The sequence below is a fragment of the Chelatococcus composti genome, from assembly GCF_014201415.1.
Taxonomy (GTDB): Bacteria; Pseudomonadota; Alphaproteobacteria; order Rhizobiales; family Beijerinckiaceae; genus Chelatococcus_A; species Chelatococcus_A composti.
The window spans coordinates 445143-500360 of the sequence record NZ_JACHEH010000004.1 but is presented as its reverse complement, the minus strand read 5'-3'; the positions used below and the strand labels follow the sequence as shown (position 1 = coordinate 500360).

The window sequence follows — 55218 nt, the reverse complement described above, 5'->3', positions numbered from 1 at the left end:
TGCGCGCATCGTCACCGTCGAGGAGGCGCTGGCCGGCCGGCAGGGCGGGGCGGCGGCATGAGCGAGGCGGGGCAGCCGCGGATCATCCCCGTCTTCGTGGTCGTGCCGCCGTGGACGCTGCTGCTCGACATCGCCGGGCCGATGGAGGTGTTGCGGCGGGCGAACCTCGACCAGGAGGCGGTGCGCTTCACTGTCCGCTATGTTGGCCCGGCGCCCTCCGTGACGAGCTCGATCGGGCTCGATCTGGCACCCATTGCGCCGTTGCCGGACAGGCTGCCCGACGGCGCCCTCGTCGTCATATCCGGTTCGGTAGACGAGCCGCTCGGCACGGCCCGCGGCCGGGGCGCCGACGACGCCGCGCGCGAGGCGGAGATCGTCGACTGGCTGAAGCGATCCATCCGGCCCGGCATCCGCCTTGTCTCGATCTGTTCCGGCGCGCTGCTCGCGGCCCGTGCGGGATTGCTCGACGGCCACGAATGCACCACCCATCATGCGACGATCGGCGAGCTGATGCGCCTTGCGCCGGGCGCGCGTGTCCGGGAAAACCGGCTCTATGTGGAGGATGGCGAGCGGCTGACGAGCGCCGGCGTCACGGCCGGCATCGACCTCATGCTCCATCTGGTCGCCCGGGAGGCCGGCCATGCCGCGGCGCTCGCTGTGGCGCGGGACCTTGTCGTCTACCTGCGCCGCGCCGGCGGGGATCCGCAGCTCTCGCCCTGGCTGGAGGGGCGCAATCACATCCATCCCGCCGTCCACCGCGTGCAGGATGCGGTGGGTGCCGATCCCGCCCGCAACTGGTCCGTCGCGGCGTTGGCGAGGGTGGCCGGGACGAGCCCGCGCAACCTCTCGCGGCTGTTCAATCAGCACGCCGGCATGAGCGTGACCGAATATGTGAACCGTATGCGCATCGCCATGGCGCGGGAGCTGGTGATCGGCTCGCGGCTCGACATGGAAACCGTTGCCGAGCGCACGGGATTCTCGTCGGCGCGCCAGCTCCGGAGGGTCTGGAACCGGCTGCACGAGACGCCGCCTACGCGCCTGCGCGCCTCCTTCGGCCCTGGCCTGCGCCGTGAGGACGACGAGCCGCCGGGCACTCGCGCGCGCTTGCGTGCGATGCGGGGTGGTTGAAATGCGGGTCCCGAGCGACGATTTCCGTTATCATGAGTGGCAATCGTCATAGGGCGTTCCGATGACCCCTGCCCAGTGTCGTGCCGCGCGCGCCATGGTGGACCTCTCGCAGGAGGATCTCGCGAAGGCTGCGGCGGTCAGCCTGTCCACGGTGCGCAACTTCGAGGCCGGACGCACCTTGCCCATTGCGAACAATCTTGCCGCCATGCGGCGGGTGCTGGAGGACGCCGGCATCATCTTCCTCGACGAGGGGGCGGCGACAGTCGGCGGGCCCGGCGTACGCCTCAAGGCGCGCCGCAACGACTTCGTGCCACCCGGCGAGTTGACCTCGGAGACTGACAGCTGACCACCTATGGCAGGGCCGTCTGTGCCCCGCGCCGCACACGGAAGTGCGATGACCGGCCGAGCGCCCGGAGCATCGCGAAGGCGCAGGAGAGCGCGATTGCACTGGCGAAGGCCTGGCTCGAGGCGGACGGGAAGAAGTAACAAAGGGCAGGCCGACACAAAAAGCGGAGCGACCGGGCCGGTCGCCCCGCTTCGCGTCGCGCAAGTCTCCCGGCGCGACGTGATGGACAGGCGAGGCCTTCTTGCGGGCCTTGCAGCTCTTGCTGTCGTCGCCTTCTCACAGCCGCCGCGGCAGAGGCATTCCCCGTCGCGGCCGGCCGCTATCTCGCCTGCGGCTCGCCCGTGTGGCGGAAGGGCCGTTCAGAAGAAGGCCTTGAGGCCCACCGTGAGGGTGAGGGCGGACAGCTCCCCGCTCTGCGTGGCCGGGACCGCTCCGCAGCAGATGCCCTGGATCGCCGACTTGGACCTGTCCGGCTCGTAGTACTGGTACTGCGCCTTGCCCGTCAGGAAGATCTGGTCGGCCAGACGGATCTCTCCGCCAAGCGTGGCGCCGGCCATCCAGGTCTGATAATCCGCCTTCGACAGGAAGCTCGTGTGGTAGATGAAGGACGCGTCGGCGGTGACGTTGTTCATCCGCGCCCTGTCGCCGCCGATAGCAAACGGGCTGGCGATGATCTCCGCCATCAGCCGGTAGCTGCCGCCATCGTAAGCGGCGCCGAGGCCGACATAGGGCGTGTGCCACCACAGGTCGTAGGCGGATGACATCGGCAGGGCGGAGAGGTCGCCGAGCACCCCGCTGGGCTCCACGAGGCCGCCGATTTCGTTCAGTCCGACACGCAGGTAGCGGTAGCCGGCCAGGCCCGTAAGGATGAACCCGGCGTTCTCGTAGAAGTTGTATCCGACGGAGGCGTCGATCTGATACATCCTCGGCAACTTGGCCTTGTCGTTGCGCCAGTTGAGCCGCGTACGGCAGCCGCGATCGCACACGATGGCGTCGGTGTAGGATTCGGATGAGACGCCGGACCACGCCAGGGTCCAGCCGGAAAGGCGCAGATCGAAGCTGTTCCAGCGATAGCTGACGGTCGCTCCGACGATGCCGGCATCGCTGATCTTCCACCGCGTATGGGCGAATTTCTCGCCGCAGCAGTTGAAGGCATTCTGCTCAACGCTGCCGACAAGGTAGCCGGTAAACAGTTCGAAAGTAAAGTTCGAGCTGAGCGGCACCTGTATAGGTGGCGGTGAAGTGAAGAACGGCAGGTCTGCCGCCAGTGTCGTGCCTGGAAACAAGGCGATCGATGCTACACCGGCAAGTAAATGTCTTCTGGAACGTGATGTAAGCACGGAACCCTCCCGCTGCGCCGTTTTATCTGCAGGCTAGAAGGGCCGCTTGAGTCTGCACAATCAGAAGTTGTCTGTTGATATCTTGTTAATATTAAAGGTCGCAGGTGGCTAGAGTTCCGTCAGCAGGATGTTCGTCTCTGTGTGGGTGACGCCGCGGATGGAACGGATTTCCGTCAGCACGCGGTCGAGCGTGGCGAGGTCGCTGGCGTGGATCTCCACCACGACATCCCAGCGTCCGTTGGTGGAGTAGATGCGCGCCACCTCGGGAATGCCGCGGATGGCGGCGATGACCGGGCGGTTGTCAGTGGCGCGGGCCTCGATCATCGTCAGCGCCCGCACGGGCACGGTCTCGACATCGCTGCGCAGCCGCGCCGTGAAGCCGACGAGGACGCCCCGGCTGATGAGGCGGTCGATGCGGTTCTGCACCGTGGCGCGTGAGACGCCGAGGATGCGCGCCAAAGTGGCCGCCGGCATGCGCCCGTCCTTGCGCAGGAGGTCGATGAGGCGGCGGTCGATCTCGTCAAGGTCGGCCATGTGGCGAAACGCTACCTTTCCCTGTCGTTATGTCAGAAGAATGGCATATCGTAACACATTGCTGCCTTTTCGTTAGAGAAACCGGCTCCCACCTTCCGGCCAGAGTCGATTCTGGCAAAGGGGGACGACGAGGGTGAAGGAGATTGCAGGGCCGCGGGATATTGGCCTTCTCGGCATTCCTCTCGAGGCCGGCGGCGCCGTTGCCGGCACGCTGATGGGCCCGGCCGCCCTGCGCACGGCCGGCCTTGCGGCGCGGCTGACGGCGCTCGGCCACCGGGTGTACGACCACGGCGACGTGACGCCGCTGGTGGTTGCGGATCGCGACCTGCCGGAAGCACTCGTCGCGCGCTGCCGCAACGCGGGCACCGTCGCCGGCTATGTCCGGGCGGCGCACGAGCGGGCGCTCGCCATCCTCGAGGCTGGCCAGGTGCCGGTCTTCATGGGCGGCGACCACAGCATTTCCATGGGCACCGTGAGCGCCGTCGCGCGACATTGTGCGGCGACGGGGCGTGAGCTCGTGCTGCTGTGGCTCGACGCCCATGCCGACTTCAACACGCCTGTCACCACGCCCTCCGGCAACATCCACGGCATGCCGGTTTCCCTGCTGTGCGGAGAGGAGAGCCTGCAGCCGGTCCTCGGCGGGCATCGCTTCCCGCCGCTCGACGCAAGGAACGTGCATCTCTTCGGCCTGCGCTCCATCGACCAGGAGGAGCGGCAGGCTATCGCCCGGCACGGCCTCGACGGTGTCGACATGCGCCTGATCGACGAGTTTGGCGTCTCGGTTCTGCTGCGCCGCATCCTCGCCGGGCTCGATCCGGAGCGCACGCACCTGCACGTCAGCCTCGACGTCGATTTCCTTGACCCTGAGGTTGCGCCCGGCGCGGGCACGCCCGTGCCCGGCGGCGCGACCTACCGCGAGGCCCATCTCGTGATGGAAATGCTGCACGACAGCGGCCTCGTCGGCTCGCTCGACATCGTCGAGCTCAATCCCTTCCTCGACGAGCGCGGACGCAGCGCGGTCGTGCTCGCCGAGCTGGCGGCGAGCCTCTTCGGACGCTCCGTGCTCGACCGGCCCACCGGCCAGCGCAGCGTCGCCCGCGCCGCCGCAACCTTTGCGGAGACCACATCATGACCATGCGCGCGGCCGATTTCATCGCTCTCGAACAGGCGCTCGGCGCCCACAACTACAAGCCCCTCGACGTCGTGCTGGCGCGCGGCGAGGGCGTGTGGGTGTGGGACGTGGAAGGGCGACGCTATCTCGACTGCCTGTCGGCCTATTCGGCCGTCAACCAGGGCCACTGCCACCCCAGGATCCTCGCCGCCATGATCGAGCAGGCGAAGAAGCTGACGCTGACCTCGCGGGCGTTCCGCAACGAGCAGCTCGCGCTGTTCTACGAGGAGGTCGCCGCGCTCACCGGCTCGCACAAGGTGCTGCCCATGAACAGCGGCGCCGAGGCGGTGGAGAGCGCCATCAAGGCGGTGCGCAAGTGGGGCTACGAGGTCAAGGGCGTGCCGGAGGGGCAGGCGGAGATCATCGTCTGCGCCAACAACTTCCACGGCCGCACCATCGCCATCGTGGGCTTCTCGACGGATCCGGACGCGCGCGGCGGCTTCGGCCCGTTCGCGCCGGGCTTCCGCGTCGTGCCCTTCGGCGATGCGGCCGCCTTCGAGGCGGCGATCACGCCCAACACCGTCGGATTCCTCGTCGAGCCTATCCAGGGCGAGGCGGGTGTCATCATTCCGCCGCCGGGCTATTTCAAGCGTGTGCGGGAGCTGTGCACCCGGCACAACATCACGCTCATCCTCGACGAGATCCAGACGGGCCTCGGCCGCACGGGCAAGCTCCTGGCCGAGGAGCATGAGGGCATCGAGGCGGATGTCACCCTCATCGGCAAGGCCCTGTCGGGCGGCTTCTATCCGGTCTCGGCCGTCCTCTCCAACTCGGAGGTGCTTGGCGTGCTCAAGCCGGGCCAGCACGGATCCACCTTCGGCGGCAATCCTCTCGCCTGCGCCGTTGCGCGCACTGCGCTCAACGTGCTTACGGAGGAGGGGATGATTGAGAACTCGGCCGTCCAGGGCGCCTATTTCCTCAAGGCGCTCGCCGGCCTGCGCAGCAACGTCGTGCGCGAGGTGCGCGGGCGCGGTCTCATGATCGCCATCGAGCTTCACCCGGAGGCTGGCGGCGCCCGCCGCTACTGCGAGGCGCTGCAGGCCCGCGGCGTTCTCGCCAAGGATACGCACGAGCACACCATCCGCCTCGCTCCGCCGCTCGTCATCCGCCGCGAGGAGATCGACTGGGCGATGGAGCAGATCGAGCCCGTGCTCACCGGCTCCGTCTGAGGCGGGGCGCCCGTTCCATGCGGACGGGGCAGGGGCCCGCGCGCGGCGGCCCATTGCGCAGGGCCGCCGTTTCCGCAAGAACGGCCCTCCGGGGTTCAAACGGGGATTCGCTCAGATCATGAAGACGTTCGATGCTGCCGCCGTCCGTGCCGCCCTGCCGTGGCCGGGCCTCATCGCCGCCCTCGAGGAGATGTTCGCGACGGGGGCCGAGGTGCCGCAGCGCCAGAGCTTCACAGTCGCCAACCCGAAGGGCGAGGATGGCACGCTGCTCCTGATGCCGGCCTGGATCGGCGGCGACAGCATCGGCGTTAAGGTGGTCACGTTCTTCCCCGGCAACACGAGGCTTGGCCTTTCCACAATCAACGCCGCCTACCTCCTCTTCGACGGGGCCGACGGCCGCCTGAAGGGCGTTTACGAGGGTGACGAGCTCACCGTGCGCCGCACCGCGGCGGCCTCGGCGGTCGCCGCCAAGCGGCTGGCGCGTGCCGATGCCCGCCACCTGCTCGTCGTCGGCACCGGCCAGCTCTCCGCCAACATGGCGGCGGCCCACGCGAGCGTGCGCTCGTTCTCCCGCATCGAGATCTACGGCCGCAATCCGGACAAGGCGGCGGCCATCGTCGCCGCCCTCGCGCAGGAAGGGCTGAAGGCCGAGGTCTGCAAGGATCTCGCCGCGAGCGCCGCAGCGGCGGACGTCATCTCCTGCTGCACCAGCGCGACGCAGCCGGTGGTCAAGGGCGCATGGCTCAAGCCTGGCGCCCATCTCGACCTCGTCGGCGGCTTCAAGGCCGACATGCGCGAGTGCGACGACGAGGCGGTGAAGCGCGCGAGCCTGTTCGTCGACCTGCGTCCGGGCGCCGTCCTTGCCGGCGACCTCGCCCAGCCGCTGGCCGCGGGCATCATTGCCGAGAGCGACATCCGCGCCGACCTGAAGGAACTCGTCACCGGCGCCCATCCCGGCCGCACGCGTGAGGACGAGATCACCCTCTTCAAGTCCGTCGGCTACGCGCTCGAGGATCTCGCGGCGGCGCGCCTCATCCGGCAGCGGGGCTGATCGACGGTCGCCTGCCCTTGACGGCAGGCGGCGCGCCTCCCACCTCTTGCGCCGTGGGGACGACCCCGCCCCGGCTCGTGCCGGGACCTTCCCGGCCGGGACGCCCCTGCCGCCACACCGCCCGACGTTCAGGTGCGGGCGGACCAACGACAGGACCATGCCTCATGGCTTGGATCTATCTCCTCCTCGCGGGGCTCTTCGAGGTGGGCTGGGCCGTCGGCCTCAAGTTCACCGAAGGCTTCAGCCGCCCGCTGCCGACGGCGTTCACGATCGTCTCGATGGTCGCGAGCCTGGGCCTCCTCGGCCTTGCCCTCAAGAACCTGCCGCTCGGCACAGCCTATGCCGTGTGGACCGGTGTCGGCACGGTGGGCACGGTGATGCTCGGCATCATGCTGTTCGGCGAGGCCGCAGATGCGCTGCGGCTCGCCTGCATCGGCCTCATCGTCGCCGGCATCATCGGGCTGAAGCTCGTCACGCCCGCCGCCTGATCGACGCGGGGCGGCGTGAGCGCCCGCCAGCCCCCTCCGCAGGGTCTTCGTTTCAGCCTTCCACGACGACGATATGCACGCGGCGCGGGCCGTGGGCGCCGAGCAGCAGCGTCTGCTCGATGTCGCCGGAGCGCGAGGGGCCCGTCACGAAGTTCACCGTGCGCGGCATCTGCCCCTTGCCGTAGGTGAAGCGGATTCGGCCCCACACCTCCTCATAGTCGCCGGCGATATCCCTGGCGTTGACGACGACGATGTGGTTGTCGGGCAGGAAGTTGAGGGTCGTCGGGTTGTCCTCGCCCGAGACGAGGACGAGCGTGCCCGACTCGACCACGCCGGCGAAGGCGTGGCTGACGCCGTTGAGGTCGCTCCCGCTGCTCGGCCCCTTTGTGATCTCGAGCGAGGTTTCGCCCCACGGCATGGCGGCGAGCCGCTCGTCCGCGCCCATGCGCACCGCGGCCGGCAGGTTGTGGCGGCGCAGGTAGTCGGTAACCGCCGCCGGCACAGCATTCGCCGAGGCGACTGTGGTGACGGTGGCCTGCGCCCGCTCCGCCTCGGCCCTGAAAAGGGCGATGCGCTCGGCGCCCGTCACCTGGCCGCGGGCGGGGATGATGCCTCTGGGCGCGCGCTCGATGCGCTCGTCCACCGCGCTGCGGCGTGGCGCCTCCGTGCCGGTGACACCGAGCGAGCGGCGGATGTTGGCGAGGATTTCGGCGCGGGCGTTGCTCATGGGCTGTTCGCTCCCGGAAACGTCACTGGCTCAGGCCACCTTGCGGTTGGCGCGCTCCTTGCGCCAGCGCTCCTGGAAGGAGGCCCCCTGCGGGGCAGGGAAGTCGCGATAGCGCGTCCAGCCGCCGGCGCCGGGCAGCCAGCTCAGCCGCCCCTTGCCGGCGCCGGCGAAGGCGAGTGCACGCATGGCGAGGCTGGTGGCGATGCGGTAGAGCGTCGGGCGGCGCGCGAAGTAGCCCCAGACCGAGAGGCCCGAGCGGACGGTCGCTGGCGTGAGGTGGCGCTCGAACTCGCGCTCGCGCCAGTGGCGCATCATCTTCGGCAGCGGGATGCGCACGGGGCACACGCTCTCGCAGCGGCCGCAGAAGGTGGAGGCGTTCGGCAGGTGCCCGGCCTTGTCCACGCCGATGAGGCTCGGCGTCAGCACCGCCCCCATGGGCCCGGGATAGACCCAGCCATAGGCGTGGCCGCCAACGGCGTGGTAGACGGGGCAGTGGTTCATGCAGGCCCCGCAGCGGATGCAGCGCAGCATGTCCTGGAAGTCGGTGCCCAGCATCGCCGAGCGCCCGTTGTCGACGATGACGACGTGGTACTCGTTCGGCCCGTCGGGGTCGCCCGGCCGCCGCGGCCCGGTGGAGAAGGTGGTGTAGACCGACATGTCCTGCCCGGTCGCCGAGCGGGCAAGCACGCGCAGGATCTGCGATACGTCCTCAAGCGTTGGCACCAGCTTCTCGATCGAGGCCAGCACGATGTGCGCCTTGGGCAGGGTCTGCGTCAGGTCGCCGTTGCCCTCGTTGGTGACGATGATCGAGGTGCCCGTTTCCGCGACGAGGAAGTTCGCCCCCGTGATCCCGACATCGGCGGCGAGGAAGCGCTCGCGCAGCACCTGGCGCGCCTCACCGAGGAGCGTCACCGGCTCGGACAGGTCCCGGTCCTTGTCGAGGCCCTTGTGCACGCGGCGGAAGTCAGACGCCACCTGCTCCTTGGTGAGATGCACGGCCGGTGCGATGATGTGCGACGGCGGCTCGTTCCTGAGCTGGATGATGTATTCGCCGAGATCGGTCTCCACCGCCTCCATGCCGAGGCTTTCGAGATGGGCGTTGAGCCCGATCTCCTCGGCAATCATGGACTTGCCCTTGGTGACGGTCTTCGCCCCGAGGCGCTGGCAGATGGAGCCGACGATGTCGCACGCCTCCTTGGCCGTGCGCGCGAAGTGAACGTGCCCGCCGGCCGCCGTCACCGCCTGCTCGTAGCGCTCGAGATAGAGGTCGAGGTGCGCGAGGGTGTGGTTCTTGATGTCCCGCGCCGAGTCCCGGAGCGCCTCGAACTCGGGCAGACGCTCCGCCGCGTGGACGCGCTTGTCGATGAAGCCCTGCCGCACATTGCCGAGCGCTTTCTGCAATTGAGCGTCGCCGAGCGCCTGGCGGGCGTTTTCCTTGAACTTCGGGGAAGTGGGGTGAAGGGTCATGTCTTTGTCCCTCGGGCGGTCAGCATATCAGAAGGCTGGACCGCGCGCGTCAAGCGCGACGGGCGAGGTAAAGGCAGGGCTGGAAGAAGCGGAGGAAGCGGGCAGGCAGGGTATGGACGGGCAGACGGGAGATCGCACGCGGCCTCCCGTCTGCCCGGTGGCGGTTTGCCGCTCCCCTCTGTGGAGCTGTTGGCCGTCCGTTCTTGTCGTTGTCGTGCGGCCGGTAAAATTCCCTCGTCCCTGATGCCGTTGCCCCTGAAACGACGACAACCAAAGTCGCACCACGGGACGGCGCCCGCGACAATTCGCCTTTCGTCTAATAGGGCGTGATGCGCCGGGGATCACGCGCTCTCGCTCCGCCGCGCCGGTGCGGCTGCGATGGGCGCGTCGTCCGTCATGCCGGCGAGCACCTCGGCCACGTGCCGCACCTTCGTCGCCTTGCCCTCGCGGGCGAGCTTGCCGGCCATGTTCATGAGACAGCCGAGATCACCCGCCAGCAGGGTATCGGCGCCGCTCTCGGCGATGTTCTCCGTCTTCTTCGACACGATGGCGTCGGAAATCTCACCGTATTTGACGGCGAAGGTACCGCCGAAGCCGCAGCACACGTCGCTTTCCCGCATCTCGACGAGTTCGAGGCCCTCCACCGTCTTCAGCAGCTTGCGCGGCTGGCGGGCGACGCCAAGCTCGCGCAGGCCCGAGCAGGAGTCGTGGTAGGTGACGCGGCCCTCGTAACGCGCCTCGACACGCTCGACCTTGAGCACGTCGACGAGAAAGCTCGTCAGCTCGTGGGTGCGGGCGGCGAGGTCGGTCGCGCGCGGCAGCCAGTTGGGGTCGTCGCGGAAGAGCTCGGGGTAGTGCTTGCGGATCATGCCGGCGCACGAGCCCGAGGGGGCGACCACATAGTCGAAGCCGCGGAAGTTCTCGATCACTTGCTCGGCGAGGGCGCGCGTCGTGCGCCGGTCGCCGGAGTTGTAGGCGGGCTGGCCGCAACAGGTCTGCACCGGCACCTCGACGGTGCAGCCCGCGTCCTCCAGCAGCTTCACGGCGGCAAAGCCGACCGAGGGCCGCATGAGATCGACGAGGCAGGTGACGAAAAGGCCGACGCGCGGCCCGGGGCGGGCGACTTCGGCGGTCACGGGCGAATCTCCCACGAGCGGCTCCCGGGGTTCAGCTTCGAGACGTTCCAAACGGTTCGAGAACATGACGAACCGTCGTGCGGGTTGCAAGCCGCCTCCTTGTGCCGCACGGCAGCCATCCGCCCGTTGCAGGGCTCGCTCACGCCATCTCGTCGGGCAGACCGAGGCCGGCGTCCCAGTATGGCTTCGGCCCGTAGAGCGCGGCGAGGAAGTCGATGAAGGCACGCACCTTCGGCTGCAGGTGGCGCCGGCTCGGATAGACAGCATAGATGCCGACCCGGCTCACCCCGCGCCAGCCCGGCAGCACGACCTCCAGCCGCCCGTCCTCCAGCTCCGGACCGATGTCCCAGGTCGAGCGCAGCGCGATGCCGATCCCGGCGAGCACCGCCTCGCGCACCACCTCGCTCGAGTTGGTCCTCAGCGGGCCGGCGACCTTGACGGAAACGAGGCCCTGCGGTCCCTCCAGACGCCAGTGGTCTGCATTATGGGCGAGGAGGGCGTGGCGAGAAAGCTCCTCGATGCTCTGCGGCCTGCCGTGCGTGGCGAGATAGCCGGGCGTGGCGCAGAGCAGGCGATGGTTTGGGGCGAGGCGGCGTGCGACGAGGCTCGAATCAGTGAGGTCGGCGATGCGCACGGCGAGGTCGAACCCTTCCGCCACAACGTCGACGAAGGCGTCCGACAGTTCGAGATCCACCGTCACGCCCGGATGCTCGTCAAGGAAACGCTTGATATGCGGGGCGATGTGCATGCGTCCGAAGGAGGTGGGCGCCGAGACGCGCAAGAGGCCCCGCGCCGTCTCCGCACCGCTGGTCGCCCAGCTCTCCGCCTCCTCGACTGCCGCCAGGATGGCGACGACCCGCTCATAGAAGCCCTGGCCGATGTCCGTCAGCGCGATCTGGCGCGTCGTGCGCTGCAGCAGGCGCACGCCCAGCCGCTCCTCCAGCCGCCGGATGCGTTTGGAGATCACGGCCGGTGACAGGCCGAGCTCGCGCCCTGCCGCCGACATGCCTCTGGCCGCGACCACGCGGGCAAAGACGTCGAGATCACCGAGATGGTCCACCGCGCGTATCCACTTTTTCCGAAAGCGAAACAATCTTGCTGCTTTCGGTCGCGCTGGCAAAGGGTTGTCAATCGTCTAAAGTGATTCTCAATAAGATTTGCACCAATCCCTCGCCCACGCCGGAGAGGGGGCGCCGGGCGTGCCGACGGCGGAGTGCAGGGAGGAATGCCGTGACGACCATCGCCTTTCCCGAGCCGGATTCGGCGGTGCTGGGGCGGCGCGAGGCCATCATCGCCGGCCTCGCGCGGCTGCTGCCGGCCGATGCCGTCATCACGTCCGAGGACGAGCGCCGCGCCTTCGAGACCGATGCGCTCACCGCCTACCGCCGCATGCCGCTCGCCGTCGTGCTGCCGTCGACGACGGAGGAGGTCGCGGCCGTGCTGCGCTTCTGCCACGCCGAGGGCGTCAGGGTCGTGCCGCGCGGCGCCGGCACGTCGCTCTCCGGCGGCGCGATCCCGCAGGAGGATGCGGTCGTCCTCGGCGTCGCCAAGATGAATCGCGTGCTCGACATCGACTTCGTCAACCGCACGGCGCGCGTCCAGGCCGGCATCACCAATCTGGCCATCAGCCAGGCGGTGGCGCACGAGGGCTTTTTCTATGCGCCGGACCCCTCGTCGCAGCTCGCCTGCACCATCGCCGGCAACATCGCCATGAACTCCGGCGGCGCCCACTGCCTCAAGTACGGCGTCACCACCAACAACCTGCTCGGTGTCACCATGGTGCTGCTCGACGGCACCGTGGTGGAAATAGGCGGCGCCCATCTCGATGCGCCGGGCTACGATCTCCTCGGTCTCGTCTGCGGTTCGGAAGGCCAGCTCGGCGTTATCACCGAGGCGACGGTGCGCATCCTGCGCCAGGCGGAGGGGGCACGACCGGCCCTGATGGGCTTCGACTCGGTCGAGACGGCGGGCGCCTGCGTCGCGGCCATTATCGGGGCCGGCATCATCCCCGTGGCTCTCGAGTTCATGGACCGACCGGCCATCAAGGTGTGCGAGGCCTTCGCTCACGCCGGCTATCCGCTCGACGTCGAGGCCCTGCTCATTGTCGAGGTGGAGGGCTCCGAGGCCGAAATCGAGGACGCCCTGAAGCGCATCGTCGCCATCGCCGAGCGCTTCTCGCCCAAGGCGCTGCGCGTCTCGCGCTCCGAGGCGGAGAGCGCCGCCATATGGAAGGGCCGCAAGTCGGCCTTCGGTGCCATGGGCCGCATCGCGGACTATCTGTGCATGGACGGCACCATCCCCACCGGCCAGCTGCCCTATGTGCTGAAGCGCATCAGCGAGATCTGCAACGGCTACGGTCTCGGCGTCGCCAACATCTTCCATGCCGGGGACGGCAACCTGCACCCGCTCGTGCTCTACGACATCAACAAGCCGGGCGAGCTGGAGAAGGCGGAGGCCGCCGGCGCCGACATCCTGAAGCTGTGTGTCGAGGTGGGGGGCTGCCTCACGGGCGAGCACGGCGTCGGCATCGAGAAGCGTGACCTCATGCGGCACCAATATTCCGACATTGACCTCGCGCAGCAGATGCGCATCCGCGGCGTCTTCGATCCGGCATGGCTGCTCAACCCGGCCAAGGTCTTCCCGCTCGACGGCCGGGTGGTGCAATGACGCTGCCGAAGTCCGCCACCATCTCCGAGCCGGTGCTGACGCCCGAGAGCGAGGAGGAAGCCGCCGCGCTTGTCGCGGCCTGTGCCGCCGCCAGCCGCCCGCTCGCCATCCGCGGCGGCGGCACAAAGGCAGCGGTCGGCCGGCCGGTGAACGCCGAGGCAACGCTGTCGACGCGGGGACTGACGGGCATCACCCTTTACGAGCCGGCCGAGCTCGTCATCGCCGCCCGTGCGGGCACGCCGCTGGCCGAGGTCGAGCGCACGCTGGCGGAGCGCGGCCAGATGCTGCCCTTCGAGCCGGCGGATGCGCGCGTGTTGCTCGGCAGCGAAGGGGAGGCGACGGTCGGCGGGCTCGCCGCCACCAACCTGTCGGGCCCGCGGCGCATCATGGCCGGGGCCTGCCGCGATGCCATGATCGGTGTGCGCTTCGTCAACGGTCGCGGCGAGGTGGTGAAGTCCGGCGGGCGGGTGATGAAGAACGTGACGGGCCTCGACCTCGTCAAGCTCGCGGCCGGCGCCTGGGGCACGCTCGGGCTGCTGACGGAAGTGACCTTCAAGGTGCAGCCGAAGGCGGAGCGTTCGGCGACTCTCGTCATCGAGGGCCTCGACGACGTGCGCGGCGTGGAGGCGCTCAACGCGGCCCTCTGCTCGCCCTTCGAGATCACCGGCGCGGCGCACCTGCCGGCCGGCCTCGGCGGCGAGCGGGCGCTCACCCTCCTGCGCATCGAGGGCTTCTCCCCGTCGGCGGACTACCGTGTCGGCGAGCTGCGCCATCTGCTCGCGCCCTACGGCCCGGCCGAGCGCATCGTCGATGCGGGGGAGGCGCGGCGCCTGTGGCAGGACGTGCGCGACGTGCGCTTCCTCGCCGAGCCGCAGGCGCATGCTGTCTGGCGCATTTCCACGGTGCCCACCGCCGGTCCCCGCGTTGCGGCCGCCATTGCGGCCCATGCCGATGCCCGCTTCTTCTACGACTGGGGCGGCGGCCTCGTCTGGCTCGCCGTGCCGGCGGAGGGGGACTGCTGCGCCGAGGCCATCCGCAAGGCGCTCGCCCCCCATGGCGGCCACACCACGCTGTGGCGCGCACCGGCCGACATCCGGGCCGCACTCCAGCCGTTCCAGCCGCTCGCTGCGCCGCTGATGCGCCTGAGCGAGGGCATCAAGCGCGCCGTCGACCCTGCCGGGATCTTCGAGCCCGGCCGCATGTACGCCGGGATCTAGATGCAGACCAACTTCCGCCCAGAGCAGCTCGTCACGGCGCAGATGCAGGAATCGGAGAAGATCCTGCGCACCTGCGTGCACTGCGGCTTCTGCACAGCGACCTGCCCCACCTATCTCCTGCTCGGCGACGAGCTCGACTCGCCGCGCGGCCGTATCTATCTCATCAAGGAGATGCTCGAGAGCGGCAAGCCGGCGACACCGGAGGTGGCGAAGCACGTCGACCGCTGCCTCTCGTGCCTGTCGTGCATGACGACCTGCCCTTCGGGCGTGCATTACATGCACCTCGTCGACCACGCCCGCGCCCATATCGAGACGACCTACCGGCGCCCGTGGCACGACAGGCTGGTGCGCATGCTGCTGGCCGCTGTGCTGCCCTATCCGGCCCGCTTCCGCGCCGCCCTCGCAGCCGCGCGACTGGCGAAACCGCTGCGCGGCGCCTTCCGGCGGCTGCCGGGGCTCGGTCCGCGGCTTGCAGCGATGCTGGACCTCGCGCCCTCGGCCTTGCCGGCGCACGAGGGCAACCGTCGCAGCATCTATCCGGCCGCGGGCCCCCGACGCGGACGGGTGGCGCTGCTGTCGGGCTGCGCCCAGCCGGTGCTCGACCCCGGCATCAATGCCGCCGCGATCCGCCTGCTCAACCGCCACGGGGTCGAGGTGGTGCTGGCGGAAGGGGAGGGCTGCTGCGGCGCGCTCGTCCACCACATGGGCCGCGAGGCCGAGGGCCACGCCTTCGCCCGGCGCAACATCGATGCGTGGATGCGCGAGATCGAGAGAGGCGGGCTCGACGCCATCATCATCACGGCATCGGGCTGCGGCACGACGATCAAGGACTACGGCTTCATGTTCCGCGACGATCCGGCCTATGCCGAAAAGGCGCGCCGCGTCTCGGATCTCGCCAGGGACATCACCGAATATCTCGCGACGCTGCCGCTCGCGCCGCGGGCCGACGTGGGCCACCTCATTGTGGCCTATCACTCCGCCTGCTCCATGCAGCACGGCCAGCAGATCCGCGAGGAGCCGAAGAGGCTGCTGCGCAAGGCCGGCTTCACCGTCAAGGACGTGCCGGAAGGCCACATCTGCTGCGGCTCGGCCGGCACCTACAACATCCTGCAGCCCGAGATCGCCGGACGCCTGCGCGAGCGCAAGGTGGACAACATCGAGAAGACCGGCGCGAGCATCGTCGCGACCGGCAACATCGGCTGCATGACCCAGATCAGCAAGGGATTCGCCGACCGCGGCCGCCCCGTCCCCGTTGTCCATACCGTGGAACTGATCGACTGGGCGACCGGCGGCCCCCGCCCGCGCGCCCTCGCCGATGCTACCCCGCCGGTCTCGCCGGTCGCGCTCTCGGCTTCGTGACCAGGCGCCCCGCGCGTCGCCGGCCTTCGTCGGCACTCGCGGCTGCCTGCGGTCTGGTCAGCGCCGCTCGCGGAAAAAGTCCTTGAGCAGGCGCGCGGCCTCGCTCTCCCGGATGCCGCCGTAGACCTCCGGTGCATGGTGGCAGGTGGGCGAGGTGTAGAGCCTGACGCCGTTCTCGACAGCGCCGCCCTTGGGATCTGCCGCGCCGAAATAGAGCCGCCGGATGCGGGCGAAGGAGATGACCCCCGCGCACATGGGGCATGGCTCAAGCGTCACGTAGAGGTCGCAGCCGGCAAGTCGCTCGTCGTCGAGCGCGCGGCAGGCCTCGCGGATGGCGAGCATCTCCGCGTGGGCGGACGGGTCGTTGAGCTCGCGCGTGCGGTTGCCGGCGCGGGCGATCACGCGGCCGTCGCGCACAACGGCCGCGCCCACGGGTACCTCGCCGCGTGCGGCGGCAGCTTCCGCTTCTGCCAGGGCGACGGCCATCGCATCCGTGCGCGCGTTGTTATTCATGTCGAAGCCTGATGCTCCTCCTCGCTTCGCCGCCTGCACTCTGCTATCACCGCGCCATGAACGACAAGTCTGACGATCAACGCGGCCCGCGCCGCGCCGGTGGCAAGGGACCGGCCGGCAAAGGGCAGGCAGCCGGCAAGCGGCTTCCCGGTTCCGCCGGCAAGAAGAAATCCGTGAACAAGGCGGGCGTCGCGGACAGCGGCCGCCCGGCCGCCGTCGTGGACGGCAACAGCCCGCTGATGCGCAAGGCGGCGCGGCGCGCCGTGGCTGCGCGCGAAGTCCTGCCCGACAGGGACGGGCGCCAGCGCATCGCCAAGGTCATGGCCCGCGCCGGCGTCGCCTCGCGACGCGACGCCGAGGAGATCATCCGCGCCGGCCGCGTCGCCGTGAACGGCAAGCTCATCGACACGCCGGCGACACTGATCGGCCCCGACGACCGGGTGACGATCGACGGCGAGCCGATGCCGACGCGCGAACGCACGCGCCTGTGGCTCTACCACAAGCCGCGCGGCCTCGTGACGACGGCGCGCGACCCCGAGGGACGGCCGACCGTCTTCGAGGCGCTGCCACCCGACCTGCCGCGCGTCGTCGCCATCGGCCGGCTCGACATCAATACGGAAGGGCTGCTGCTGCTGACCAACGACGGCGGCCTCGCGCGCGTTCTCGCCCATCCCGACACCGGCTGGCTGCGGCGCTATCGCGTCCGCGCCTATGGCGAGACGGACCAGGCGACGCTCGACGGCCTCGCCAACGGCGTCACAATCGACGGCATGCACTACGGCCCGATCGAGGCGCGGCTCGAGCGCAAGCAGGGCGACAATGTCTGGCTGACGGTGGGCCTGCGAGAGGGCAAGAACCGTGAGGTCAAGCGCATCCTCGAGCATCTCGGTCTCAAGGTGAACCGGCTCATCCGCGTGTCCTTCGGGCCCTTCCAGCTCGGCGACCTCGGCGAGGGCGCCGTGGAGGAGGTGCGCACCCGGGTTCTCAAGGACCAGCTCGGCGAGAAGCTCGCGGCCCAGGCCGGAGCGGACTTCGACGCGCCGATCTTCGCGCCCGACACCGACATCCTCGACCGGCCGGAGCCTGCCGGCAGGAAGCCGGCCGGTCTTCGCCGTGCGCCGGCGCGAGAGGCGAAAGAGACTCCACGGCCCGAGGAGACGAAGGGCCGCAGCGTGTGGCGCGCCGACGAGGACACCAGTGGCCGGGCGCGCCCGCCACGCCGCGGGGCCGACCCGAAGGCGGAGCGCCTGGCGAACGCGGAGAAGGAGCGCGCCCGCGCCGGCCGCATCGCCGATGCGCGCGGGCGCAGGGTGCTGGTCGAGCGTATCGTGCGCGCCACCGAGGAGCCGGTGCGTGAGGCGCCCGTGCCGCGGCGCCGCAGCGCTGCTGCAACGGCAGGGGGCGCCCGCGGCGGCAGTGCCGTCCGGGCCGTGCAGAAGCCGGCGCGTCGTCCCTCCGGTGACCGGCCCGACCTGCGGGGACGGGAAGGGCAGGAGCGGCCCGGCAAGCGTCCGGGCAAGCCGGGCGGTTCCGGACCGGCAGGGCGGACCTCCGGCGGCAAGCCCGGAGCACGTCCCCCGCGCTCGGGCGGCCCGCGCAAGCCCACCGGCCCGCGCAAGCGCTAGAGGGGCGGCCATGCGCATCGTCGCAGGGCGGTTCAAGGGCCGGCCCCTCGCTGGGCCGAGGACTGACGCCATCCGGCCGACGTCGGACCGGTTGCGCGAAGCCCTCTTCAACGTACTGACCCACGCCTATGACGACCCGGTGGCAGGCGCGCGGGTGCTCGATCTCTTCGCTGGCACCGGGGCCATGGGGCTCGAGGCCGTGTCGCGCGGCGCGGCCTTCGCGCTTCTCGTTGACAATGGTGCCGAGGCGCGGGGAGTTATCCGTGCCAATGTCGATGCGCTCGGCGCGGCCGGCCTGACACGCATCTTCCGGCGCGATGCGACGAGGCTCGGCCCGGCCAAGCCTCTCGAGCCCTTCTCGCTCGTCTTCTGCGACCCGCCCTACGGCAAGGGCCTTGGCGAGCGGGCACTCGCCAGCGCCCGCGACGGCGGCTGGCTGGCACCGGATGCACTGGTTGTGCTGGAGGAGGCGTCGTCGTCGCCCGTTGTTCCGCCGGAGGGGTTCAGGCTGCTCGAGGAGCGGCAGTACGGCGACAGCAAGGTGCTTGTCCTGCGCTTCGATACCGGCGGATAGTTTTCCGCGGCCTCCCGAACGACAGGGCAGGTGGAAAGAGGCCGGCGCGGGAGGCTCGTCCCGCACCGGCCATGCGCATCGTCACTGGGAAAGCTTCAGGCTGATGAAGATTTTCGCGATGAAGGAGGTGATATCGTTCCTGTCATCGCGGTTGCACGCGTCATTCCCGCAGGGACGCTCACCGAGGCCGCAAAGATCGGCAAGCTTCGTCGAAAGCGCATTGAGCGTCTTCTCGAGGGCCGTCAGCACGCTCTTCAGCTCTCCGAGGATGCCGGCCAGACCCTTGCTATCGCAATGGCCACCCTTCGGTGCGCACGGCTGGGGCCTGCATGGCTCGGGCTTGCACGGCTCCGGCTTGGGCTCCGGCTTCGGGGCCGGGCAAGGCGCCGGTTTCGGCTCGGGCTTGCACGGCTCCGGCTTGGGCTCCGGCTTCGGGGCCGGGCAGGGCGCCGGCTTCGGCTCGGGCTTGCACGGCTCTGGCTTCGGCTCCGGCTTCGGGGCCGGGCAAGGCGCCGGTTTCGGCTCGGGCTTGCACGGCTCTGGCTTCGGCTCCGGCTTCGGGGCCGGGCAGGGCGCCGGCTTCGGCTCGGGCTTGCACGGCTCTGGCTTCGGCTCCGGCTTCGGGGCCGGGCAGGGCGCCGGCTTCGGCTCGGGCTTGCACGGTTCCGGCTTCGGCTCCGGCTTCGGGGGCGGGCACGGGTTCGGCGGCGGCGGCGGAGGCGGAGGCGGTGGGCTCGGCGGGCATGGCTGGCACGGGGGTGGGCACAGCGGCATGCAAACGACAGGGCCGCAGATCGGCATGCAAAAGCTCATGACAAATTCCTTTGTTCGTACAGATCTTGGTATAGAAATGAAATTTCAGAAGCACATGAAGAAAAATGGAGTAATAATATCTATATGATTCTTCCGGTGATCAGGTGTGCGTTGCGGTGCGGAAAATAGCAACGTGATATATTTTGTCTAGATACTAATCGTGATCAATCGCGAAATGTATTGTTTCTGTCTTTGGAATGTTGCGCACCAGAGAACCGGGCCCGGTGAAAGATCGCCAGGGCAGGGCGGCCGGAAAAAAGGCGGGCACGGCCCGCATGCGCCGGCGCTTCAACGGTGCTGACGGGCAGAGGTTGCGGCCCGTCGTGGTCGGCGGGGCGGGTGCCGGTCAGCGACGGCCGAAGAGACGCTCGATATCGGCCAGCTTGAGCTCGACATAGGTCGGCCGGCCGTGGTTGCACTGGCCCGAGTGCGGGGTCGCCTCCATCTCGCGCAGCAGTGCATTCATCTCTTCGGGGCGGAGCCTGCGGCCCGAGCGCACGGAGCCGTGGCAGGCCATGGTTGCAAGCACGTGATCGAGACGTTCCTCCAGCGCGCGGGCGTCGCCCCATTCCGCGAGAGCATCGGCAACGTCGCGGACGAGGGGCTTGATGGCGCCGCCCGCGAGCGCGGCGGGCACCTCCCGCACGGCCACGGCGCCAGACCCGAAGCCCTCGATAACGAGGCCCAGCGCCTCGAGCGTCTCCGCGTGGGCAAGCAGACGGTCTGCCTCGACGGGATCGAGCTCGACGATCTCAGGGATGAGAAGCATCTGGCGCGTGATCCCCGTTGCGGCGCGCTCGCGCTTCAGCCGCTCGTAGACGAGCCGCTCATGCGCCGCGTGTTGATCGACGATGACGATGCCGTCCTGCGTCTGTGCGATGATGTAGTTCTCGTGCACCTGCGCGCGGGCGGCGCCGAGCGGCTGGGCAAGCGCGTCCGCATCCGGTTCGTCGACGCCAGCCCGCGCGTCGGCAGAGGGAACCGCGATACCGTCCAGTGTCGACTGCCGTGGTTCGTCGAGCCCGGAGAGGGGCGCCTGCCAGTCCCGCCAGGCACCGTCGGCGGGCGCACGCAGTCGCGGCGTGGGGGAGGCGAGAGCGCCCGGCGTCGGCGCAGCGGATGGAAGGGCAAAGGCTGGCCGCGCCGCTTCCAGCGTCCGCAGCCCCCCGGTGGTTGTCACCCGGTGGCCGGCGCGCGTCAGCGCCTCCTTGAGGGCGCCGACGACGAGGCCGCGCACGAGCCCGCCGTCGCGGAAGCGCACCTCCGTCTTGGCCGGGTGCACATTGACATCGACGACCCGCGGATCGCAGCTGATGGCGAGCGCCAGCGCCGGGTGCCTGTCTCTTGGCAGAAAATCCATATAGGCGGCGCGTATGGCGCCCAGGATGAGCTTGTCGCGCACCGGGCGGCCGTTGACCGTGGTGTGGATCTGCGCCGCCGTGCCGCGATGATAGGTCGGCAGGCCGATAAAGCCCTCGAGATCGATGCCCTCGCGGCTCGCGGAAACGGGCAGGGCGTTGGGCGCGAAATCGGGGCCGATGAGGCGTGTGATGCGCCTCAGCAGCGCCTCCTGGTCGTCCCCCTCCGCCGGCAGGTCGAGCGGCGAGAGATTGTCGCCGGCCAGGACGAAGCGCACATCGGGGTGGGCCATGGCGAGGCGCTTCACCGCCTCCGCCACCGCCTGGGCCTCCGCCCTGTCGGTCTTCAGGAACTTGAGGCGCGCCGGCGTGGCGGCGAACAGGTCCGTCACCTCCACGCGCGTGCCGCGCACCGCCGCAGCGGGCCGCGGCTCGTGCTTGACGCCCCCGTCAACCACGATTTCCCAGCCGTGCGGCTCATCCGGATGGCGCGTCGTGATCGACAGACGCGCCACCGCGCCGATGGAGGGCAGGGCCTCGCCGCGGAAGCCGAGCGTTGCGATGGCGAAAAGGTCGCCGGTTGGCAGCTTGGAGGTAGCGTGACGCTCGACGGCGAGCGAAAGATCCTCGCGCGTCATGCCGGTGCCGTCGTCACTGACGCGGATGAGGCGCCGGCCGCCGGCCTCGATCACGACCTCTATGGTTGTCGCGCCGGCATCGAGCGCGTTCTCGACGAGCTCCTTCACGGCTGCCGCCGGCCGCTCTATCACCTCGCCGGCGGCAATGCGGTCGATCAGGACAGGGTCGAGACGGCGCACCGCCATGGGTCGATCCGTATAACGCGGGGCTTGATGCGGCAGGCGGAGGCCTCAGCCGCGCCCTTCAGCGAGATAGCGCTTGGCGAGGATCTTCGCCTCCTCCACGGCCGGCTGGTCAAACGGATCCACGCCGAGCGCGAAGCCGGTCAGGATCGTCTCCAGCATGAAGTGCATGAGCAGCGCGCCCATGGTGCGCTCGTCAATGCGGTCGACATGGATGTGGCGCACCGGGCAGCCGTTGCGCGCGAAGGTGTCTATCATGGCGAGCCCCTGCGCCGCCACGAGGTCGCCAATGGTCTTGCCGCCGAAATCCGCCTGGCCGGCCCGCTCGGCGAGTGCGGCGTCGATCTTTGGCCCCCGGCCGCGCGCGGCAGTGGTGACGACGGTGAAGAGCTTGTCCTTCGGCCCGGCGAGGTAGAGCTGCTGCTGGCTGTGCTGGTCAACGGGCCCGAGCGCGGCGACAGGCTGCGTTCCCTTGCCGTCCTTGCCGAGGCTCTCCGCCCACAGCTGCACCCACCAGCGGGCGAAACGCTCCAGACGGTCCGAATAGCCCATGAAGACGGCGATAGCCCTGCCTTCCAGTGTCGCCGCCATGTTGACTGCCGCGCCGATGGCGCTCGGCGCCTCGCGCACGTCGCCGCCCGAGATGAAGGGCGCCACCACCTCCGCCGCGCCGGCCCGGATGGCGGCGATGTCGAGGCCGAGGACCGCTGCAGGCAGCAGGCCGACGTTGGTCAGCACCGAATAGCGTCCGCCGATGCCGGTGTGATGCTCGAGGAAGGGGACACCCTCCGGCTCCAGCAGGGCTCGCAGGGCGTTGCGCTTGCCGCCGTCCACCTGTGGCTCCGACAGGCCCACGAACATGGTGCTGACCTTCGAACGCAGCCCGGCGCGGTCGAGCGCGGAGAGAACGGCCATGGTCTGCAGCAGCGTCTCGCCCGTGCCGCCGGACTTGGAGATGGCGGCAAAGCGCGTCGTCTCGAGGGGCAGGCGCTCCAGGAGGCTGCCGAAGGTCAGCGGGTCGAGATTGTCGAGGAAGTGGATGCGCGGCTTGTCCGCAAAGCGCCCGAGACCCGGCACGGCATAGTCGGCGAGCTGGGCGAGCGTCTGCCCGCCGAGGCTGGAGCCCCCGGTGCCCAGGATGACGACGTCGCTCGCTCCATCGGCCAGCCGCGCGCCGGCTTCGCGGATCGCGGCGAGGTCGCCGGTCTCTCCCGGCACGGAGAGGAGCGGCAGCGCGCCGGCCCGATGCTCGCTGGCGAGGCGGCCAGCAGCCGTTTCGACGGCGGAGAGGGCGGCATCGATGGCGGTGTCCGGCAGGCCGTCACCGCCGATGGTGGCGGCGCGGACAAGATCGATCGACTGCGTGAAGGTCATCGGAGGCCTCTTTTCAATCGGCTCTCGGGACAGGTCGTCCGGGCGACGGAGACCCGGCAAGACTCATCAGGCATGAAGGCGACGATAATGTGCCCGGAGGCGTGCGGCTACCATGGCCCGCGCCGCCGGCCGCCCGCTCACAGCCCCTCGGGCCGGCCCGCAGCGACGACGAGCATCCTGTTATCCGCAAACAGCCGCTCCGCCGCGCGCCGCACGTCCGCCATGGTCACGGCTGCGACGAGGTCGTTGCGCCGGTCGATGTAGTCGATGCCGAGTCCATCCATGGAGATCTGCAGCAGCTGCCGCGCGATCTTGGCGGAGGTGTCGAAATGCAGCGCATAGGAGCCGATGAGGAACTGCCTGGCCTTCGCCAGCTCGTCCTCGCTCGGCCCCTTCGCGAGCAGGTCGGCGATCTCGGCGCGGATGACGGAGAGCGATTCGGCGGCGCGCTCGTTCTTCGTTGCGGTGGAGCCGCCGAAGAGGGCGCTGCTGCGCAGCGGCAGAAGGGAGGTGTGGACGCTGTAGGCGAGGCCGCGCTTCTCGCGCACTTCCTGGAAAAGGCGCGAGGTGAAGGAGCCGCCGCCGAGAATGTGGTTGAGCACGTAGGCGGGCAGGTAGTCGTCATCGAGGCGCGCGATGCCGGGCCCGCCAAAGCGGATCACCGACTGCGGCACGTCGATGTCGACCACGACGGGCGCATCGGCGGTCGCCGGCACGACTTCGGCCGGCTGCGCGATTCCCGCGGTGGCGGGCAGCGTACCGAAGATGTCGTCGAGACGCGCCGCGAGGGTCGCGCCGTCGATCGCACCCACCGCGGCGACGAAGAGGTTGGAGCGGGCCATGGTCGCGCGGTGCATGGCCACGAGATCCTCGCGCGCGATGGCCGGCACCTCCGCGAGCGTGCCCTGCGGCGGGCGCCCGTAGGGATGATCCGGGAAGGCGTGGCGGAAGAACTGCTCCCGCGCAACCGCGTCGGGATCCTTCAGGACATGGCGCAGGCCCGCCTCGACCTGCGCCCTGACGCGGGCGATGGCATCGGCGTCGAAGCGCGGCTCGTTCACAGCGAGCCTCAGGAGATCGAAGGCCTCGTCCGCATGGCGGCGCAAGGTTTTCAGCGAGCCGCGCAGGCTGTCACGGTCGGCGAAGAAATGCAGCTCGATGGCCCGGTCTGCCAGCATCTGCTGGAAGGCGGCCGAGTCGTGCGGGCCCGCCCCCTCGTCGAGCAGGCCGGCGAGCATTGTCGCCGTGCCGCCCTTGCCCGGCGCGTCCTGGGTCGTGCCGCCGAGGAAGGCGAACTCGAGCGCCACCAGCGGCACGGCATGCTCCTCGACCAGCCAGGCCTCGATGCCGCCCGGCGACACCACGCGCTGCACGCGGTGGGAGGCACGGTAGGGCTGTTCGGCGGTCTTCGTGGCGGCGCTCGTTGTCATGGTGGCTCCAGTCGGGAAGGGCGGGGAGCGGAAGCGGAGATCAGTCGGCGTGCGCGAGGTGGCCGATGACGGCACGGCGGGCCACGAGGAAGCGGCGGCCCGCTTCCACGACATCCTCGGCCGTCACGGCCTCGATGCGGCCCGGCCAGGCCTCGACCTCCTCCACCGTCTCGCCAACGGCGAGCGCCGCGCCGTAGATGCGGGCGAGGTGAGCCTGGTTGTCGGCAGCGTAGACCATCTCGGCGATGAGGCGGGTCTTGGCGCTGGCGAGCTCGGCCGGCTCGACGCCGCGGGCGAGGAAATCGGCGATGACGGCGTCGATCGCCTCGTCGAGTGCGTCGAGGGTGATGCCGGGCTTGGGCACGGCGTAGGCGAGGAAGCGGCTGTCATCCAGCATCCCGGACAGGTAGTAGGCCCCGGCGGAGACCGCGATGTCGCGCTTCATCACGAGTTCGCGGTAGAGCACCGAGGTGGCGCCGCCGCCGAGGACCTCGGCGAGCACGTCGAGCGCATAGGCCTCGTTGCCCGTCTGCGTGCGGGCTGAGGGCACGAGATAGGCCCGCTGCACATAGGGCTGCTCCACCTTGGGGTCGGCCACCGTCACCTTGCGCAGGGCGCGTGGTTCCGGCTCGCGCGGGCGCGAACGCTCCGGCCGGGCACCGCGCGACTTGACCTTGCCGTAGGTCTTCTCGGCGAGGGCCCGCACCTCCTCCGGCTCGACGTCGCCGGCCACGACGAGAATGGCGTTCTCGGGCGTGTAGAAGCGCTCGTAATAGGCGAGCGCGTCGTCGCGGCTCAGGCCCTCGATCTCATGCATCCAGCCGATGATGGGCGTGCCGTAGGGGTGATGAACGTAGAGCGCCGCTTCCATCGCCTCGCTGAGCTGGGCGGCCGGGTCAGTCTCGACGCGCATGCGCCGCTCCTCCAGCACCACGTCACGCTCGGGCGCGACGACGTCGTCAGTCAGCACGAGGCCCGTCATGCGGTCGGCCTCGAACTCCATCATCGTGCCGAGATGCTCCTTGGCGACGCGCTGGAAATAGGCCGTGTAGTCGTAGGAGGTGAAGGCGTTTTCCTGGCCGCCGAGGGCTGCGACGACCTTGGAGAACTCGCCGGCAGGGTGCTTCGCCGTGCCCTTGAACATCAGGTGCTCGAGGAAGTGGGCGATGCCGGACTTGCCGGGCGGATCGTCGGCCGAGCCGTTGCGATACCAGACCATGTGCGTGACCACAGGCACCCGCCGGTCCGGGATGACGACCACGTCGAGCCCGTTGTCGAGCCGGAAGGTATGCGTCTGCGCCGCTGCCCCCTCTGGCGCCTGGTGCCGGGTTGCGGTGGGCGTGAGGTCGGCGGGAGGGGTGTGGGTCATGGTGTGTTCCGGTCGGACGGCGGGACGGGCGGCATTTGAAATGCAAAGCGCCGGCTGCGTCGACAGCCGGCGCGGCAGGACCGGTGGCAACCCGGGAATCTGCTGGCGCCGGCCACACGCAGCCTGCGCTCAGGAGATAGGTTGCCGGAAGGCTCTTGTCATCTGTTGCGGCGCGCTTCCTGATTGATGAAGCCGCGCGGATCGCCATCCTCGGGCGCCGACGTGGCCGGGGCGCGCTCAGCCTTGCCGATGGGCGCCTCGGGCGAGGGCAGGCGATAGCCGGGCGGCGGCTCTGTCAGCGCCTGGCGCTGCGGCTCCTTGCCGTAGGCGATGGGCGGGGCGTCGGGGTCGCGACCGTTGGAATAGCGCAGCTGGTCCGGGTTCACCCAGTGCGTCTCGCGGCAGTTGTCGCCATAGCACGGGTTCGCGATCGGCCCGGGGGCACTGTTGGGGCCGCGTCCGCGCACGGCCAGCAGCTCCTGGTTCGACATGCGGGCGCCCTGCGACACCATCTGGTCGTTGCGCACGGGCACCGGACGGCGCGCGGCAGCAGCGGCCTCGCGCGCCTTGGCGACGTCGGGGTCCTTCGGCCAGGCGGGGTTGGCGGTCAGCCGCTCGCTGTCGCGCGGCGGCGGCAGTGTGCTCGTGGACGGCGGCACAACGAGGGGCGGGCGCTCGCGGTAGATGATGGCGTCCTGCTCGCCCTCGATGATGCCGAGGGAGCCGAGCAGGTTCTTCATGAAGACGCCGCTTTCTTCCTGCGCCTGCGCCGGCCCCGGGTAGGCGAGGGCAAACGCGAAGGCGGCGATGGCGGCCAGGAGCCCCGCCCTCATGAAGCCGGGCTTAACGAGGCCGGACGTCACGTCGTTTCGCGTCATGATCCTATCCCATCAACAACACCGGCTTCCTCCGGCCGGTACGCCACGTTTCGACGATCGGTGCGGCGATTGTGAGGCGCCACGCCGCCGCTGGCCGGGCCTCAGCCGCGCGGGGCGGCCGAGCGCCTGCGCTCGAGGACGAAGGAGTCATACAGAAGGAGCCCTACCCCCGCAACGATGGCAGCATCAGCGACATTGAAGACGTACCAGCTGAAGGAGCCGGCGTGCAGGTGCACGAAGTCGAGCACCGCGCCGTAGAGGAGCCTGTCGATGGCATTGCCGACGGCCCCGCCGATGAGGAGGCCGAGCCCCACGGCCACCACCTGGTGCGCGCTGCGCGCGAGCCAGACCGACAGGCCAACCGCCGCCGCGAAGGACAGGACGATCAGCGCCCAGCGTCCTGTCTCGCTCGATTGCTGGAAGAGGCCGTAGGAAATGCCCCGGTTCCAGACAAGCGTCAGGGACATGAAGGGCGTGAGCGCGACCGGCTCGGTCCAGGTCGTGATCTCGGCGACGAAGTAGAGCCAGAGCTTCGTCGCTTGGTCGAGCGCGAGGGTGAGAACCGCGACGAGGAAACCGAGCCGGGCGGGCGTCATGCGTCAGGCAGCCTTGTGGCGGGCATCCCACTCGCGCAGCGCCGCCGCATCGCGCGGGGTCACGTCCGGGTAGTCGGCATCCTTGCCGACATCGGGCGAGATCTTCCACGAGCGGGCGCACTTGCGCCCCTCGGCCTTCGCCGGCACCACAGCGACACCCTGCACGTCGTCGAGCCGGAACGCTTCGGCCGGGCCCTCGCCGTCGGTGACGGTGATGGCGGAGGTGATGCAGATCTCGGCGAAGTCGACGCCGGCCAGCAGGCCGCGCAGCTCGGCATCCGCGACATACACGACGGGCGCGGCCTCGAGGCTCGAGCCGATGCGCTTCTGCGCCCGCTCGATCTCGAGTGCGCCGGTGACGACACGGCGGACCCGCCGGATACGCGTCCAGCGCGCGGCAAGCTCGTCGTTGCGCCACTCGGGCGGGATGATGGGGAACTGCTGGAGATGCACCGAGCCCGACTCCTCGCCGAAGCGCGCGAGCCAGGCCTCCTCCGCCGTGAAGACGAGCACCGGCGCGAGCCACGTCACGACGCAACGGAAGAGCTGGTCGATGACGGTAAGTGCGCTGCGCCGTGTGACGCTGGAGGCCGGGTCGCAGTAGAGCGCATCCTTGCGCACGTCGAAATAGAAGGCGGACAGGTCCGACGTCATGAAGGACGCGAGCAGGGAGACGACGCGCTTGTAGTCGTAGGTGGCGTAGGCCTTGCGCACCTCCCCGTCGAGCTCGCAGAGCCGGTGCAGCATCAGCCGCTCCAGCTCCGGCATGCGGTTCGTCGGCACGAGGTCACTCGGGTCGAAGTGGTGCAGCGTGCCCAGCATCCAGCGGATGGTGTTGCGCAGCTTGCGGTACTGGTCGACGACGCTCTTGAGGATCTCCGGGCCGATGCGCTGGTCGTCCCAGTAGTCCACCGAGGCGGTCCACAGGCGCAGGATGTCGGCGCCGTACTGCTTGATGACATCCTGCGGGGCGACGGTGTTGCCCAGCGACTTCGACATCTTGCGGCCCTGCTCGTCGAGCGTGAAGCCGTGCGTGACGACGATGTCGTAGGGCGCGCGTCCGCGCGTGCCGCAGCTCTCGAGCAGCGAGGAGTGGAACCAGCCGCGGTGCTGGTCCGATCCCTCGAGATACATCACCCGGTCCGGCCCGCCGTCGACGCGGCGACGGGTCTTCAGATCCTCGCGAACCTCGAGCGTGAAGGCGTGGGTGGAGCCGGAATCGAACCACACGTCGAGGATGTCCATCACCGGCGTGAAGGCCGACGGATCGGGAACGAGGCCCTCAAGGAAGCGGCGAGGGTCGGCGCTGAACCAGGCGTCCGCCCCCTCGGCCTCGAAGGCGGCGGCAATACGTGCAGACAGCTCCTCGTTGGCGGCGAAATCAGGCCCCGGCGCCAGCTCGACAACGTTGCCTTTCTCGTCCTCGCGCACGAAGACGGTGATCGGCACGCCCCAGGCGCGCTGGCGCGAGATGACCCAGTCGGGCCGGTTCTCGATCATGCCGTTGATACGGTTCTCGCCGGCCGGTGGCACCCACTGGGTTGCGGCGATCGCCTTGAGCGCGCGCGAGCGCAGCGTGTCACCAGGCCCGCCGAGCGGCTTGTCCATGGCGATGAACCACTGCGGCGTGTTGCGGAAGATGAGCGGTGCCTTCGACCGCCAGGAGTGGGGATACTGGTGCTTCAGCCGCCCGCGGGCGGCGAGCTTGCCCGCCTCGACGAGGGCCTTGATGACGCGCTCGTTGGCGTCGCCCTCGCGGCCCTTGTCGTCGAGCACCCGGGCGCCGGCGAAGAGCGGCACGTGCGGATAGTAGGCGCCGTCCGGCCCCACCGTCTGCGGCACGTCCGGCGTGCCGGCGGCGGCGAAGGCGGCTTTGTTGTTGACCCACAGATTATAGTCGTCCGCGCCGTGGCCGGGGGCGATGTGCACGAAGCCCGTGCCGGCGTCGTCGGTGACGAAATCGCCGGCAAGCAGCGGCACGCCAAAGTCATAGCCCTGCCCGGCGAGCGGATGGGCACACAACACGCCCGCCAGATCCCTCGGCGTGACGGCAGCGATGCGGTGCCAGCGCTGGACGCGCGCCGCCTTCATCGTCTCGTCGGCGAGCTTGTCGGCGAGCACGTAGCGCTCGCCCTTCACGGCCCAGTTGCCGGCCGGCGCCTCAGAGACCTCGTAGAGGCCGTAGGTGATGCTGTCCGAATAGGCGATGGCGCGGTTGCCCGGGATGGTCCAGGGCGTGGTCGTCCAGATGACGACGCTCGCCCCGTCGAGCAGGCTGCCCGAGGCGGCCTTGACCGGGAACTTCACGTAGATGGTGGTGGAGGTGTGCTCCTGATACTCCACCTCCGCCTCGGCCAGCGCCGTACGCTCCACGATCGACCACATGACGGGCTTGGAGCCGCGATAGAGCTGGCCGGTGGCGGCGAATTTCATCAGCTCGCGGGCGATCTGTGCCTCGGCCGGGTAGGCCATGGTGAGATAGGGGTTGGCCCAGTCGCCCTCGATGCCGAGGCGCTTGAATTCCTCGCGCTGCACGTTGATCCACTTCTCGGCGAAGGCGCGGCACTCGCGGCGGAACTCGACGACCGGCACCTCGTCCTTGTTGCGGCCCTTGGCGCGGTATTCCTCCTCGATCTTCCACTCGATCGGCAGCCCGTGGCAGTCCCAGCCCGGCACGTAGTTGGCGTCGTAGCCGAGCATGGTCTGCGAGCGCACGACGAGGTCCTTCAGCACCTTGTTGAGCGCGTGACCGATGTGGATGTGGCCGTTGGCATAGGGAGGACCATCGTGCAGCACGAAGCGCGGGCGGCCCTTGCCCGCCTTGCGCAGGGCCTCGTAGAGGCCGATGCGCTGCCAGTAGGCGAGGATCTGGGGCTCGCGCTCGGGCAGGCCGGCGCGCATCGGGAACGACGTCTGCGGCAGGAACAGCGTTTCGGAATAGTCGCGAGCGGAGGGGGAGGGAGCGTTCATGGATCGGCCGGTTCGGGTAGGCGCTTCGCGCGTGCGGCGCCCGGGATGTTGCGGCAAGCATTGAAGGGCCCGCGCGGGCCCCGTGTAACCCGGACCTTCGCGGGACCCGCTCACGGGTGCCTCAGGCGAAGGCCGGGCCCTTAATTCGCTGCTTGAATCGAGGTTCGGTCATGGCCGTCTTCTACGCATCTTTGCACAAAGAGGCCACCGCTTTTCGAACAAAACAGCCGCCGGCACAAGCCGGCGGCCGCGCGCCGTGTCGCGGCATCACGCGACACGCAACTGCCTCTCGACCGGCGGCCGCGGCTCACCTGCCAGCGCCCCGGCCTGGGTGCCGAGATCGCGGACGAGGTCGCCGAGCCGCTCGATGCAGGCCAGAAGGTCGCGTTCGGCCGTGCCGGCCGGTGCATCCTCGGGCTCCTGCCCGTGACTCGCTGCTGCTACTGCTTCGATGGAGCGGGCGATCTCCTGGGTGGCACTGCTCTGCTGGCTCACCGCCTCGGCGATAGTCACGGTCATCGCGTCGATCGAGGCGATGGTGCCCGAGATCGTCTCGATGGCCTCGACAGCCTGGGCCGTCGCGGCCTGCATGTCGACGATCTGGTCGCGGATCTCGTCCGTGGCGCGGGCGGTCTGGTTGGCGAGGGCCTTGACTTCCTGCGCGACCACGGCGAACCCGCGACCGGCCTCGCCCGCGCGGGCCGCCTCGATGGTGGCGTTGAGCGCAAGCAGGTTCGTCTGCTCGGCGATGGCCGTGATAAGCGTGATGACCTCGCCGATCTTCGCGCTCGACTTGTCGAGCGCCCGGACGAGCTCGCTCGTCGCCTGTACCTCGCGCACGGCGCGGGCGGCGATGCTCGAGCCCTGCCGCAGCTGGCGGCCGATCTCCGAGATAGAGCTCGTCAGCTCGACGGCTGCCGCTGCCGCGGTCTGGACGCCACCATTCAGCGGCCGGCGCGCCGGGCGGCGCCCCGCCTCCAGCGAGAGAGACACCTGATGCCGCAGCGTCTCCAGCTCAGCGCTGAGCTGGTTCGCCCGGCCCTTGATGTAGTCCAGCGCCTGCGCCAGGTTGGCCTGGTCCTTGTCGCGGACACGGGCCCGCTCGTCGCGCAGCGTCGTGACCTCGGCGCGCAGGGTCGTCAGCTCGCTCTCCTGCTGGCGTGCCACGATGAGCCGCCGGCGCAACTCCTCCACCGCGCGTGCCGTCCGCCCGGTTGCACCGTCGTCGTTGACGTGCGGCACGGCAATGTCGAGCCTGCCTTCGGCGAGGCGTGCGAGCGCGTCGTCCAGCATCACCCGCGAACGGGGCGGGCGCGGCGCGAAACCGATCCCGACAAGCGTGATGAGAACGGCTGCGGCCAGCGGCACGAGCAGGAGCTGCTCGTCGCTTTCCAGAGCGATGGCGTGCTGGACCGCGAGAATGGCGAGGGTCCCGAGAAAGAAACCGCCGGCGCGAAAAACCAATGAATAGTGCTTGTCGAGGGAGATCTGGGAAAAAGGCGTCGTGTGCATCGTCTCGGCAATCGGCGGTCTGTAACGCTGCGATCCTTGCCGAGACGGGTTAAGGATTGGTGCAATCGAGCCTTTTCGGCATCAGAAAGACTGGGGGGAATCGAGCAGCGAGGGCACACCGCTGATACCCTCCTGCAGCAGGCGCCGCGCCTCGGCGCTGTCCCGGTCCATCTGCGCCACGAGCGCCTCGACCGAGGCGAAACGCTCCTCCGGGCGAAGGAAGGCGACGAACTCCACATTCATCGTGCGGCCGTAGAGGTCGCCGCGGAAGTCGAACAGGTGCACCTCGAGCAGCGGTGCGCCATTGTCGAACGTTGGCCTGCGCCCAAAGCTCGCCACGCCTGTGTGGACGGTGCCGTCCACAGCGGCGCGCACCGCATAGATGCCGTGGCGCAGCCCGCACTCAGGATCGAGCGCGAGATTGGCGGTGGGATAGCCGAGATCGCGGCCACGTTTGTCACCGTGGCGCACATCGGCCTGCACGAGCCAGCGGTAACCAAGCAGATGGTTCGCCCGGGCGATGTCGCCCGCGGCGAGGCTCGCCCGGATGGCGCTCGAGGACACGACCTCGCCGCCCTCCGTCACCGCGGGCAGGACGCGCACGGCAAGGCCGAGCGCGGCTCCGTGCTCGCTGAGGAAGGCGGGCGTGCCCTGCCGGCCCTTGCCGAAGTGGAAGTCGTGGCCCACGACCACGCCCTTGGCGCCGAGCCGCTCGACAAGCAGCTGCTCGATGAAGTCGTGGGCGCTCGTTGCCGCGAGGGCGGCGTCAAACTGCAGCTCGATCATGCCCGCAAGGCCGAGCCGGGCCGCAACGAGCGCCTTCACCTGCGCGGGCGTGATGCGGAAGAGCGGCTTGTCGGGCGCGAAGAAACGTCTGGGATGGGGCTCGAAGGTGAGGAGCGCCGCAGGCGCGGCATGTTCGCGCGCCAGGGCAACCGTTGCCGCGACGATGGCGCGGTGCCCGCGATGCAGCCCGTCGAAATTGCCGATAGCCACCACCGCACCCCGCAGCGGGGCTGGCACGTCGCCCTCTCCATGCCAGTGAACGAACGATTCGTTGCGGGCGAGGAAGGGCGAATCGGTCGGAATGTTCGAGGGCATCGGCGCTCGCGGATCGAGGCAGGATCGCCCGGCTACGGGCGCGGCGGACCCTGCCAAGAACACGGGCGGCTGGTCAAGCATGGATCAGAGATCAGCGCGCGAGGGCACCGCGACCCAGGCCTCGCCTTCGAGCACGGCCTTGCCGTCGCAGACGCAGTCGCAGAACAGGCGCACCCGCCGCCGCGCCGGCACGAGCTCGCTCACCTCGACCGTGGCGGTGACGACGTCGCCGATGCGCACGGGCGCCAGGAACTGCAGCGTCTGCGACAGATAGATGGCGCCCGGGCCGGGAAGACGCGTGCCGAGGACGGCGGAGATGAGGCTCGCCGTGAACATGCCGTGCGCAATGCGCTGGCCGAAACGGGTCTGCGCCGCATAGGCCTCGTCGATGTGGATGGGGTTGTGATCGCCCGTCACGCTGGCGAAACCGGTGACGTCATCTTCCATGACCGTCCGCATCAGCCGTTCGCGCATGCCGACGCTGAGGTCCTCGAAATAGAAGCTGCGCATGACCTCCAACATGAAGCCTTCCCGCTGCTGCGGCGGCCGATGCGGGGAATCCGTGCGGCAGCCGGTGGGGTTCTGCCCCTTTTGCGGCAATGCACCATAATTACTTATTGCGCTGCAGCGGGCCATGCGACTTTCGGCCACCGCAAGCAGAAGGGTAGTGTTAAATTTCACTGAGTTTGATGTAATTAACCTGATCGCAACAGGGGGCGTTCTAAGGGTGGGGGCATGACGACAGCCGCTTCTTCTCAGCCAGCCTGGTCGGGACGCCGTGGCGGGCAAAATGCGCCGTTGCCGTAGACCGGAGCAGACCATGGCCCTTGATCTATCGATGCCGATCCTCATCGTCGACGACTACCAGGCGATGGTTCGCATCATCCGCAACCTGTTGCACCAACTCGGTTTCGAGGACGTCGACGAAGCACCGGACGGCCCGAGCGCACTCGCCAAGATGCGCGAAAAGAAGTATGCGCTCGTCATCTCCGACTGGAACATGGAGCCGATGTCCGGCTACGATCTCCTGCGCGAGGTGCGCGCCGAGGAGGCGTGGCGTTCCATTCCCTTCATCATGGTGACGGCCGAATCGAAGACGGAGAACGTCATCGCGGCCAAGAAGGCCGGCGTGAACAACTACATCGTCAAGCCCTTCAACGCTCAGACGCTGAAGGCCAAGATCGAGGCCGTCTGCGGCGGCTGACGGCCTTCTACCAGGCGAGGCTCTCGATGATCGCCTGCGGGCGGTGCGTTGCGTCCTCGAGCCAGGCAGCGAGGGCGATCTCGTCGAGGCTGCCGCCGAGCGGGCTGATCTCGGCAGCATGGATGCCCCGCGTCACGAGCAGCGCATCGGCGCCGATGCTGTGGGCGCCGGCGACGTCGGTGCGGATCGCGTCGCCGATGGCGAGCACGCGCGAGACGGGCACCTTCGCACCGCGGATCCGCTCCGCTTCGCCGAGGGCGCGCTCGTAGATCGGCCTGTGCGGCTTGCCCGCATAGGTCACCGACCCGCCGATCTCCTCATAGGCCGCTGCGAGGGCACCGGCGCAATAGAGCAGCGTCGTTCCGCGCTCCACCACCAGGTCGGGATTGGCGCAGATCATCGGCAGCCCGGCAGCCTGCATCTTGGCGAGAAGGTCGGCATAGTCGTCCGGCGTCTCGCGCTCGTCGTCGACGAGGCCGGTGCAGACCACGTAGCGGGCCTCGGCTGCGGTCGTGAGCGGAGCATCGAGCCCGTCAAACAGGGGCAGGTCGCGCTCCGGGCCGATGTGGTGGACGGGCTCGCCCGGCCGGGCCGCGATCTCGCTGCGCGTGACGTCGCCGGAGGTCACGGCGGCGTCATACGCCTCGCGCGGGATGCCGAAGCTGTCGAGCAGCGCCAGCACCTGTCTGTTCGGCCGTGGGGCGTTGGAGACGAGCACGACCTGCCCGCCGCGCCGGCGAAACTCCATGAGCGCCTCGCCGGCTGCTGCGAAGGCCTCCACGCCGTTGTGCAGCACGCCCCAGATGTCGCACAGGATGACGTCATAGCGATCGCAGATCGTCCGTAGTCCCTGGATGATCGGAGGCGGGGAGGCTGGCCGGTCGGTCATGTTCGGGAGGACTCCTGGGACGCTCGGGGCGGCAGACCACTCTCGGGGAGCGGGGCGGAGGTTCCGCCGCTAATGCCGTGCGCCAGCTGTGTCAAGCGCAGCCGGGCTGCGCGGCCAGCGTATGTTGCATGGGAGGGCTCCCGTTCGAATGTTCCTCTCGGGCGCGGCTCTTGATAGCCTGTCCGGCATACAGGCCCGGGATGTCCGTCTTCCCGAGGCCGGAACCGAACGGGAGTCACGATGTCTGCCTCTGCCGCCCACGACCACGCCCTTGCGCCGAACGACCTCGAAGCGTTCTGGATGCCCTTCACCGCCAACCGCGCCTTCAAGAAGAAGCCGCGCATGGTGACTGGCGCCAAGGACATGCACTACCTGACGGCTGACGGCCGCAAGGTGCTCGACGGTGCGGCCGGGCTGTGGTGCTGCAACGCCGGCCACAACCGCGACCCGATCGTCTCCGCCATCCAGGCGCAGGCCGGCGAGCTCGACTATGCCCCCGCCTTCCAGTTCGGACAGCCGAAGGCCTTCGCGCTCGCGGCACGCATCGCCGCGCTCGCGCCGGGGGACCTCGACCATGTCTTCTTCGCCAACTCGGGTTCGGAGGCGGTCGACAGTGCCCTCAAGATCGCGCTCGCCTACTGGAACATCACGGGCAAGGGCTCGAAGACGCGCCTGATCGGCCGCGAGCGCGGCTACCACGGCGTCGGCTTCGGCGGCATTTCCGTCGGCGGCATCGTGCCGAACCGCAAGTTCTTCGGCTCGCTGCTGACGGGCGTTGACCACCTGCCGCACACCTACAACCGCGAGAAGCAGGCTTTCTCGCGCGGCGAGCCGGAGTGGGGCGCGCATCTTGCCGACGAGCTCGAGCGCATCATCGCCCTGCATGACGCCTCGACCATCGCGGCCGTCATCGTCGAGCCCATGGCCGGCTCCACCGGCGTTCTGCCGCCGCCGAAGGGCTACCTGCAGCGCCTGCGCGAGATCTGCGACAAGCACAATATCCTGCTCATCTTCGACGAGGTCATCACCGGCTTCGGCCGCCTCGGCTTCGCCTTCGCGGCCGAGCGCTACGGCGTCGTGCCGGACATGATCACCTTCGCCAAGGGCGTCACCTCCGGCACCGTGCCCATGGGCGGCGTGCTCGTGCGCAAGGGCATCTACGACGCCTTCATGCAGGGGCCGGAGCACGTCATCGAGCTGTTCCACGGCTATACCTACTCGGCCCATCCGCTCGCCTGCGCCGCCGGTCTGGCCACGCTCGACGTCTACCGCGACGAGGGGCTTTTCGAGCGTGCCCGCGCGCTCGAAGGCGCCTGGGCGGACGCGATGCTCGGGCTCAAGGACCTGCCGGGCGTGCTCGACATCCGCACCCTCGGCATCGTCGGCGCCATCGACCTGGCGCCCGCCAAGGATGCGCCGGGCAAGCGCGCCTTCGAGGCGATGGATCGCGCCTTCCACGAGTTCGACCTCATGATCCGCGTGACCGGCGACACCATCGCCGTCTCGCCGCCGCTCATCCTGACCGAGTCCGACATCGGCGCCATCGCCGACAGGCTCGGCAAGGTCATCCGGGCGGTCGCCTGATGCTTTCGCGCCGCCGTCAGAATGTCGGGATGCGACGATGACGGCGGCGTCCAGTCCTTCGATCGGCCTCGCGCTCGGCGGGGGCGGGGCGCGCGGTCTCGCCCATATCGCCGTCATCGAGGTTCTCGACGAGCTCGGCCTGCGCCCGGCAGTCGTCGCCGGCACGTCGATGGGGGCGATCGTCGGCGCCGCCTATGCCGCCGGTCTCAGCGGGCGCGACATGCGGCGGCAGGTGACGGACATGCTGCGTGATCGCACGGCGGTGTTCACCCGCCTGCTGCACGCCCGCGTCGGCCGCCTGTCGCAGATCTTCGCGCGCGGCCATGTCAATCCGGTGCTGATCGACGGCGAGAAGTTCCTCGACCTGTTCTGGCCGCAGAGTGTGCCGGAGCGTTTCGAGGACCTCGCCGTGCCGCTCCTCGTGGTGGCGACGGATTACTACGCGCGGTCGGAAGTCGTCATCGGCTCGGGGGCGCTCGTCTCGGCGGTTGCCGGTTCCATGGCCATCCCGGGGCTGGTGCGGCCCGTCGTCCTCGGGGGGCGCGTCCTTATCGACGGCGGCGCGACCAATCCGCTGCCCTTCGACCATCTGCTGCCGCGGGCTGACCTCGTCATCGCCGTCGATGTCGTGGGCGGCGCCGCTCGCGAGACGGACGGCGTGCCCGATCCCGTCGAGACGATGTTCGGCGCCTCGCACATCATGCAGGCGGCCATCGTCGCGGGCAAACTCGCCTCCGGCCCGCCGCACATCATGGTGCGGCCCGCGGTCGGCACCTTCCGCGGGCTCGACTTCTTCAAGGCAAGGGCAATCCTCGCTGCCGCCGACCTTTCAAAGGACGGGCTCAAGCGCGATATCGCTGCCGCGTTCGAGACGCTTGCCTGAGAGATCAGGCTGCCCGTCAGGTCACCACCACCTTCGTGCCGATGCGGACGCGGTTGTAGAGGTCGATCACGTCCTTGTTCAGCATGCGGATGCAGCCCGACGAGACGGCGCGCCCGATCGTGTGCGGCTCGTTGGTACCGTGGATGCGGTAGAGCGTGTTGCCGAGATAGAGGGCGCGCGCGCCGAGCGGGTTGTTCGGCCCGCCGGGCATGTAGCGCGGCAGGTCGGGCCGTCGCTTCAGCATCTGCGCCGGCGGGCGCCAGTCGGGCCACTCGCGCTTCATGCTGATGTGCTGCGTGCCCCGCCAGGAGAAGCCCTGTCGCCCGACGCCGATGCCGTAGCGGATGGCCCTGCCGCCGGGCTGCACCAGGTAGAGGAAGCGGTTGGCCGTATCGACGACGACGGTGCCCGGCTTGTGCGGCCCCTTGTAGTCCACCACCTGCCGCGCATAGCGGGGCTCGGGCGCGCGGGCGGGCTGCAGCTCCGTCGCGTCCGGCAGGGCGGCGTGGCGCACGTTCCGCGACGGCCGGCGTTCGGGCGACGGGGCGTTGCCGAGCGCCGCATCGAGCGGATCGACCGGCGGGACCGCGTAAAGCCTCGCGGCGCCGGCCGAGGACGGGGCGGTGGCGCGCGCCGGCTGCAGGCTCCGGGATGCGGCCGTCGGCGTGCGGCCCGTCACCAGCAGCTCGATGAATCCGCCGCCGAGATTGGTCTGGCGCACCTGCTGCCGAGTGGCCGCCGCCATCTCCTGCGGGCGAGGCGCCTGGATCACCCGCACTGTCGGCAGGGGCGCACGGGTGCTGGTGCCATAGATGACGGTCTGCGCTCCAGCGGACCCTGCCGGCAAGGCGAGGCCGCATGCGAGCATGGCGGCGAGGGGGGACAACCGGAACCTGGGCAACATGGCGACACCTGCGATCGATGCTGGCTGAGATTGCCAATCGGGCAGGAGACTTGCGAAGCGGGCTCGCCAAATGGTGAACAGCGCAGCATTTCCGGCCGCCCGGACCGCCGAGAGGCGGCGATTTCCGTTGCGATGGTTAGCAGCCGGTACCGAGGCGTCCTTAACGATCGTTTAGCTCGGTTTGGCTACCAATCGCTCTCTGAGCAAAGGCGGCGCCTCCGCCGCATCCCAGACGAGCAGATCATGTCGACGCTTCCTGCACGTGCGCGCTATCGCAATGTGACCGTCCTCGACGTCATGCGCATCGACCGGCGAGAACGCATTTTGGCGGACCGCCGCGTGCCGCGCGTGGACACGAGCCGGGCCCAGATCATGGCGGCGCTCGACGACATCCGCGAGATGCTGGAGATGTTCCGGCCCATCCAGCGGCAGGCGCTCGAGCTGATGGACGACTACCGGAGGGAGGCGGCCGAGGTGGCGCGCCTCGCCCAGGAGGTTGCGAACCTGCAGGGCAAGCTCGCGTCGTTGCGGCAGGAGCTCGCCGCTCTCCGTCACGGTTGGGGCGACAGCTGCGTCGCCCGCATGATGCTGCAGGAACTGGGCGCGGTGGGAGACGAGACAGCCCACGCCGCCGGCGATATTCTGGGCGCGGCCGAGGTCATCGCCGGCGAGGCGCGCCGGCTGAAGCAGAGCGGCCATCCGGAGAACGTCCGCTCGGCCGAGACCATCATGGGCCAGCTCATCAAGCTCTACGAGGCCTGCAACTACCAGGATTTGACGCAGCAGCGCGTCGCCAAGATGCGGCGGCAGCTCGAGGAGCTGGCGGCGCACCTCGACGAGATGGCGTCGATCGTGCAGGTGACGCCCGACCTGATGACCTCACGCCGGGCGGCGAACGACTCGCAGCTCATGAACGGCCCGGCCGTTGCCGGCGCACCCGGACACCTGCAGCAGGACGAGATCGATTCCTACTTCGCGTAGCCGCCGCGGGCGCACGGAGACGGCGATGGGGAGCGCCTTCGGCCGCGCAGTCCTGGGTATTGCGCTCCTGTCGAGCATGGATGCGCTCATCAAGGTGGTTGCCGCGCGCTACCCCACATTCGAAATCACCTTCCTGCGCTTTGCTTTCGGCACGCTTTTCGCTGGCGCGGTGCTCGCCGTGCGCAGGCCGGGCTGGCCCTCGCGCGAGACGGTCGTCGCCAACAGCTGGCGTGCGCTGCTCGTCGTTGTCACGGCGAGTTCCTTCTTCTACGCCCTCGGCCGCCTGCCGCTTGCGGAGGCGCAGGCGCTGGCCTTCCTCGCCCCCATCTTCATCGCGTTGTTCGGTGTCGTCCTGCTCGGCGAGCGTATCGACGGACGCATCATTGTGGCGCTGCTCGCCGGTCTTGCCGGCATGGCGGTCATCGTCCTTGGCTCCGGCACCTCGGGCGGCGAGCGCTCGTGGAGCGGCATCGCCGCCGCCCTCGTCTCCGCCGTGACCTATGCGCTGTCGATGGTCATGCTGCGCGCACGGACGACACGCGACGGCGTTGAGACCATCATCTTCTTCCAGAACATCGGGCCGGCGCTCTTGCTCGCCGTGCCCGCCAGCGCCGTGTGGACGACCCCCGCAGTACCGGACCTGTGGCTCTTCCTCGCCATCGGCTGCCTCGGCACCTTCGGCCACCTCATCCTCGCCACGGCCTTCGCCCGCGTGGAGGCGGCCCGCCTCGCGCCGCTCGAATACACGGCGCTCGTCTGGGCGATGGCGCTCGGTTATCTCGGCTTCCGAGAAGTGCCCTCCCTGCAGATGCTCGCCGGCAGCGCGCTGATCGTCGTCGGCGCGATGGTGACAGCACGCCGATGAGGGGCTGTGGCAGCCAGGAACTGCAGCGCGCAATCCCTCCCGGTCCGCCCCCGTGCAAGCAGAAATTATGAGTTTACCGGTCGTTGATTTATAGCAGTTGAATAGATAATCTGGTCAATTCATCATGAAGCGTGAGCAGATGAAAATATATCTCCGTTAAAGTGGTTCATCCTGCTCACTTATGTAAGATATATCACCAGAAATACGGATATTTGAGAGGTGTGTAATGGCTTGCCAAGGTTGCCAGAATAAAGCGGCTTCTACCGCATGCGTTCCCGGCGTGCAGGACGTCCAGAAACAGCAGCGGACCGCAGAAGATTTCCAGGAACTGCTTGCCCAGCTCCTGCTGCAGGCGCAGCAGCTCCAGACTGTCCAGAAGTGACATGGCGCAGCTGAAGCGGCGCTGGCGCGAGCGTGCAACGACGGACGTTTGATCCTCGGCTCGTGCCTTCTCGACGATTATTCGATGAGGTTTTACAATGTCTTGTAGAGTTCAATCCATCGGTTCGGGCTGCGGTGCTGGCAGTATCGGCCGCAGCGACTTCATGAGCGCCCTGCAGCAGGCGCGGCAGCTGCAACAGCTGTCGCAGCTCATGGAGCTGCTGCAGCAGCTACTGCAGGCCGCGGGCCGGTCGCAGTGCTGCGGCAACAGCCAGAGTCACTCGTCGTGCGGAAGCAATGGCGGGCGCCGCGACGATCTCAGGCTGACGGGCCTGACGGCCAATTTCCGTCTGGCCGGTGGCGTGGGCCCGTTCTGACCGATTGCTTCCCGGTCGCGCCAGTCCGTTGAGTGGCGGGGTGGCGCGGCCGGCCTCCGGTCCAGTCAGGGAGAAGCCCATGGTCGACAGTGGTTCTGCCTCGCTCCCGCCGGCGGCCGGGGATGAGCGTCACGAGGCTGAACTGTCGGCCGTCGTCCGGCTGGCGAGCCATCGCCTCCGGGAACTGATGAATATGACGGCGAAAGAGCAGGGGCCGCAGGCGCGCGAGCTCGCACAGCGCTTGGGGGAGCTGGCGCAGCTGCTGGCAGGCGTGGAGAGGCGCGGGGCGCTGCAGAATCCGGAGATGGCCCGGTTGACCCAGCTGGTGAACGATCTGTCCCGCTTGAGGGACGCTCTGTCGCAGGCATATCAATAGCAGACTGCTTCCTTGCGACCTCTTCGCTGCGAGCCGCGCGGCCGCCCGGACAATCCTTTTCTTGCGAAATGCGCCGGCGCATGCGATGTGTGCGCGACGGGAGGGCAGGGTCCCACGGGGCTCTGCCCTTCGCGCATTCGCGCCGGGCGCTGCTGCTCCGGCGTTGAATGACGCGGCTGCAGGGCGGCAGGCCCCACCGTTAACCATCGCCGCGAAGAAGTCCGGTCTGGCGAGGCCCCTGGCGTGCCGCTGCGCCGAATTTCTCCGCCGGCTCCTTGACTCTCCACCGATGCCTGCCTATTTCGGCCCGAGCCTTAGCACTCTTCCTCGCAGAGTGCTAACGGACCCCGCATGATCAGCGCGTTCCGCTGCATTCTTTGAGAGGACACGTCTCATGAAGTTCCGTCCGCTGCACGACCGCGTGGTCGTCCGCCGTCTCGACAGCGAAGAGAAGACCAAGGGCGGCATCATCATCCCCGATACGGCCAAGGAAAAGCCGCAGGAGGGCGAGGTCGTCGCCGTCGGCCCCGGCGCGCGCGACGAAAACGGCAAGCTGGTGCCTCTCGATGTTAAGAAGGGCGATCGCGTGCTCTTCGGCAAGTGGTCGGGCACCGAGGTGAAGATCGACGGTCAGGACCTCCTCATCATGAAGGAGTCCGACATCATGGGCGTGATCGGCTGAGCCGTCCCTCCCCCGTTGTGAGTTTCAGGCAGGAGTTGAGCACATGGCTGCCAAGGACGTTAAATTTTCGGCTGACGCGCGCGAGAAGATGCTGCGCGGCGTGGACATCCTCGCCAATGCGGTGAAGGTGACGCTGGGCCCGAAGGGCCGGAACGTGGTGATCGAGAAGTCGTTCGGTGCGCCGCGCATCACGAAGGACGGCGTGACGGTCGCCAAGGAAATCGAGCTTGAGGACAAGTTCGAGAACATGGGCGCGCAGATGGTGCGCGAGGTCGCTTCGAAGACGAACGACCTGGCCGGTGACGGCACGACGACGGCGACGGTTCTCGCCCAGGCGATCGTGAAGGAAGGCGCCAAGGCGGTTGCCGCCGGCATGAACCCGATGGACCTCAAGCGCGGCATCGACTTGGCCGTCGCCGAGGTCATCAAGGACATCGAGAAGCGCGCCAAGAAGGTGAAGTCGTCCGACGAGGTGGCCCAGGTCGGCACCATCTCGGCCAACGGCGACCGCTCCATCGGCGAGATGATCGCCGAGGCGATGCAGAAGGTGGGCAACGAGGGCGTCATCACGGTCGAGGAGGCCAAGAGCCTTGAGACCGAGCTCGACGTCGTCGAGGGCATGCAGTTCGACCGCGGCTACCTCTCCCCGTACTTCATCACGAATGCGGAGAAGATGGTCGCCGAGCTCGACGACCCCTACATCCTCATCCACGAGAAGAAGCTCTCCTCGCTGCAGCCCATGCTGCCGGTCCTCGAGGCCGTCGTGCAGACGGGCAAGCCGCTGCTGATCGTGGCCGAGGACGTTGAGGGCGAGGCGCTCGCCACGCTCGTCGTCAACAAGCTGCGTGGCGGCCTCAAGGTTGCTGCGGTGAAGGCGCCGGGCTTCGGTGACCGCCGCAAGGCCATGCTCGAGGACATCGCCGTCCTCACCGGTGGCCAGACGATCTCCGAAGACCTCGGCATCAAGCTCGAGAACGTGACGCTCGCCATGCTCGGCCGCGCCAAGAAGGTGCGCATCGACAAGGAGAACACCACGATCGTCGACGGCGCCGGCAAGAAGAAGGACATCGAGGCCCGCGTCCAGCAGATCAAGGCGCAGATCGAGGAGACCACCTCGGACTACGACCGTGAGAAGCTGCAGGAGCGCCTCGCCAAGCTCGCGGGCGGCGTGGCGGTGATCCGCGTCGGCGGCGCCACCGAGGTCGAGGTGAAGGAGAAGAAGGACCGCGTCGACGACGCTCTCAACGCCACCCGCGCGGCTGTCGAGGAAGGCATCGTCCCGGGCGGTGGCACGGCGCTTCTGCGCGCGAAGGCCGCTGTCGCCAAGCTCAAGAGCGACAACGCCGACGTGCAGGCCGGCATCAACATCATCCTGCGCGCCCTTGAGGCCCCGATCCGCCAGATCGCCGAGAACGCGGGCGTCGAGGGTTCGATCGTCGTCGGCAAGATCACCGAGAACAAGTCGCAGACCTTCGGCTTCAACGCGCAGACCGAAGAGTTCGTGGACATGCTCGAGGCCGGCATCGTCGACCCGGCCAAGGTCGTGCGCACGGCCCTGCAGGACGCCGCCTCGGTCGCCTCGCTCCTCATCACGACGGAGGCGATGGTCGCCGACAAGCCCAAGAAGGAAGCGGCTGCTCCGGCCATGCCGGGCGGCGGCATGGGCGGCATGGACTTCTGAGAAGTCACCAGACCAAGCAAGAAGGGCCCAGCGACGCCGGGCCCTTTTTCGTTGCAGGCGGCAAATCAGAAGATGCCGCGATGCCGGTTTCGCCAAACTGACTTTACGAAAGCGTTAGGTGCAACGCCTCCATAAATCCTGTAGGAGACGAGGCTGATTTCGAGGGCCGGAGCGCCGGTTCTCCTTGCAGGACAAGCAGGTTTCATGAAGCTCATAGCCATCGTTGTTGCGGTCGCTTCCGCAGCCTTCCTGGCGCTGTCGCAGGGGCAGGTGAACGCCCTGCCGCTCTATGTGCCGGTCAGCGGCTTCATTCTTGCAGGCCTTCTCTGGCTGGCGCGCGAGATATCAATCTTCCTGCGCATCTTCATGGGCATGTACGCCCTCGGCTACCTCCTGGTCGCCGGGGCAAAGACGCTTGCGAGTTTCGGCCTCGTGCCGGAGGCGCTGGAAGCGCTCGTTCCCCCGGCCTTCATGGCCACCGCTTCCGTCTCCTTCGCGGCGCTCGTCTACGGGGTCTCGTTCGTCCCGGTCGTGCGGACGATCACGAACCTCGCAGACCCCTATTTCTATTCGGTGCGCAGCGGGGCTGAGAATTTCGGCTGGTTCGGCCGACTCTTCGGCTCCGAGGGGCGGGTGGCGGTGGCGATGGTTGCCATCATCATTGCCACGAACTTCGTGCAGGTCGGCCTCAACATCAAGTTCAACCTCTGGTATCGCGACCTGTTCGATGCGCTCCAGAACAAGAATGCGGATGCCTTCTGGTATCAGATCTGGTGGGTGTTCATCCCGCTTCTGGTGTTCTGGATCATCTTCCAGCTGCTCGACTTCACCGTCGACACAATCTTCCGCATCCGCTGGCGCCAGTGGCTGACGGAACACTATTTCTCACGCTGGCTCGACCGTTCCACGCACTACAAGATGGGCGTCGCGGGGCAGAATGCGGACAACCCCGACCAGCGCATCTCGGTTGACGTTGCGTCCTTCATCGCGAGCACGATGACGCTGTCGACACAGATGATGGCGCAGCTGGCGACCCTCGTCTCCTTCACGGTGTTGCTGTGGGGCCTGTCCGAGGGCTTCACCTTTCCCGGCACCGCCGTCGTCGTTCCGGGTCTGCTCGTCTGGGTCGCCGCGGCCTATTCGCTCGTCGGCACCGTTCTGACGCACCTCATCGGCCGTCCGCTCATCCGGCTCGATTTCCTGCAGGAGAAGTTCGAGGCAAACTTCCGCTTCTCGCTGGCGCGCCTGCGCGAATACGGCGAGCAGGTCGCGCTGCTGCGCGGCGCGGATGCGGAAAAGGCGAACCTGCGCGGCAGCTTCGCGGACGTCATCACCAACGTCATCGACATCCTCAAGCGCCGCCTCAAGATCGAGGGCTTCCGCTTCTCGTGGCAGCAGATGAGCGTCGCCTTCCCCTATCTGTTCATGGGGCCGTATTTCTTCCTGGAGCGGATTACCCTGGGGCAGCTGCAGCAGGGCGCACAAGCCTTCAACCAGGTCAACGCGTCCCTGTCGTTCTTCATCTCCGCCTATACGACGCTGGCGTCCTACAAGGCGACGGTCGATCGTCTCGTGACCTTCGAGGAGGCGATGGGCCGGGCCGAGACGATCGGCACGGTGCCGCCCCACATCGAGCGCAAGCAGGCGCCGGACAATGCGCTCGCCATCCGCAATCTCAAGATCGACCTGCCGAATGGCCAGCGGATCCTGGAGATCGACCGCCTCGACCTGAAGGCCGGCGAGCCGGTGCTGGTCAATGGGCCGTCAGGTTCGGGCAAGTCGACGCTGTTCCGCGCGCTCGCCGGCATCTGGCCCTATGGCTCGGGCGAGGTCGACGTGCCCGAGGGGCGCACGGTGATGCTGCTGCCGCAGCGGCCCTACATCCCGCAAGGCAACCTGCGCGACGCCATCTCCTATCCCGCCGTTGCCGGCACCTACGACGATGCCGTCATCAAGGCGGTCCTCGCCACTGTCGGTCTGCCGGCGCTGATAGATCGGCTGGATGACGACGAGAACTGGGGGCAGCGCCTCTCCGGCGGCGAGCAGCAGCGTCTCGCCATCGCGCGGGCCCTGCTCGCAAAGCCGGACTGGCTGCTCCTCGACGAGGCCTCCTCAGCCCTCGATGAAAAGAGCGAGCGCCTTGTCTACAAGGCCATCGCCACGATGCTGCCCGACACCACTATCGTTTCCATCGGCCATCGCTCGACGCTTGCGGCCTTCCACGCACGGCGCATCGACCTGCAGCCGATGGAGGACGGCGTGTCGCGGCCGGTGGAGACGGAGCGGGTGCCGGTGCCGGCCGGCTGAACAGCCTCAACGGCTTGCCTCGGCAGGCGGGCCGGCGGGCAGTTGCGCGGGGCGCGCCGGCGCATCGGCGCGGACGTCTCGCGCCTCGTCGGCCGAGCTGTTCGACACGCGCCGCATGCGACGTCCGCAGGTGCTGGCTGAAAAACGTCGTGGCGAACCGGGGGCTCGAGCGCCCCGGTCGCTCAGAGCACGCGCTCGAAGCGCAGGGTGCCGCTGCCGCCCGTCAAGATGAGCTGGCCGTTGACGAGATCCCACTTGCGCGCAGTGCGCAGGGCAATGAGGAAGGCGCGCTCGGCGGCCATCACCTGCTTGCCGCAATCCTTCTTCGTCATGGCCAGCGGGCCGACGGCGAAGCCCTGGTCGCGCAGCGGATAGGCCGTGGCCGAGTAGGTGTTGCACATGCCGAAGCCGCGGGCGCGATACTGGGAATCGAGCGAGAAGCCGGGCCGGTCGCCGGTATAGGGTTTGTCGTTGAGGCTGACTGCCACCCAGGTCGTGCCGACGGGGAACTGCTTCTCCGTCTGTTGCGGCACGTTGGTTTGCCGCTCCTTCTCGCGCGCCTCCTGGGCCGCATTGGCAGGCTTGCCGGGCCGCGTCTGCGCGAGCGCGGGGGCGGCCATGGCGAGCGCGATTGCGCCGAGCACGCAGAAACGAACGGACGAACGAGACAACACTTGCTCTCCCCCTCACCGGTATGATGCGGCGCCCGTGCCCGGGTAGCCGTCATCGAGCCGACGATCCATGGAACGGCGCGACCATAAACGCCGCTGCGTGCGGCCGCAATGGCCGGCTTGACCGCACGAATCTATGCGCCTTGACGGCAAAGGTGTGGCGGCCAGGCGCCTCAGCCGAGGCGGGCGAACAGCCGCTCGCTCAACGGGTTGCTGGCGCGGAAGACATAGTCGAGCGCGCGCACCGTAACGGGCTCGGCGCCGTTGTCCGCCAGCAGCGCGGCGAGCGCGAAGACCTGGTCGGCCGGGCAGTGGACGGTCAGCATCCCGCGCTCGTCCGGTCCGCCGAAGGGCAGGCGCCCGCCGTGCCCCTCGACGATCTCGCGCTCGAGCTCGGGAGTGAGTGTCCCCACGCGCGCCGTCAGCTCGCGCGTCGTGCGGGCCTCCTCCTCCGCCGCGATGCGGGTGAGGATCGTACGCGCGGCCGCGCGGGCCGTCTCGCTCCACGGCGCACGGAGAGAGGCGACGAGGTTGGCCTCGGAGCGCAGGATGATGCCGTCGTCGAGGACCTTGAGCGCATTGGCGGCCAGCGTGGCGCCGGTCGTCGTGATGTCGACGATGATCTCCGCCGCGCCCGTCGCGGGCGCCCCCTCCGTTGCGCCGAGACTTTCGACGATGCGGTAGTCGGCGATGCCGTGGGCAGCGAAGAACTGGCGCGTCAGGTTGATGTACTTGGTGGCGACGCGCATCTTGCGGCCGTGGCGCACGCGCATGTCGGTGGCGACGTCGTCAAGGTCGGCCATCGTGCGCACGTCGATCCAGGCCTGCGGCGCGGCGACGACCACGTTGGCATGGCCGAATCCGAGCGGCGACAGCAGCTCGACGACCTCCTCCGCATCGGGGATCTCCTCGCGCACCAGATCCTCGCCCGTAACGCCCAGATGGACGCTGCCGGAGGCGAGCTGGGCGACGATGTCGGAAGCGGAGAGGAAGGCGATCTCCACGCCCGGCACACCGGCGAGGTGCCCGCGATAGTCGCGCGCGCCGCGCGATTGCACCACCTCGAGGCCGGCGCGGGCGAAGAAGCGGGCGGCGTTCTCCTGCAGACGGCCCTTGGACGGCACGGCGAGGACGAGCGGGGTGTCGCTCATGATGCGGCTCCGTTGATGCGCTCGATCCAGATGGAGCAGCCGACGGCCGGAATCGGCTGCGCAGCGCCGAGCTGCGACAGGAGGTTGTCATAGCGGCCGCCGCCGACGATGGGCTTCTCCTCCGGCCGAGCCGGATCGTGCAGTTCGAAGATGAAGCCGGTGTAGTAGTCGAGGTTGCGCGCGAAGCTTGCCGAGAAGGAGAGGCGCGTGACGTCGATGCCGCGCGCGGCCATGAAGCCGGTGCGCGCCTCAAAGGTGTCGATCGCGGCGTCGATGGCGAGACCTGTCTCGCGCGCCAGGGCGCGCAGTGCCGCGGCCGCGCTGTCGGGATCGCCCTCCACGGCGAGGAAACGTTGCAGCGTCGCGTGTGCCTCGGCCGAGAGCTCGCCGGCCTTCGCTTCGGCGCGGGCGAGGAATCGCTCGGCGATCTCGCCCGCCGTCCGTCCGCCGACCTTGCTGATGCCGGCGATGGCGAGCACGTCCTCGACGAAGGCCCGCGCCGCCTTGGCATCCTGCCCGGCGATGGCGGCGAGCAGGCCGGCATGATCGTCGTTGCCGTTCGCCGTGTTCGTCGGCGCGTCGACGGGCTTGCCCTGGGTGATGGCACGCAGCACGCGACGCCGCGTCGCCGGCGCCAGCTTCAGCGCATCGAGCACGGCCGCGAGCAGGCCCATGTCGCCGAGCCGCACCACCGGCGCGGCGAGGCCGAAGTGGGCGGCGGCCTCCATGGCGAGTGCCAGCACCTCGGCATCGGCCGCCTCACGGTCGCTGCGGCCGAAGTTCTCGATGCCCGCCTGCGGTATCTCGCCGATCTCGCCCGCCCGCTGGCGGAAGACGGGGCCGTGGTAGCAGAGGCTCGCCGGGCTGCCGGCGTCCGGCGAGGCGAGATAGGCCCGGCTGACGGGAATGGTGTAGTCCGGACGCAGGCACAGCTCGTTGCCGGCGGCGTCCTGCGTCAGGAACAGGCGGCGGCGCAGGTCCTCGCCCGAAAGTTCCAGGAACACGTCGACGGGCTGCAGCACGGGCGGCTCGATGCGCCGGTAGCCCTCGCGCGTGAACAGCCCCATCAGTTCGTCGCTGCGCGCCAGCGCGCGCGTGTCAGTCGTCGTTGCCATGGCCTTCCTGCCTGTCAGGCAGGGTCTTTAGCAAGCGCGTCCGCCGGATGCGACCGCTTTCGCGCCGAAGGGTGAACGGAAAGGAGAGGGGGCGACCGTCAGGCCGCCCGTCTTGCCAGCACCCGCCGCACGGCATCGACCAGCTCCGCCTCCTTCACGGAGAACTGGGCCTCGGCCTGCTTCTGCAGGTAGTCCTCGCGATCCTTGCCGAGGCTGGCGAGCTCGGCGCCCAGGGCAAGGTCCTTGATGGTGACCTCTCCGGCCGCGCGCTCGTTGGAGCCCTGGATGACGACACAGGGCGCGCCGCGCCGGTCGGCATACTTCATCTGCGCCTTCATGCCGGAGGTGCCGAGATAGAGTTCGGCCCGGATGCCGGCCTGGCGCAGCGTCGCCACCATGCGCTGGTAGTGGCCGATCTCCTCGCGGTCCATGACGAGCACCACGACCGGTCCAGGCCCCGCCGCATCGGTGACGAGCGGGCTCCTGATTGCCTTCAGCGCCGAGAACAGGCGCGAGACGCCGATGGAGAAGCCCGTGGCCGGTACCGGCTCGCCACGGAAGCGCGAGACGAGCCCGTCATAGCGTCCGCCACCGCCGACGGAGCCGAAGCGCACGATCTCGCCCCTCTCGTTCGGCACGTCGAAGGTCAGCTCCGCCTCGAAGACGGGGCCGGTGTAGTATTCGAGCCCGCGCACCACGGAGGGGTCGATGACGACGCGGCCGTCGTCGTAGCCGGCGGCCGCCACGAGCGCGCCGATCTGCTCGAGCTCGGCTACGCCCTCGGTGCCCTGCGGCGTCTCGCCCACGACGGCAGCGAGATTGGCAATCGTCGCGGCCGTGTCGGCGCCCCTGGCGGCGGTGAAGGCCAGGACGCGCTCGATGGCGGCGGCCTCGAGCCCCGCGCCCTTGGTGAAGTCGCCGCTCTCGTCGCGGCGCCCCTCGCCGAGCAGGAGGCGCACGCCCTCCGGCCCGAACTTGTCGAGCTTGTCGATGGCGCGCAGCACCGTGAGGCGCTTGCCCGCGTTCTCCTCACCGGCGAGGCCGATGGCTGTCAGAACGCCGTCGAGCACCTTGCGGTTGTTGACCTTGACCACATAGTCGCCGCGCCTGATGCCCACCCGCTCCAGCGTGTCGGCCATCATCATGGCGATCTCGGCGTCGGCCGCGACGCTCGCCGTGCCGACGGTGTCGGCGTCGAACTGCATGAACTGGCGGAAGCGGCCGGGGCCCGGCTTCTCGTTGCGGAAAACCCAGCCGCAGCGATAGCTGCGATAGGGCTTGGGAAGCGTGTCAAAGTGCTCCGCGACGTAGCGGGCGAGCGGCGCCGTGAGGTCGTAGCGCAGCGACAGCCACTGCTCGTCATCGTCCTGGAAGGAGAAGACGCCCTCGTTGGGGCGGTCCTGGTCGGGCAGGAACTTGCCGAGCGCGTCGGTGTATTCGATGAGCGGCGTCTCCACCGCCTCGAAGCCGTAGAGCTCATAGATCTCGCGGATGGCGGCGAGCATCCTGTCGGTCGCGGCGATGTCGCCCGGCGTGCGGTCGACGAGGCCGCGCGGCAGGCGCGCGAGGAGCTTGTTGCTGGTCTTCGGCTTGTCGGACATGGCGGAAACGCGAACCTTCTGACGTTGCCCCGCGTCCTAGCGCAGGCAAAGGGGGATGTCATCCCCGCGTGCTCGGCAACCCGCAAATCTCAGCCGGTCGCGAGGTCGAGCTTCAGGCCCTCGTGGCTGGCGACGAAGCCGAGGTTCTCATAGAAGCGCAGCGCGTCCGGCCGCGCCTTGTTGGTGGTGAGCTGCACCAGCCGGCAGCCACGCCCGCGCGCCTCGCCGATGGCCCATTCGAACATCGCCCGCCCGAGACCACGGCCGCGGTGGCTGCGGGCGATGCGCACGCCCTCGATCTGCGCCCGCCAGCCGCCCGTATAGGTGAGGCCGGGGATGAAGGTGAGCTGCAGGCAGCCGACCACCGCCCCCTCGTCGTCCGCCACGATCAGGCGGTTGTTGGGGTCAGCGGCGATGGCCGCGAAGGCTTCCGCATAGGCGGGCGGCAATTCGGCGCCCGGCGACTCGCGGGTGGCGCCGAGCGGGTCGTCGGCGAGCAGGGCGACGACGGCAGCAAGGTCCGCCTCGGTCGCGTCACGGAACCTCATGCCTTGCCCTCGAGGAAGGGGATCATCGCGGCAAGCACCTCCTCCGGCGCTTCCTCGACGACGAAATGGGCGGCATCGACCATGGTGCCGGTCGCACCGGGGGCGAAGGTCTCGCGCCACACCTCGAGGGGGTTCTTGTCCGCGGTGACGAGATAGAACTCGCCCCAGATAATCTGTGTCGGCACGGAGATGGTCCGGCCGGCCGCGAGGTCGGCCTCGTCCTGCGCCACGTCCGTCGTCTTGCCGGCGCGGTAGTCCTCGCAGAAGGCGTGGATGCGTGTCGGCTCGTTCCAGTTGGCGCGGTAGTGGGCGAGTGCGCGGGGGTCGAAGCCCGTCAGGTCCTTGGTCTTCGACCAGCGGATCAGCAGGTCCTCGAAATAGGGCAGGGGATCCTTGCCGATGGCCGTCTCCGGCTCGGGCGCCGGGCGGGCAAGGAACTCCCAGTGCGCGGCCGGGCTCTTGCCGGCCTCGATCAGCTTCCAGACGTGGAAGGTGGGCAGGATGTCGAGCAGCACCAGCCTGTCGAGGCGGCCCGGCTCGTCGAGCGCCAACCGGTAGCCGACGCGGGCACCCCGGTCGTGCCCGACGAAGGAGAAGCGCACGTGCCCAAGCGCTTCCATGACGGCAACGACATCGCGACCCATCGCCCGCTTGGTGTAGGTCTCGCGCCCGCCGTCACCCTCAGGGGCCGAGGACCAGCCGTAGCCGCGCAGGTCCATCAGCACCACGGTGAAATGCTCGGCAAGCTTCGGCGCGATGCGGTGATAGCAGACGTGCGTCTGCGGAAAGCCATGCACCAGCACGAGCGGCGGCCCCGATCCGGCCGAGCGGGCGAAGATGCGCCCGGCTTCCGTGTCGATCCAGTGGGATTGGAAGCCGGGGAAGAGATCAGCGAGATCGGGCATGGCAATCCTCCTGTCGCAGGGTCAGGTTATACAGGCTGCGCGCAGGAGGATGAAATGCTGCCGGCCCCGACGGCCTGCCGTCAGGCCTTCTCCTCGCGCGCCACGGCCCGCCAGCCGATGTCCGAGCGGCAGAAGCCTTCCGGCCAGTCGATGCGCGCCACCGCCTCGTAGGCGCGGGTCTGCGCCTCCTTCACCGTGCGCCCCGTCGCCGTGATGTTGAGCACCCGCCCGCCGTTGGCCACGATGCGGCCGCCGTCATCCTTCGTGCCGGCGTGGAAGACGATAACGTCGTCGAGCGCCTCTGCCTCGGCGATCCCGCGGATGACGGAGCCCTTCTCCACGGCGCCCGGATAGCCCTTCGTGGCCATCACCACGGTGAGGGCCGCGTCGTCCCACCAGCGCACGTCGACGTCGGACAGCATGCCGTCGCACGCTGCCAGCATGACGGGCACGAGGTCGCTCTTCATGCGCGGCATCAGCACCTGGCATTCCGGGTCACCGAAGCGTGCGTTGTACTCGATGAGCTTCGGCCCCTGGGCCGTGATCATCAGCCCGGCGTAGAGCACGCCGACATAGGGCGTGCCGCGTGCGGCGAGGCCGGCCACCGTCGGCAGGATGATGCGTTCCATCACCTCCCGCTCGAGTGCGGGTGTCATGACGGGAGCGGGCGAATAGGCGCCCATGCCGCCGGTGTTGGGGCCGCGGTCACCGTCGAAGACACGCTTGTGGTCCTGGGCCGAGGCGAGGGGGATGGCCGTCTTGCCGTCGGCGATGGCGAAGAAGCTTGCCTCCTCGCCCACAAGGCACTCCTCGATAACGACCTCCGTGCCCGCCGCGCCGAGCCCGCCGCCGAACATCATGGCGATGGCCTCCTCGGCCTCCCGCACCGTCTCGGCGACGACGACTCCCTTGCCGGCGGCGAGACCATCCGCCTTCACAACGATGGGTGCCCCGGCCTCGCGCACATGGGCGCGGGCGGCGGCCTCGTCCGTGAAGCGCGCGAAGGCGGCTGTCGGGATGCCAAACTCGCGGCACAGCTCCTTGGTGAAGGCTTTTGAGCCCTCGAGCTGCGCGGCTGCCTTGCGCGGGCCGAAGGCCTTGATGCCGGCCTCGGCGAGATCGTCCACTAGTCCTGCGACGAGCGGAGCTTCCGGACCGACGACGACGAGATCGATGGCCCTGTCGCGGCAGAAGGTGACGACTGCGGCGTGATCGGCCACGTCGAGCGCGACATTCTCGCCGCAGGCGGCCGTGCCTGGATTGCCGGGCGCGATGAAGAGCCGGTCGCAGAGCGGGCTTGCCGAGAGCTTCCACGCGAGCGCGTGCTCGCGCCCGCCCGAGCCGATGAGGAGGAGGTTCATGGGTTCGCCCCTGCTTGGCGCCGATTGATCTTGCCGCGCGTCCTACCGGCTGCAGCGGCCCATGGCAATGCCCCGTGCCGGCGCCCGCCGGCGGCGGGAGACAGAACCCGAGAGCCGCCTCAGCGGTCGAGGTGGCCGAGATCGCGCTGCGGGTCGAGCCTGTCGCGCACGCGCTGCTTCAGCGTCTTCACGTCCGGGAAGCCGCCGTCGCGCTTGCGCTCCCAGATGGTCTCGCCGTCATAGGTGATGTGGAAGACGCCGCCCGTGCCGGGAACGAGCGACACCTCGCTGAGGTCGACGGCGAAGGTGGACAGGAGTTCCTGCGCCATCCAGCCGGCGCGCAGCAGCCAGTTGCACTGGGTGCAATAGGTGATGACGATGCGTGGCTTTGCGGGCGCGGTCGTGTCGTCGTTCATGTCGCTCATCCTCCGGCGCGGAGCAAACGGGCGTCGCGGGCGTTGTGTCAACCGCAGGCGCCGACGCTGAAGGGAGCCACGGGGGACGGCCGGCGCGCGGCGTTTCCCTTTCGGACCCGAACGCCTATCCTGCCCCCCATGAATCAGACGGATCCGACTCCCCCTTCCAACGTGCAGGAATGGACGGTCAGCGCGCTGTCCGGCGCGCTGAAGCGCACGCTGGAGGATGCCTTCGGCTTCGTGCGCCTGCGTGCCGAGGTGTCCGGCTATCGCGGCCCGCATTCCTCCGGCCATTGCTATTTCTCGCTGAAGGACGAAGGCGCGCGCATCGATGCGGTGATCTGGAAGGGCGTCTTCAGCCGCCTCAAGGTCAAGCCCCAGGAGGGGCTCGAGGTGGTGGTGACGGGGCGCATCACCACTTTTCCCAGCTCGTCGAAATACCAGATCGTCGTCGAGACCATCGAGCCGGCCGGCGTCGGCGCCCTCATGGCCATTCTCGAGGAGCGGCGACGCAAGCTCGCGGCCGAGGGGCTGTTCGACGAGCGCCGCAAGCGGCCGCTGCCCTATCTGCCAGAAGTCGTCGGCGTCGTGACCTCGCCGACCGGTGCCGTCATCCGCGACATCCTGCACCGCCTTGCCGATCGCTTCCCCCGCCACGTACTCGTCTGGCCCGTGCGGGTGCAGGGCGAGACGAGCGCGGCCGAGGTCGCGGCCGCCATCCGCGGCTTCAACGCCCTTCCTCCGGGCGGCCCCCTGCCCCGGCCTGACGTCATCATCGTCGCCCGCGGTGGCGGCTCGCTGGAGGATCTCTGGAGCTTCAATGAGGAGATCGTGGTGCGCGCGGCGGCGGAGAGCGAGATTCCGCTCGTCTCGGCTGTCGGCCACGAGACGGACTGGACACTGATCGACCTTGCCGCCGACCTGCGTGCCCCTACACCCACCGGCGCGGCCGAGAAGGTCGTGCCCGTGCGCGCCGAGCTCATCGCGCAGGTCGACACGCTGGTGCGCCGCCATCTCGGCGCCGCCCTGCGCTTTCTTGAGCGGCGCCGCGCCGACGTGCGCGCCCTGGCGCGGGCCTTGCCGCGGCCCGAGGACCTGACGGCGCCGGCCCGCCAGCGGCTCGATCTTGCCGCCGGCCGCCTGCGCCACGGCCTCACGGCCAATGCCCGCCGGCACGAGGGCGATCTCAACCGGCTTGCCCAGCGCCTCGCCCGCCTCTCGCCGCATGCGCGGCTGGCGGAGCGCTCCGCCGTGCTCCAGGGCCTCGAACATCGCCTCGCGGCAGGGCTCGCTGCCAACACCCTGCGACGGCGCGCCGACTTCGACCGGCAGGCTTCGCGGCTCACCTTCCGCCCGGTGAGGGAGCGCTGGCAGAATGCGGGCGAGCGTCTCGTCCTGGCGGGCCTCAGGGTGCAGCGCTCCTACGCCGCCCTGCTGGCCCAGCGGCGAGAGCGCCTGCAGTCGTGCTGGAAGCTCCTGGAAAGCCTCAGCCACAAGGGGGTGCTGGCCCGCGGCTATGCCGTGGTGCTGGACGAGGCGCGCCGGCCCGTTCGCTCCGTCGCGGCCCTGACGGACGGCATGGCCGTCAGCCTGCAGATGGCG

Annotated in this window: 52 protein-coding genes and 1 pseudogene (2 of these 53 running past the window's edge); 24 read left to right on the top strand and 29 right to left on the bottom strand. The window is 69.0% G+C overall.

The features are described from left to right. From HNQ73_RS11190 to HNQ73_RS11180, 3 genes are all read left to right on the top strand, one after another. On the top strand, nucleotides 1-61 hold the final stretch of the coding sequence (locus HNQ73_RS11190) for an isochorismatase family protein (protein ID WP_183334915.1). The gene continues 503 nt to the left of window position 1, outside the view; only the last 61 of its 564 coding nucleotides appear in the window; its start codon lies beyond the left edge, outside the window; its stop codon occupies nucleotides 59-61. Further along, entirely contained in the window at nucleotides 58-1128 is a 1071-nt protein-coding gene (locus tag HNQ73_RS11185; protein WP_183334914.1) for a GlxA family transcriptional regulator, read from the top strand. The genes HNQ73_RS11190 and HNQ73_RS11185 overlap by 4 nt, the downstream gene beginning before the upstream one ends. Nucleotides 1129-1189: 61 nt before the next feature. Continuing rightward, complete coding sequence (locus HNQ73_RS11180) at nucleotides 1190-1474, top strand: helix-turn-helix domain-containing protein (RefSeq protein ID WP_244650112.1); 285 nt, start codon at nucleotides 1190-1192, stop codon at nucleotides 1472-1474. A 359-nt stretch (nucleotides 1475-1833) separates the two neighbouring features. Here the strand turns inward: HNQ73_RS11180 and HNQ73_RS11175 are convergent, their stop codons facing one another. Together HNQ73_RS11175 and HNQ73_RS11170 are read right to left on the bottom strand one after the other, a co-directional pair. After that, nucleotides 1834-2697 carry an omptin family outer membrane protease gene (locus tag HNQ73_RS11175; protein WP_183334913.1) on the bottom strand — a complete coding sequence of 288 codons (864 nt, stop codon included), beginning with the start codon at nucleotides 2695-2697 and terminating at the stop codon, nucleotides 1834-1836. 225 nt (nucleotides 2698-2922) lie between these two features. Continuing rightward, nucleotides 2923-3348: an Lrp/AsnC family transcriptional regulator gene (locus tag HNQ73_RS11170; RefSeq protein ID WP_183334912.1), complete on the bottom strand. Its 426-nt coding sequence runs from the start codon at nucleotides 3346-3348 to the stop codon at nucleotides 2923-2925. Nucleotides 3349-3481: 133 nt separating this feature from the next. Here HNQ73_RS11170 and rocF point away from each other — a divergent pair, with 133 nt between their 5' ends. The 4 genes from rocF to sugE all read left to right on the top strand — a co-directional run bounded on the left by rocF (nucleotide 3482) and on the right by sugE (nucleotide 7227). Continuing rightward, entirely contained in the window at nucleotides 3482-4480 is a 999-nt protein-coding gene (gene rocF, locus HNQ73_RS11165; RefSeq protein ID WP_183334911.1) for an arginase, read from the top strand. Continuing rightward, entirely contained in the window at nucleotides 4477-5688 is a 1212-nt protein-coding gene (gene rocD, locus HNQ73_RS11160; protein WP_183334910.1) for an ornithine--oxo-acid transaminase, read from the top strand. Before rocF ends, rocD begins: the two co-directional genes overlap by 4 nt. Nucleotides 5689-5806: 118 nt before the next feature. Beyond that, complete coding sequence (gene lhpI / locus HNQ73_RS11155) at nucleotides 5807-6739, top strand: bifunctional Delta(1)-pyrroline-2-carboxylate/Delta(1)-piperideine-2-carboxylate reductase (protein WP_183334909.1); 933 nt, start codon at nucleotides 5807-5809, stop codon at nucleotides 6737-6739. A gap of 164 nt (nucleotides 6740-6903) precedes the next feature. Next, a complete protein-coding gene (gene sugE, locus HNQ73_RS11150) occupies nucleotides 6904-7227 on the top strand; it encodes a quaternary ammonium compound efflux SMR transporter SugE (RefSeq protein WP_183334908.1) in 324 nt (107 codons plus the stop codon). A gap of 52 nt (nucleotides 7228-7279) precedes the next feature. On the opposite strand, the gene HNQ73_RS11145 is transcribed toward sugE, so the two are convergent. The 4 genes from HNQ73_RS11145 to HNQ73_RS11130 all read right to left on the bottom strand — a co-directional run bounded on the left by HNQ73_RS11145 (nucleotide 7280) and on the right by HNQ73_RS11130 (nucleotide 11617). Further along, nucleotides 7280-7954 carry a LutC/YkgG family protein gene (locus HNQ73_RS11145; RefSeq protein ID WP_183334907.1) on the bottom strand — a complete coding sequence of 225 codons (675 nt, stop codon included), beginning with the start codon at nucleotides 7952-7954 and terminating at the stop codon, nucleotides 7280-7282. Between the two features lie 30 nt (nucleotides 7955-7984). Then, nucleotides 7985-9421: a LutB/LldF family L-lactate oxidation iron-sulfur protein gene (locus HNQ73_RS11140; RefSeq protein ID WP_183334906.1), complete on the bottom strand. Its 1437-nt coding sequence runs from the start codon at nucleotides 9419-9421 to the stop codon at nucleotides 7985-7987. A gap of 341 nt (nucleotides 9422-9762) precedes the next feature. Beyond that, complete coding sequence (locus tag HNQ73_RS11135) at nucleotides 9763-10557, bottom strand: (Fe-S)-binding protein (RefSeq protein WP_183334905.1); 795 nt, start codon at nucleotides 10555-10557, stop codon at nucleotides 9763-9765. A gap of 139 nt (nucleotides 10558-10696) precedes the next feature. After that, a complete protein-coding gene (locus HNQ73_RS11130; RefSeq protein WP_183334904.1) occupies nucleotides 10697-11617 on the bottom strand; it encodes a LysR family transcriptional regulator in 921 nt (306 codons plus the stop codon). Nucleotides 11618-11787: 170 nt separating this feature from the next. Between HNQ73_RS11130 and HNQ73_RS11125 the strand changes: the two genes are divergently transcribed. The 3 genes from HNQ73_RS11125 to glcF are packed head-to-tail and all read left to right on the top strand — an operon-like array spanning nucleotide 11788 to nucleotide 15800. Next, a complete protein-coding gene (locus HNQ73_RS11125; protein WP_183334903.1) occupies nucleotides 11788-13224 on the top strand; it encodes an FAD-linked oxidase C-terminal domain-containing protein in 1437 nt (478 codons plus the stop codon). Beyond that, complete coding sequence (glcE, locus tag HNQ73_RS11120; protein WP_183334902.1) at nucleotides 13221-14441, top strand: glycolate oxidase subunit GlcE; 1221 nt, start codon at nucleotides 13221-13223, stop codon at nucleotides 14439-14441. Before HNQ73_RS11125 ends, glcE begins: the two co-directional genes overlap by 4 nt. Continuing rightward, on the top strand, nucleotides 14442-15800 hold the full coding sequence (gene glcF / locus HNQ73_RS11115; protein ID WP_183334901.1) for a glycolate oxidase subunit GlcF: 1359 nt from the start codon (nucleotides 14442-14444) through the stop codon (nucleotides 15798-15800). 57 nt (nucleotides 15801-15857) lie between these two features. Here glcF and HNQ73_RS11110 read toward each other — a convergent pair whose 3' ends face one another. Beyond that, on the bottom strand, nucleotides 15858-16313 hold the full coding sequence (locus HNQ73_RS11110) for a nucleoside deaminase (RefSeq protein ID WP_210305105.1): 456 nt from the start codon (nucleotides 16311-16313) through the stop codon (nucleotides 15858-15860). Nucleotides 16314-16552: 239 nt separating this feature from the next. Between HNQ73_RS11110 and HNQ73_RS11105 the strand changes: the two are divergent. Together HNQ73_RS11105 and rsmD are read left to right on the top strand one after the other, a co-directional pair. Beyond that, nucleotides 16553-17935 (top strand): annotated as a pseudogene (locus HNQ73_RS11105) (pseudouridine synthase); the annotation flags it as partial. A gap of 13 nt (nucleotides 17936-17948) precedes the next feature. Further along, a complete protein-coding gene (rsmD, locus tag HNQ73_RS11100; protein WP_183334900.1) occupies nucleotides 17949-18512 on the top strand; it encodes a 16S rRNA (guanine(966)-N(2))-methyltransferase RsmD in 564 nt (187 codons plus the stop codon). Between the two features lie 81 nt (nucleotides 18513-18593). Here the strand turns inward: rsmD and HNQ73_RS11095 are convergent, their stop codons facing one another. Then, nucleotides 18594-18761, bottom strand: coding sequence for a hypothetical protein (locus HNQ73_RS11095; protein WP_183334899.1), 168 nt, complete (start codon nucleotides 18759-18761; stop codon nucleotides 18594-18596). Between the two features lie 19 nt (nucleotides 18762-18780). Between HNQ73_RS11095 and HNQ73_RS11090 the strand changes: the two genes are divergently transcribed. After that, nucleotides 18781-19413, top strand: coding sequence for a hypothetical protein (locus HNQ73_RS11090; RefSeq protein ID WP_183334898.1), 633 nt, complete (start codon nucleotides 18781-18783; stop codon nucleotides 19411-19413). A gap of 258 nt (nucleotides 19414-19671) precedes the next feature. On the opposite strand, the gene mutL is transcribed toward HNQ73_RS11090, so the two are convergent. The 10 genes from mutL to HNQ73_RS11040 form a co-directional block, all read right to left on the bottom strand. Beyond that, complete coding sequence (mutL, locus tag HNQ73_RS11085; RefSeq protein ID WP_183334897.1) at nucleotides 19672-21507, bottom strand: DNA mismatch repair endonuclease MutL; 1836 nt, start codon at nucleotides 21505-21507, stop codon at nucleotides 19672-19674. Nucleotides 21508-21552: 45 nt separating this feature from the next. Further along, on the bottom strand, nucleotides 21553-22878 hold the full coding sequence (locus tag HNQ73_RS11080) for a glucose-6-phosphate isomerase (protein WP_183334896.1): 1326 nt from the start codon (nucleotides 22876-22878) through the stop codon (nucleotides 21553-21555). A gap of 137 nt (nucleotides 22879-23015) precedes the next feature. Beyond that, nucleotides 23016-24308 carry a M16 family metallopeptidase gene (locus HNQ73_RS11075; protein WP_183334895.1) on the bottom strand — a complete coding sequence of 431 codons (1293 nt, stop codon included), beginning with the start codon at nucleotides 24306-24308 and terminating at the stop codon, nucleotides 23016-23018. 40 nt (nucleotides 24309-24348) lie between these two features. After that, complete coding sequence (locus HNQ73_RS11070) at nucleotides 24349-25677, bottom strand: M16 family metallopeptidase (protein WP_183334894.1); 1329 nt, start codon at nucleotides 25675-25677, stop codon at nucleotides 24349-24351. Between the two features lie 158 nt (nucleotides 25678-25835). After that, nucleotides 25836-26555, bottom strand: a complete 720-nt coding sequence (locus HNQ73_RS11065; protein WP_183334893.1) for a hypothetical protein — start codon at nucleotides 26553-26555, stop codon at nucleotides 25836-25838. Between the two features lie 101 nt (nucleotides 26556-26656). Next, on the bottom strand, nucleotides 26657-27151 hold the full coding sequence (gene lspA, locus HNQ73_RS11060; protein WP_183334892.1) for a signal peptidase II: 495 nt from the start codon (nucleotides 27149-27151) through the stop codon (nucleotides 26657-26659). Between the two features lie 3 nt (nucleotides 27152-27154). Beyond that, nucleotides 27155-30121 (bottom strand): isoleucine--tRNA ligase, encoded by a 2967-nt coding sequence (gene ileS, locus HNQ73_RS11055; RefSeq protein ID WP_183334891.1) that lies wholly within the window; start codon nucleotides 30119-30121, stop codon nucleotides 27155-27157. 267 nt (nucleotides 30122-30388) lie between these two features. Next, complete coding sequence (locus HNQ73_RS11050; protein WP_183334890.1) at nucleotides 30389-31633, bottom strand: methyl-accepting chemotaxis protein; 1245 nt, start codon at nucleotides 31631-31633, stop codon at nucleotides 30389-30391. 81 nt (nucleotides 31634-31714) lie between these two features. Beyond that, nucleotides 31715-32734 (bottom strand): bifunctional riboflavin kinase/FAD synthetase, encoded by a 1020-nt coding sequence (locus tag HNQ73_RS11045; RefSeq protein ID WP_183334889.1) that lies wholly within the window; start codon nucleotides 32732-32734, stop codon nucleotides 31715-31717. Between the two features lie 84 nt (nucleotides 32735-32818). Beyond that, entirely contained in the window at nucleotides 32819-33256 is a 438-nt protein-coding gene (locus tag HNQ73_RS11040) for a MaoC family dehydratase (protein ID WP_183334888.1), read from the bottom strand. 298 nt (nucleotides 33257-33554) lie between these two features. On the opposite strand from HNQ73_RS11040, the gene HNQ73_RS11035 reads away from it, so the two are divergent. Then, nucleotides 33555-33938, top strand: coding sequence for a response regulator (locus tag HNQ73_RS11035; RefSeq protein WP_183334887.1), 384 nt, complete (start codon nucleotides 33555-33557; stop codon nucleotides 33936-33938). 7 nt (nucleotides 33939-33945) lie between these two features. Here HNQ73_RS11035 and HNQ73_RS11030 read toward each other — a convergent pair whose 3' ends face one another. Next, nucleotides 33946-34827 carry a TIGR01459 family HAD-type hydrolase gene (locus HNQ73_RS11030; RefSeq protein ID WP_183334886.1) on the bottom strand — a complete coding sequence of 294 codons (882 nt, stop codon included), beginning with the start codon at nucleotides 34825-34827 and terminating at the stop codon, nucleotides 33946-33948. A 240-nt stretch (nucleotides 34828-35067) separates the two neighbouring features. On the opposite strand from HNQ73_RS11030, the gene aptA reads away from it, so the two are divergent. Continuing rightward, on the top strand, nucleotides 35068-36411 hold the full coding sequence (gene aptA, locus HNQ73_RS11025; RefSeq protein WP_183334885.1) for an omega-aminotransferase AptA: 1344 nt from the start codon (nucleotides 35068-35070) through the stop codon (nucleotides 36409-36411). Nucleotides 36412-36448: 37 nt separating this feature from the next. Continuing rightward, nucleotides 36449-37294 carry a patatin-like phospholipase family protein gene (locus HNQ73_RS11020; protein ID WP_183334884.1) on the top strand — a complete coding sequence of 282 codons (846 nt, stop codon included), beginning with the start codon at nucleotides 36449-36451 and terminating at the stop codon, nucleotides 37292-37294. Between the two features lie 16 nt (nucleotides 37295-37310). On the opposite strand, the gene HNQ73_RS11015 is transcribed toward HNQ73_RS11020, so the two are convergent. After that, nucleotides 37311-38198 (bottom strand): L,D-transpeptidase, encoded by an 888-nt coding sequence (locus HNQ73_RS11015; protein WP_244650109.1) that lies wholly within the window; start codon nucleotides 38196-38198, stop codon nucleotides 37311-37313. Nucleotides 38199-38441: 243 nt separating this feature from the next. On the opposite strand from HNQ73_RS11015, the gene HNQ73_RS11010 reads away from it, so the two are divergent. Together HNQ73_RS11010 and HNQ73_RS11005 are read left to right on the top strand one after the other, a co-directional pair. Continuing rightward, on the top strand, nucleotides 38442-39179 hold the full coding sequence (locus HNQ73_RS11010) for a hypothetical protein (RefSeq protein WP_183334883.1): 738 nt from the start codon (nucleotides 38442-38444) through the stop codon (nucleotides 39177-39179). A gap of 25 nt (nucleotides 39180-39204) precedes the next feature. Next, nucleotides 39205-40044 (top strand): DMT family transporter, encoded by an 840-nt coding sequence (locus tag HNQ73_RS11005; RefSeq protein WP_183334882.1) that lies wholly within the window; start codon nucleotides 39205-39207, stop codon nucleotides 40042-40044. A gap of 193 nt (nucleotides 40045-40237) precedes the next feature. On the opposite strand, the gene HNQ73_RS11000 is transcribed toward HNQ73_RS11005, so the two are convergent. Then, nucleotides 40238-40429: a hypothetical protein gene (locus HNQ73_RS11000; RefSeq protein WP_183334881.1), complete on the bottom strand. Its 192-nt coding sequence runs from the start codon at nucleotides 40427-40429 to the stop codon at nucleotides 40238-40240. A gap of 160 nt (nucleotides 40430-40589) precedes the next feature. On the opposite strand from HNQ73_RS11000, the gene HNQ73_RS10995 reads away from it, so the two are divergent. The 5 genes from HNQ73_RS10995 (at nucleotide 40590) to HNQ73_RS10975 (ending at nucleotide 45848) form a co-directional block, all read left to right on the top strand. Continuing rightward, nucleotides 40590-40802, top strand: a complete 213-nt coding sequence (locus HNQ73_RS10995; protein ID WP_183334880.1) for a hypothetical protein — start codon at nucleotides 40590-40592, stop codon at nucleotides 40800-40802. A 79-nt stretch (nucleotides 40803-40881) separates the two neighbouring features. Further along, entirely contained in the window at nucleotides 40882-41178 is a 297-nt protein-coding gene (locus tag HNQ73_RS10990; protein ID WP_183334879.1) for a hypothetical protein, read from the top strand. Nucleotides 41179-41572: 394 nt separating this feature from the next. Beyond that, nucleotides 41573-41860: a co-chaperone GroES gene (gene groES, locus HNQ73_RS10985; RefSeq protein ID WP_183334878.1), complete on the top strand. Its 288-nt coding sequence runs from the start codon at nucleotides 41573-41575 to the stop codon at nucleotides 41858-41860. A 43-nt stretch (nucleotides 41861-41903) separates the two neighbouring features. Further along, complete coding sequence (groL, locus tag HNQ73_RS10980; RefSeq protein ID WP_183334877.1) at nucleotides 41904-43541, top strand: chaperonin GroEL; 1638 nt, start codon at nucleotides 41904-41906, stop codon at nucleotides 43539-43541. Nucleotides 43542-43745: 204 nt separating this feature from the next. Then, nucleotides 43746-45848, top strand: a complete 2103-nt coding sequence (locus HNQ73_RS10975; RefSeq protein WP_183334876.1) for an ABC transporter ATP-binding protein/permease — start codon at nucleotides 43746-43748, stop codon at nucleotides 45846-45848. A 182-nt stretch (nucleotides 45849-46030) separates the two neighbouring features. On the opposite strand, the gene HNQ73_RS10970 is transcribed toward HNQ73_RS10975, so the two are convergent. The 8 genes from HNQ73_RS10970 to HNQ73_RS10935 all read right to left on the bottom strand — a co-directional run bounded on the left by HNQ73_RS10970 (nucleotide 46031) and on the right by HNQ73_RS10935 (nucleotide 53616). Next, nucleotides 46031-46492, bottom strand: a complete 462-nt coding sequence (locus tag HNQ73_RS10970) for an META domain-containing protein (protein WP_183334975.1) — start codon at nucleotides 46490-46492, stop codon at nucleotides 46031-46033. A 200-nt stretch (nucleotides 46493-46692) separates the two neighbouring features. Further along, nucleotides 46693-47670 (bottom strand): ATP phosphoribosyltransferase, encoded by a 978-nt coding sequence (gene hisG / locus HNQ73_RS10965; RefSeq protein ID WP_183334875.1) that lies wholly within the window; start codon nucleotides 47668-47670, stop codon nucleotides 46693-46695. Then, nucleotides 47667-48785: an ATP phosphoribosyltransferase regulatory subunit gene (locus HNQ73_RS10960; protein ID WP_183334874.1), complete on the bottom strand. Its 1119-nt coding sequence runs from the start codon at nucleotides 48783-48785 to the stop codon at nucleotides 47667-47669. Before HNQ73_RS10960 ends, hisG begins: the two co-directional genes overlap by 4 nt. A 98-nt stretch (nucleotides 48786-48883) precedes the next feature. Further along, nucleotides 48884-50386: a histidine--tRNA ligase gene (gene hisS / locus HNQ73_RS10955; protein ID WP_183334873.1), complete on the bottom strand. Its 1503-nt coding sequence runs from the start codon at nucleotides 50384-50386 to the stop codon at nucleotides 48884-48886. 89 nt (nucleotides 50387-50475) lie between these two features. Beyond that, a complete protein-coding gene (locus HNQ73_RS10950; protein ID WP_183334872.1) occupies nucleotides 50476-50934 on the bottom strand; it encodes a GNAT family N-acetyltransferase in 459 nt (152 codons plus the stop codon). After that, the gene (locus HNQ73_RS10945; protein ID WP_183334871.1) at nucleotides 50931-51839 is read right to left on the bottom strand and encodes an alpha/beta fold hydrolase; all 909 of its coding nucleotides are present in this window, start codon (nucleotides 51837-51839) and stop codon (nucleotides 50931-50933) included. The genes HNQ73_RS10950 and HNQ73_RS10945 overlap by 4 nt, the downstream gene beginning before the upstream one ends. An 80-nt stretch (nucleotides 51840-51919) precedes the next feature. Next, nucleotides 51920-53200, bottom strand: coding sequence for a phosphoribosylamine--glycine ligase (gene purD, locus HNQ73_RS10940; RefSeq protein WP_183334870.1), 1281 nt, complete (start codon nucleotides 53198-53200; stop codon nucleotides 51920-51922). Between the two features lie 119 nt (nucleotides 53201-53319). After that, on the bottom strand, nucleotides 53320-53616 hold the full coding sequence (locus HNQ73_RS10935) for an Rdx family protein (protein WP_183334869.1): 297 nt from the start codon (nucleotides 53614-53616) through the stop codon (nucleotides 53320-53322). 138 nt (nucleotides 53617-53754) lie between these two features. Here HNQ73_RS10935 and xseA point away from each other — a divergent pair, with 138 nt between their 5' ends. After that, nucleotides 53755-55218: the 5' portion of an exodeoxyribonuclease VII large subunit gene (gene xseA, locus HNQ73_RS10930; protein ID WP_183334868.1), read on the top strand. It continues 129 nt past the right edge of the window; the window shows 1464 of its 1593 coding nt (coding positions 1-1464); it begins with the start codon at nucleotides 53755-53757; its stop codon lies beyond the right edge, outside the window.

Excerpts from the sequence above, each read along its gene's own strand:
- HNQ73_RS10935 (WP_183334869.1), bottom strand. The coding sequence starts at position 53,616 with ATGAACGACGACACGACCGCGCCCGCAAAGCCACGCATCGTCATCACC.
- HNQ73_RS11020 (WP_183334884.1), top strand. The coding sequence starts at position 36,449 with ATGACGGCGGCGTCCAGTCCTTCGATCGGCCTCGCGCTCGGCGGGGGC.
- lhpI (WP_183334909.1), top strand. The coding sequence starts at position 5,807 with ATGAAGACGTTCGATGCTGCCGCCGTCCGTGCCGCCCTGCCGTGGCCG.
- HNQ73_RS11080 (WP_183334896.1), bottom strand. The coding sequence starts at position 22,878 with ATGACCTTCACGCAGTCGATCGATCTTGTCCGCGCCGCCACCATCGGC.
- hisS (WP_183334873.1), bottom strand. The coding sequence starts at position 50,386 with ATGTCCGACAAGCCGAAGACCAGCAACAAGCTCCTCGCGCGCCTGCCG.
- HNQ73_RS11140 (WP_183334906.1), bottom strand. The coding sequence starts at position 9,421 with ATGACCCTTCACCCCACTTCCCCGAAGTTCAAGGAAAACGCCCGCCAG.
- HNQ73_RS11050 (WP_183334890.1), bottom strand. The coding sequence starts at position 31,633 with ATGCACACGACGCCTTTTTCCCAGATCTCCCTCGACAAGCACTATTCA.
- HNQ73_RS11090 (WP_183334898.1), top strand. The coding sequence starts at position 18,781 with ATGCCGGCCAGACCCTTGCTATCGCAATGGCCACCCTTCGGTGCGCAC.
- lspA (WP_183334892.1), bottom strand. The coding sequence starts at position 27,151 with ATGACGCCCGCCCGGCTCGGTTTCCTCGTCGCGGTTCTCACCCTCGCG.
- HNQ73_RS11005 (WP_183334882.1), top strand. The coding sequence starts at position 39,205 with ATGGGGAGCGCCTTCGGCCGCGCAGTCCTGGGTATTGCGCTCCTGTCG.
- HNQ73_RS11010 (WP_183334883.1), top strand. The coding sequence starts at position 38,442 with ATGTCGACGCTTCCTGCACGTGCGCGCTATCGCAATGTGACCGTCCTC.
- HNQ73_RS11065 (WP_183334893.1), bottom strand. The coding sequence starts at position 26,555 with ATGACGCGAAACGACGTGACGTCCGGCCTCGTTAAGCCCGGCTTCATG.
- HNQ73_RS11185 (WP_183334914.1), top strand. The coding sequence starts at position 58 with ATGAGCGAGGCGGGGCAGCCGCGGATCATCCCCGTCTTCGTGGTCGTG.
- aptA (WP_183334885.1), top strand. The coding sequence starts at position 35,068 with ATGTCTGCCTCTGCCGCCCACGACCACGCCCTTGCGCCGAACGACCTC.
- HNQ73_RS10995 (WP_183334880.1), top strand. The coding sequence starts at position 40,590 with ATGAGCGCCCTGCAGCAGGCGCGGCAGCTGCAACAGCTGTCGCAGCTC.
- HNQ73_RS10945 (WP_183334871.1), bottom strand. The coding sequence starts at position 51,839 with ATGCCCGATCTCGCTGATCTCTTCCCCGGCTTCCAATCCCACTGGATC.
- ileS (WP_183334891.1), bottom strand. The coding sequence starts at position 30,121 with ATGAACGCTCCCTCCCCCTCCGCTCGCGACTATTCCGAAACGCTGTTC.
- purD (WP_183334870.1), bottom strand. The coding sequence starts at position 53,200 with ATGAACCTCCTCCTCATCGGCTCGGGCGGGCGCGAGCACGCGCTCGCG.
- HNQ73_RS11075 (WP_183334895.1), bottom strand. The coding sequence starts at position 24,308 with ATGACAACGAGCGCCGCCACGAAGACCGCCGAACAGCCCTACCGTGCC.
- groES (WP_183334878.1), top strand. The coding sequence starts at position 41,573 with ATGAAGTTCCGTCCGCTGCACGACCGCGTGGTCGTCCGCCGTCTCGAC.
- HNQ73_RS11180 (WP_244650112.1), top strand. The coding sequence starts at position 1,190 with ATGACCCCTGCCCAGTGTCGTGCCGCGCGCGCCATGGTGGACCTCTCG.
- glcE (WP_183334902.1), top strand. The coding sequence starts at position 13,221 with ATGACGCTGCCGAAGTCCGCCACCATCTCCGAGCCGGTGCTGACGCCC.
- HNQ73_RS10990 (WP_183334879.1), top strand. The coding sequence starts at position 40,882 with ATGGTCGACAGTGGTTCTGCCTCGCTCCCGCCGGCGGCCGGGGATGAG.
- HNQ73_RS11170 (WP_183334912.1), bottom strand. The coding sequence starts at position 3,348 with ATGGCCGACCTTGACGAGATCGACCGCCGCCTCATCGACCTCCTGCGC.
- HNQ73_RS10975 (WP_183334876.1), top strand. The coding sequence starts at position 43,746 with ATGAAGCTCATAGCCATCGTTGTTGCGGTCGCTTCCGCAGCCTTCCTG.
- HNQ73_RS11110 (WP_210305105.1), bottom strand. The coding sequence starts at position 16,313 with ATGAATAACAACGCGCGCACGGATGCGATGGCCGTCGCCCTGGCAGAA.
- rsmD (WP_183334900.1), top strand. The coding sequence starts at position 17,949 with ATGCGCATCGTCGCAGGGCGGTTCAAGGGCCGGCCCCTCGCTGGGCCG.
- mutL (WP_183334897.1), bottom strand. The coding sequence starts at position 21,507 with ATGGCGGTGCGCCGTCTCGACCCTGTCCTGATCGACCGCATTGCCGCC.
- HNQ73_RS11000 (WP_183334881.1), bottom strand. The coding sequence starts at position 40,429 with ATGTCACTTCTGGACAGTCTGGAGCTGCTGCGCCTGCAGCAGGAGCTG.
- HNQ73_RS11070 (WP_183334894.1), bottom strand. The coding sequence starts at position 25,677 with ATGACCCACACCCCTCCCGCCGACCTCACGCCCACCGCAACCCGGCAC.
- HNQ73_RS10950 (WP_183334872.1), bottom strand. The coding sequence starts at position 50,934 with ATGAGGTTCCGTGACGCGACCGAGGCGGACCTTGCTGCCGTCGTCGCC.
- HNQ73_RS11145 (WP_183334907.1), bottom strand. The coding sequence starts at position 7,954 with ATGAGCAACGCCCGCGCCGAAATCCTCGCCAACATCCGCCGCTCGCTC.
- HNQ73_RS11015 (WP_244650109.1), bottom strand. The coding sequence starts at position 38,198 with ATGTTGCCCAGGTTCCGGTTGTCCCCCCTCGCCGCCATGCTCGCATGC.
- HNQ73_RS11045 (WP_183334889.1), bottom strand. The coding sequence starts at position 32,734 with ATGCCCTCGAACATTCCGACCGATTCGCCCTTCCTCGCCCGCAACGAA.
- sugE (WP_183334908.1), top strand. The coding sequence starts at position 6,904 with ATGGCTTGGATCTATCTCCTCCTCGCGGGGCTCTTCGAGGTGGGCTGG.
- HNQ73_RS11040 (WP_183334888.1), bottom strand. The coding sequence starts at position 33,256 with ATGTTGGAGGTCATGCGCAGCTTCTATTTCGAGGACCTCAGCGTCGGC.
- HNQ73_RS10960 (WP_183334874.1), bottom strand. The coding sequence starts at position 48,785 with ATGGCAACGACGACTGACACGCGCGCGCTGGCGCGCAGCGACGAACTG.
- groL (WP_183334877.1), top strand. The coding sequence starts at position 41,904 with ATGGCTGCCAAGGACGTTAAATTTTCGGCTGACGCGCGCGAGAAGATG.
- hisG (WP_183334875.1), bottom strand. The coding sequence starts at position 47,670 with ATGAGCGACACCCCGCTCGTCCTCGCCGTGCCGTCCAAGGGCCGTCTG.
- rocD (WP_183334910.1), top strand. The coding sequence starts at position 4,477 with ATGACCATGCGCGCGGCCGATTTCATCGCTCTCGAACAGGCGCTCGGC.
- HNQ73_RS11030 (WP_183334886.1), bottom strand. The coding sequence starts at position 34,827 with ATGACCGACCGGCCAGCCTCCCCGCCTCCGATCATCCAGGGACTACGG.
- glcF (WP_183334901.1), top strand. The coding sequence starts at position 14,442 with ATGCAGACCAACTTCCGCCCAGAGCAGCTCGTCACGGCGCAGATGCAG.
- HNQ73_RS11035 (WP_183334887.1), top strand. The coding sequence starts at position 33,555 with ATGGCCCTTGATCTATCGATGCCGATCCTCATCGTCGACGACTACCAG.